This is a genomic window from Botrimarina colliarenosi (assembly GCF_007859955.1).
Lineage (GTDB): Bacteria > Planctomycetota > Planctomycetia > Pirellulales > Lacipirellulaceae > Botrimarina > Botrimarina colliarenosi.
In genome coordinates this window covers 172,135-229,805 of sequence record NZ_SJPR01000004.1, presented here as the reverse complement: position 1 = coordinate 229,805, position 57,671 = coordinate 172,135, and the positions used below count along the sequence as shown (strand labels likewise).

The 57,671-nt window shown below is 66.3% G+C and carries 46 protein-coding genes, 2 tRNA genes, 1 pseudogene and 1 riboswitch; of the genes and pseudogenes, 26 read left to right on the top strand and 23 right to left on the bottom strand.

Annotation, left to right across the window (positions count from 1 at the left end):
- The first annotated feature begins 241 nt into the window (after positions 1-241).
- The 4 genes from Pla108_RS15025 to Pla108_RS15010 all read left to right on the top strand — a co-directional run bounded on the left by Pla108_RS15025 (position 242) and on the right by Pla108_RS15010 (position 6,993).
- The gene (locus Pla108_RS15025; RefSeq protein WP_146445781.1) at positions 242-2,977 is read left to right on the top strand and encodes a sodium-translocating pyrophosphatase; all 2,736 of its coding nucleotides are present in this window, start codon (positions 242-244) and stop codon (positions 2,975-2,977) included.
- 105 nt (positions 2,978-3,082) lie between these two features.
- Positions 3,083-3,170: transfer RNA gene (locus Pla108_RS15020), tRNA-Ser, on the top strand.
- Positions 3,171-3,448: 278 nt separating this feature from the next.
- On the top strand, positions 3,449-6,181 hold the full coding sequence (ppc, locus tag Pla108_RS15015) for a phosphoenolpyruvate carboxylase (protein ID WP_146445780.1): 2,733 nt from the start codon (positions 3,449-3,451) through the stop codon (positions 6,179-6,181).
- A gap of 146 nt (positions 6,182-6,327) precedes the next feature.
- Positions 6,328-6,993, top strand: coding sequence for a hypothetical protein (locus tag Pla108_RS15010; protein ID WP_146445779.1), 666 nt, complete (start codon positions 6,328-6,330; stop codon positions 6,991-6,993).
- Positions 6,994-7,018: 25 nt separating this feature from the next.
- Here the strand turns inward: Pla108_RS15010 and Pla108_RS15005 are convergent, their stop codons facing one another.
- Positions 7,019-8,101 (bottom strand): tetratricopeptide repeat protein, encoded by a 1,083-nt coding sequence (locus Pla108_RS15005; RefSeq protein WP_146445778.1) that lies wholly within the window; start codon positions 8,099-8,101, stop codon positions 7,019-7,021.
- A gap of 72 nt (positions 8,102-8,173) precedes the next feature.
- Positions 8,174-8,710: a hypothetical protein gene (locus tag Pla108_RS15000; RefSeq protein WP_146445777.1), complete on the bottom strand. Its 537-nt coding sequence runs from the start codon at positions 8,708-8,710 to the stop codon at positions 8,174-8,176.
- A gap of 357 nt (positions 8,711-9,067) precedes the next feature.
- Here Pla108_RS15000 and Pla108_RS14995 point away from each other — a divergent pair, with 357 nt between their 5' ends.
- Positions 9,068-10,306, top strand: a complete 1,239-nt coding sequence (locus tag Pla108_RS14995; RefSeq protein WP_146445776.1) for an FG-GAP repeat protein — start codon at positions 9,068-9,070, stop codon at positions 10,304-10,306.
- Between the two features lie 92 nt (positions 10,307-10,398).
- Here Pla108_RS14995 and Pla108_RS14990 read toward each other — a convergent pair whose 3' ends face one another.
- The 8 genes from Pla108_RS14990 to Pla108_RS14955 all read right to left on the bottom strand — a co-directional run bounded on the left by Pla108_RS14990 (position 10,399) and on the right by Pla108_RS14955 (position 19,821).
- On the bottom strand, positions 10,399-11,370 hold the full coding sequence (locus Pla108_RS14990; RefSeq protein ID WP_146445775.1) for a type II secretion system F family protein: 972 nt from the start codon (positions 11,368-11,370) through the stop codon (positions 10,399-10,401).
- Between the two features lie 62 nt (positions 11,371-11,432).
- Positions 11,433-12,410, bottom strand: a complete 978-nt coding sequence (locus Pla108_RS14985; RefSeq protein ID WP_146445774.1) for a type II secretion system F family protein — start codon at positions 12,408-12,410, stop codon at positions 11,433-11,435.
- A 99-nt stretch (positions 12,411-12,509) separates the two neighbouring features.
- Positions 12,510-13,838, bottom strand: coding sequence for a CpaF family protein (locus Pla108_RS14980; RefSeq protein WP_146445773.1), 1,329 nt, complete (start codon positions 13,836-13,838; stop codon positions 12,510-12,512).
- A gap of 263 nt (positions 13,839-14,101) precedes the next feature.
- The gene (locus tag Pla108_RS14975) at positions 14,102-15,337 is read right to left on the bottom strand and encodes an AAA family ATPase (protein ID WP_146445772.1); all 1,236 of its coding nucleotides are present in this window, start codon (positions 15,335-15,337) and stop codon (positions 14,102-14,104) included.
- A 112-nt stretch (positions 15,338-15,449) separates the two neighbouring features.
- Complete coding sequence (locus Pla108_RS14970; protein ID WP_197526594.1) at positions 15,450-17,216, bottom strand: type II and III secretion system protein family protein; 1,767 nt, start codon at positions 17,214-17,216, stop codon at positions 15,450-15,452.
- Positions 17,217-17,385: 169 nt separating this feature from the next.
- A complete protein-coding gene (cpaB, locus tag Pla108_RS14965) occupies positions 17,386-18,456 on the bottom strand; it encodes a Flp pilus assembly protein CpaB (RefSeq protein WP_146445770.1) in 1,071 nt (356 codons plus the stop codon).
- A 329-nt stretch (positions 18,457-18,785) separates the two neighbouring features.
- Positions 18,786-19,358 carry an A24 family peptidase gene (locus Pla108_RS14960; RefSeq protein ID WP_146445769.1) on the bottom strand — a complete coding sequence of 191 codons (573 nt, stop codon included), beginning with the start codon at positions 19,356-19,358 and terminating at the stop codon, positions 18,786-18,788.
- Between the two features lie 286 nt (positions 19,359-19,644).
- Positions 19,645-19,821 carry a Flp family type IVb pilin gene (locus tag Pla108_RS14955; protein ID WP_146445768.1) on the bottom strand — a complete coding sequence of 59 codons (177 nt, stop codon included), beginning with the start codon at positions 19,819-19,821 and terminating at the stop codon, positions 19,645-19,647.
- A gap of 246 nt (positions 19,822-20,067) precedes the next feature.
- A riboswitch (cyclic di-GMP riboswitch) is annotated at positions 20,068-20,148 on the bottom strand.
- Positions 20,149-20,500: 352 nt separating this feature from the next.
- Between Pla108_RS14955 and Pla108_RS14950 the strand changes: the two genes are divergently transcribed.
- A complete protein-coding gene (locus Pla108_RS14950) occupies positions 20,501-21,400 on the top strand; it encodes a hypothetical protein (RefSeq protein ID WP_146445767.1) in 900 nt (299 codons plus the stop codon).
- Positions 21,397-22,398, top strand: a complete 1,002-nt coding sequence (locus tag Pla108_RS14945; RefSeq protein WP_146445766.1) for a DUF362 domain-containing protein — start codon at positions 21,397-21,399, stop codon at positions 22,396-22,398. Before Pla108_RS14950 ends, Pla108_RS14945 begins: the two co-directional genes overlap by 4 nt.
- Positions 22,399-22,433: 35 nt before the next feature.
- On the opposite strand, the gene Pla108_RS14940 is transcribed toward Pla108_RS14945, so the two are convergent.
- Both Pla108_RS14940 and Pla108_RS14930 read right to left on the bottom strand, forming a co-directional pair.
- The gene (locus tag Pla108_RS14940) at positions 22,434-23,378 is read right to left on the bottom strand and encodes a hypothetical protein (protein ID WP_146445765.1); all 945 of its coding nucleotides are present in this window, start codon (positions 23,376-23,378) and stop codon (positions 22,434-22,436) included.
- A 516-nt stretch (positions 23,379-23,894) separates the two neighbouring features.
- Positions 23,895-24,581, bottom strand: a complete 687-nt coding sequence (locus tag Pla108_RS14930; protein WP_146445763.1) for a hypothetical protein — start codon at positions 24,579-24,581, stop codon at positions 23,895-23,897.
- 127 nt (positions 24,582-24,708) lie between these two features.
- Here Pla108_RS14930 and Pla108_RS14925 point away from each other — a divergent pair, with 127 nt between their 5' ends.
- A complete protein-coding gene (locus Pla108_RS14925) occupies positions 24,709-26,190 on the top strand; it encodes a PQQ-dependent sugar dehydrogenase (RefSeq protein WP_197526593.1) in 1,482 nt (493 codons plus the stop codon).
- 35 nt (positions 26,191-26,225) lie between these two features.
- Here Pla108_RS14925 and Pla108_RS21355 read toward each other — a convergent pair.
- Positions 26,226-27,140: pseudogene (locus Pla108_RS21355) on the bottom strand (lysylphosphatidylglycerol synthase transmembrane domain-containing protein); the annotation flags it as partial.
- Between the two features lie 178 nt (positions 27,141-27,318).
- Between Pla108_RS21355 and Pla108_RS14915 the strand changes: the two are divergent.
- Together Pla108_RS14915 and Pla108_RS14910 are read left to right on the top strand one after the other, a co-directional pair.
- A tRNA-Ala gene (locus tag Pla108_RS14915) sits at positions 27,319-27,391 on the top strand.
- A 293-nt stretch (positions 27,392-27,684) separates the two neighbouring features.
- Complete coding sequence (locus tag Pla108_RS14910) at positions 27,685-28,950, top strand: MFS transporter (protein WP_146445761.1); 1,266 nt, start codon at positions 27,685-27,687, stop codon at positions 28,948-28,950.
- Positions 28,951-28,956: 6 nt separating this feature from the next.
- Here the strand turns inward: Pla108_RS14910 and Pla108_RS14905 are convergent, their stop codons facing one another.
- Positions 28,957-30,540, bottom strand: a complete 1,584-nt coding sequence (locus tag Pla108_RS14905; protein ID WP_146445760.1) for a YifB family Mg chelatase-like AAA ATPase — start codon at positions 30,538-30,540, stop codon at positions 28,957-28,959.
- A 229-nt stretch (positions 30,541-30,769) separates the two neighbouring features.
- Between Pla108_RS14905 and Pla108_RS14900 the strand changes: the two genes are divergently transcribed.
- Entirely contained in the window at positions 30,770-32,563 is a 1,794-nt protein-coding gene (locus tag Pla108_RS14900; protein WP_197526591.1) for a glycoside hydrolase family 13 protein, read from the top strand.
- Positions 32,564-32,669: 106 nt separating this feature from the next.
- On the opposite strand, the gene Pla108_RS14895 is transcribed toward Pla108_RS14900, so the two are convergent.
- Entirely contained in the window at positions 32,670-33,473 is an 804-nt protein-coding gene (locus Pla108_RS14895) for a dienelactone hydrolase family protein (protein ID WP_146445758.1), read from the bottom strand.
- 148 nt (positions 33,474-33,621) lie between these two features.
- Between Pla108_RS14895 and Pla108_RS14890 the strand changes: the two genes are divergently transcribed.
- The 3 genes from Pla108_RS14890 to Pla108_RS14880 are packed head-to-tail and all read left to right on the top strand — an operon-like array spanning position 33,622 to position 34,659.
- Positions 33,622-33,972: a translation initiation factor gene (locus tag Pla108_RS14890; RefSeq protein ID WP_146445757.1), complete on the top strand. Its 351-nt coding sequence runs from the start codon at positions 33,622-33,624 to the stop codon at positions 33,970-33,972.
- Positions 33,973-34,018: 46 nt separating this feature from the next.
- Positions 34,019-34,249 (top strand): AbrB/MazE/SpoVT family DNA-binding domain-containing protein, encoded by a 231-nt coding sequence (locus Pla108_RS14885; protein ID WP_146445756.1) that lies wholly within the window; start codon positions 34,019-34,021, stop codon positions 34,247-34,249.
- The gene (locus Pla108_RS14880) at positions 34,246-34,659 is read left to right on the top strand and encodes a type II toxin-antitoxin system VapC family toxin (protein WP_146445755.1); all 414 of its coding nucleotides are present in this window, start codon (positions 34,246-34,248) and stop codon (positions 34,657-34,659) included. The genes Pla108_RS14885 and Pla108_RS14880 overlap by 4 nt, the downstream gene beginning before the upstream one ends.
- Positions 34,660-34,806: 147 nt before the next feature.
- Here the strand turns inward: Pla108_RS14880 and Pla108_RS14875 are convergent, their stop codons facing one another.
- Together Pla108_RS14875 and Pla108_RS14870 are read right to left on the bottom strand one after the other, a co-directional pair.
- On the bottom strand, positions 34,807-35,781 hold the full coding sequence (locus tag Pla108_RS14875) for a lipase family protein (RefSeq protein WP_146445754.1): 975 nt from the start codon (positions 35,779-35,781) through the stop codon (positions 34,807-34,809).
- Positions 35,782-36,008: 227 nt separating this feature from the next.
- Positions 36,009-37,520, bottom strand: a complete 1,512-nt coding sequence (locus tag Pla108_RS14870) for a hypothetical protein (protein ID WP_146445753.1) — start codon at positions 37,518-37,520, stop codon at positions 36,009-36,011.
- Between the two features lie 58 nt (positions 37,521-37,578).
- Here Pla108_RS14870 and Pla108_RS14865 point away from each other — a divergent pair, with 58 nt between their 5' ends.
- From Pla108_RS14865 to Pla108_RS14830, 8 genes are all read left to right on the top strand, one after another.
- A complete protein-coding gene (locus Pla108_RS14865) occupies positions 37,579-38,604 on the top strand; it encodes a DnaJ C-terminal domain-containing protein (protein ID WP_197526590.1) in 1,026 nt (341 codons plus the stop codon).
- A 23-nt stretch (positions 38,605-38,627) separates the two neighbouring features.
- The gene (locus Pla108_RS14860; RefSeq protein ID WP_146445752.1) at positions 38,628-38,957 is read left to right on the top strand and encodes a hypothetical protein; all 330 of its coding nucleotides are present in this window, start codon (positions 38,628-38,630) and stop codon (positions 38,955-38,957) included.
- A 31-nt stretch (positions 38,958-38,988) separates the two neighbouring features.
- Positions 38,989-39,405: a ribonuclease P protein component gene (gene rnpA / locus Pla108_RS14855; RefSeq protein ID WP_197526589.1), complete on the top strand. Its 417-nt coding sequence runs from the start codon at positions 38,989-38,991 to the stop codon at positions 39,403-39,405.
- On the top strand, positions 39,402-39,653 hold the full coding sequence (gene yidD, locus Pla108_RS14850) for a membrane protein insertion efficiency factor YidD (RefSeq protein ID WP_231934524.1): 252 nt from the start codon (positions 39,402-39,404) through the stop codon (positions 39,651-39,653). Before rnpA ends, yidD begins: the two co-directional genes overlap by 4 nt.
- Positions 39,654-39,804: 151 nt before the next feature.
- Positions 39,805-41,520 (top strand): flagellar basal body P-ring protein FlgI, encoded by a 1,716-nt coding sequence (locus Pla108_RS14845; protein ID WP_197526588.1) that lies wholly within the window; start codon positions 39,805-39,807, stop codon positions 41,518-41,520.
- A gap of 110 nt (positions 41,521-41,630) precedes the next feature.
- On the top strand, positions 41,631-45,287 hold the full coding sequence (smc, locus tag Pla108_RS14840; protein WP_146445750.1) for a chromosome segregation protein SMC: 3,657 nt from the start codon (positions 41,631-41,633) through the stop codon (positions 45,285-45,287).
- A 628-nt stretch (positions 45,288-45,915) separates the two neighbouring features.
- On the top strand, positions 45,916-46,488 hold the full coding sequence (locus Pla108_RS14835; RefSeq protein ID WP_146445749.1) for a helix-turn-helix domain-containing protein: 573 nt from the start codon (positions 45,916-45,918) through the stop codon (positions 46,486-46,488).
- Positions 46,489-46,860: 372 nt separating this feature from the next.
- Positions 46,861-47,901: a polyprenyl synthetase family protein gene (locus tag Pla108_RS14830; protein ID WP_231934521.1), complete on the top strand. Its 1,041-nt coding sequence runs from the start codon at positions 46,861-46,863 to the stop codon at positions 47,899-47,901.
- 1 nt (position 47,902) lies between these two features.
- Here the strand turns inward: Pla108_RS14830 and Pla108_RS14825 are convergent, their stop codons facing one another.
- The 4 genes from Pla108_RS14825 to miaA all read right to left on the bottom strand — a co-directional run bounded on the left by Pla108_RS14825 (position 47,903) and on the right by miaA (position 51,781).
- Positions 47,903-49,168: a permease prefix domain 1-containing protein gene (locus Pla108_RS14825; RefSeq protein WP_146445748.1), complete on the bottom strand. Its 1,266-nt coding sequence runs from the start codon at positions 49,166-49,168 to the stop codon at positions 47,903-47,905.
- A gap of 92 nt (positions 49,169-49,260) precedes the next feature.
- Positions 49,261-49,644 (bottom strand): PadR family transcriptional regulator, encoded by a 384-nt coding sequence (locus Pla108_RS14820; protein WP_146445747.1) that lies wholly within the window; start codon positions 49,642-49,644, stop codon positions 49,261-49,263.
- 210 nt (positions 49,645-49,854) lie between these two features.
- A complete protein-coding gene (locus Pla108_RS14815) occupies positions 49,855-50,532 on the bottom strand; it encodes a hypothetical protein (RefSeq protein ID WP_146445746.1) in 678 nt (225 codons plus the stop codon).
- Between the two features lie 274 nt (positions 50,533-50,806).
- Positions 50,807-51,781, bottom strand: a complete 975-nt coding sequence (gene miaA / locus Pla108_RS14810; protein ID WP_146445745.1) for a tRNA (adenosine(37)-N6)-dimethylallyltransferase MiaA — start codon at positions 51,779-51,781, stop codon at positions 50,807-50,809.
- 156 nt (positions 51,782-51,937) lie between these two features.
- Between miaA and hisE the strand changes: the two genes are divergently transcribed.
- From hisE to Pla108_RS14795, 3 genes are all read left to right on the top strand, one after another.
- A complete protein-coding gene (hisE, locus tag Pla108_RS14805) occupies positions 51,938-52,282 on the top strand; it encodes a phosphoribosyl-ATP diphosphatase (RefSeq protein ID WP_197526587.1) in 345 nt (114 codons plus the stop codon).
- Between the two features lie 86 nt (positions 52,283-52,368).
- Positions 52,369-53,265 (top strand): ATP phosphoribosyltransferase, encoded by an 897-nt coding sequence (hisG, locus tag Pla108_RS14800; RefSeq protein ID WP_197526586.1) that lies wholly within the window; start codon positions 52,369-52,371, stop codon positions 53,263-53,265.
- A gap of 135 nt (positions 53,266-53,400) precedes the next feature.
- Positions 53,401-54,600, top strand: a complete 1,200-nt coding sequence (locus tag Pla108_RS14795) for a serine/threonine-protein kinase (RefSeq protein WP_146445743.1) — start codon at positions 53,401-53,403, stop codon at positions 54,598-54,600.
- A 22-nt stretch (positions 54,601-54,622) separates the two neighbouring features.
- Here the strand turns inward: Pla108_RS14795 and Pla108_RS14790 are convergent, their stop codons facing one another.
- Positions 54,623-56,311: a Na+/H+ antiporter NhaC family protein gene (locus Pla108_RS14790; protein WP_146445742.1), complete on the bottom strand. Its 1,689-nt coding sequence runs from the start codon at positions 56,309-56,311 to the stop codon at positions 54,623-54,625.
- A gap of 101 nt (positions 56,312-56,412) precedes the next feature.
- A complete protein-coding gene (locus tag Pla108_RS14785) occupies positions 56,413-57,141 on the bottom strand; it encodes a PIG-L family deacetylase (protein WP_146445741.1) in 729 nt (242 codons plus the stop codon).
- 221 nt (positions 57,142-57,362) lie between these two features.
- Between Pla108_RS14785 and Pla108_RS14780 the strand changes: the two genes are divergently transcribed.
- A complete protein-coding gene (locus Pla108_RS14780) occupies positions 57,363-57,623 on the top strand; it encodes a hypothetical protein (RefSeq protein ID WP_146445740.1) in 261 nt (86 codons plus the stop codon).
- The last annotated feature ends 48 nt before the right edge of the window (positions 57,624-57,671 follow it).

Here is a 57,671-nt window from a genome sequence, read left to right as displayed (position 1 = left end):
GTTGCTTGGGCCTTCGACCCGAGGATTGCCCCTGAGGGCCCGACGCAAACGCGCTACCCGAGACCGCGTCGCCGAGTTGACCCCCTGCACGGGGCGGCTTAGACTCCCCGGCCTATGGCCAGTTGTCGCAGCGCAAATCGCTATGGATTCGCGACTTGCGTCGGCCGGCGGCCTGTTCGAATAAGCCTCATCGGAATGGTCATTCGCCCCTGCGGCGGGTGACATTAGGGAGAGACGATAAATGCGTCATCGGAATCGACGGAATGGTGTTGCACGGATCGCCTTGTTGGTGGGCGTCGCCCTGAGTGGCGTCGCGCTGCCCGGGGATTGGGCCTTCGGGCAAGACCCCGCCACCGCCCCGGCGGCCGTTTCGCCAGCGCCGGCGGCCCAACCAGCGGTGGCCGACGCCGGCGCCGCCGACGGCGAGGCCTCGCAGACCACCGCGATCGTCTGTTGGGCGATCGCCTTTACAGGGGCGTTTGTCGCGCTCGTGCAGGCGAAGCAGTTCTACAACACGATGATCGCCGCCGACCCCGGGACGCCGCGCAGCCAAGAGATCGCCGGCTATGTGCAGGAGGGCGCCAACGCCTACCTGCAGCAGCAGTACCGCGTCGTGGCGGCCTTCTTCTTGGTCGTCGCCGCCCTGTTGGCGTGGGCGTCGTTCGGCTTGAAAGTGCAGAGCGAGTTCGTCCCGTTCGCGTTCCTGTCGGGCGGACTGTTTAGCGGCTTGGCCGGCTGGTTCGGCATGAAGACCGCGACCGCCGCCAGCAGCCGCACGGCGGCGGCCGCGGAAAAGTCGCTCAATCAGGGCCTGCAGGTCGCCTTCCGCAGTGGCGCCGTGATGGGCCTCACGGTCGTCGGCCTTGGCCTGATGGATATTACGCTCTGGTTCGCCTTCCTCTACTGGGTCTGGCCGGCGGCTGGGATGGATCCGCTGTCGCTTGGCGAAATTAGCGTCACGATGGTCTGCTTCGGTATGGGCGCCTCGGCCCAGGCGCTGTTCGCCCGTGTCGGCGGCGGCATCTTCACCAAAGCGGCCGACGTCGGCGCCGACCTGGTCGGTAAGGTCGAGCAGGGCATCCCCGAGGACGACCCGCGCAACCCGGCGACGATCGCCGACAACGTCGGTGACAACGTGGGCGACGTCGCCGGCATGGGCGCCGACCTTTACGAGTCGTACGCCGGCTCGATCTTGGCGGCTTCGGCCCTCGGCGCCGCGGCTTTCGTCAACCCGTCGCTCGCGCCGGCAGGATGGTCGCCGGAGCAGGCGCAGCTGTCGGCCATGATGCTGCCGCTGGTGATCGCCGGTCTCGGCATCTTCCTCTCGATCTTCGGCATCTACCTCGTCAAGACGGGCGAAGACGCCAGCCAGAAGAGCCTGCTACTCGCCCTCGACCGCGGCATCAGTCGCGCGACGTACTTGGTGATTATCGCCGCGATCGCAGCCGCCTACTTCTTGATGCCCGGTGTCGAGGGGACAACCTACTTCGGCATCCCCGGCGTGGCGCTCAGCGTTGTCTTCGGCGCGGCGGCAGGCATCGTGATCGGCAAGTGGACCGAGTACGCCACCAGCGACGAATACAGTCCCACCAGGAAGCTCGCCGACCAGGCGGTCACCGGGCCGGCCACGATCATCATCGGCGGCATCGCCGACGGCATGATGAGCGTCTGGGCGCCGGTCGTCACGGTCTGTGTGGCGACAATCGCCTCGTTCGGCTTCGCGACCGGCTTCGACTTCGCGAACGTCGATATGTTCTCGCTCGGCCTCTACGGCGTCGGCATCGCCGCGGTCGGGATGCTCAGCACGCTCGGCATCACCCTGGCGACGGACGCCTACGGCCCGATCGCCGACAACGCGGGCGGCAACGCCGAGATGTCCGGCATGCCGGCGATCGTCCGCGAGCGGACCGACGCGCTCGACAGCCTTGGCAACACCACCGCGGCGACCGGCAAGGGCTTTGCGATTGGCTCGGCAGCTCTGACGGCGCTCGCGCTGCTGGCCGCCTATGTCGAGGGGGTGCGGGTTGGTTTCGATCGCTGGGCTAAGGACTTCGCCGCGGAGTCGATCGCCACCGAAGGGGACGCGTTCCAGTACGGCTTCTACAAGCTCTCGGATCAGTTCCTGGTGCTCGTGCAGGAAGACGCCGAGGGCGAGCCGTTCACCACGAGCTACCTGATCCAACCCGCTCAACTGCGGGTCAACGATACGACCGGAGAGAGGATCCGCGAGTGGAAGGACCTGCCTGTCGAGGCTTACATCCCGACCACCTTCGGGGGCGACGCCGAAAGTGCGTTCGCCGCCGACTACGCCGCCGGACCGAAGTGGCTGGCGGACGGGACGGCGCTGACGCGGCTGGCCGAGATGACGCTGCCTGACTTCAACATCTACTTCGACGCCACGCTGATGAACCCGAAGGTGCTGATCGGCATCTTCGCCGGCGCGATGGCGACCTTTGTCTTCTGCGCCATGACGATGAAAGCCGTCGGCCGCGCCGCCCAGGGCATGGTCGAGGAGGTCCGGCGACAGTTTAAGGAGAAGCCGGGCATCATGGACGGCACCGACGAGCCCGACTACAAGAGCCCCGTGGCGATCAGCACAATCGCCGCCCAGGCGGAGATGATCGGCCCGTCATTGCTTGGCCTGCTGCTGCCGGTCGCTGTCGGCATGGTGCTCGGCGTCGCCGGGGTGCTGGGCCTGTTGATGGGCACGCTGACCTGCGGGTTCTGCCTGGCGGTCTTCATGGCCAACTCCGGCGGCTCTTGGGACAACGCCAAGAAGTACATCGAGGCGGGCGCCCACGGCGGCAAGGGGACCCTTGCCCACAAGGCGGCCGTTGTCGGCGACACGGTCGGCGACCCCTTCAAGGACACCAGCGGCCCGAGCCTGAACATCCTCATCAAGCTGATGAGCATGGTGAGCGTCGTCGTCGCGGGCTTGGTGGTTCGGTACAGCCTGGTCTCATTGGGCTGGTTCTGACGGACACGGCTTTTCCTGCGAACCCGGACGGCGCCGACGCCGTCTTGCGGTCGCTGTGGGGGAGCAACTACACTGCGGTTCTGTGGCCGGATCACCGGCTGTTTTGGAGGTGTGGCTGAGTGGTCGAAAGCGCCGGTTTGCTAAATCGGTGAAGGGGTCCCCCCTTCCGCAGGTTCGAATCCTGTCGCCTCCGCTTGATTTCTGGGCGGTCTCGGCTTGGCTGACGCCAAGACCTTGCCGCGCCAGGAAAAGGACCACGCAATAGGCCCTGACCGCTATGGTCGGGGCCTTTTTTGCTGTTTGTCCGACTCTCGGTGGCGGCGATTTGGCGGCGCGGTCCGCCCTTCACGCCTTGGCGTCTTTGCGTGCGGGCCCTGCCGGTTTAGTCTCAGGATCCCAGAGCCAGTCGCCCGCCCCCGCGTCTCAGCGCTTCTGCGAAAGACCGACCCCCCTCGCTACCCGATCAACCCGATGGCTACCGACGAGCGACTGCGACGTGAGATCGACGACCTCGGACGCACCTTTGGCGACACCGTCCGGCGGTTCGCGGGGGACGAGGCGTTCCAACTCGTCGAGACGGTCCGCCGGCTCGCCCGCCGGTTCTGTGACGGCGACCTCGCCGCCGCCGACGAACTCGACGCGTTGCTCCGCGACCTGACGGCCGACCAGTTGCGGATCGTGATCCGCTCGTTCGGCACGTTCCTCGAGCTGGCGAACCTGGCCGAGGACCGCCAGCGGGTGCGGTCGCTCCACGACCGTGAGCGCAAGAGCCACCCGGCGCCGCGCAGGGAGTCGATCCTCGACGCGGTCCGCAAGCTGAAAGAGCAGGGCGTTTCGGCCGAGGCGATGGCCGATCTCGTCGAACGGGTCCGCGTCGAACTGGTCTTCACCGCCCACCCGACCGAGGCGAAGCGCAAGAGCATCCGCGGCAAGCTGCGGTCGTTGCGGCAAATCTTGTCGCGGCTCGACGTAGCCTCGCTCACGCCGCGTGAAGAGGAGTCGCTCCGCGGCCTCGTCCGTCGCGAGATCGTCAAGCTCTGGCAGACCGACATCATCCGCCCAACCCGGCCGACAGTGCTCGAAGAGGTGCAGCGCGGGCTGGCGTTTATGCCGGTGATTTGGGACACGGCGCCGCGGATTGTTGGCGAGCTGCGTCAGGCGGTCGCCGAGGTTTATCCAGCACAAGAGGTCGCCGCGGGAGGCGTGCTGCGGTTCGGCTCCTGGATGGGCGGCGACCGCGACGGCCACCCTTATGTCACGCCAGAGATCACCGAGCAAACGCTCCGCTGGCTGCGGAAGGCGGCGCTCGAGCGGCACTGGGCCTCGTGTGACGCATTAATCACCTCGATCAGCGTCTCGACGCGCCAGGCCCCGGCCTGCGCCGCGTTGCTCGAGCCGCTCGCCACGGCGTGCGCGAATTGGCCCGAGCTCGTCGAGATCCTAGAGCCGATCCCGCCGCTCGAGACGCCGCGGCGGTGGTTGCGGGTCATCGGCTGGCGGATCGAGCAGTCGTTGGCGGCGCCGAGCCAAGGTCCGACACCGTCCGCCGCCTACGGATCGGCCGAGGAGATGGCGTCCGACGCCCGGCTGGTGCGCGACGCCCTGATCGCGGCGGGCGACGACGACGTCGCCCACACCGAGGTCGATGCGTGGCTCGACCAGATCGCGACTTTCGGCCTGCACATGGCGGCGCTCGACGTGCGGCAGCACTCAGAGCTTTATGCCGGGGTGATGACCGAGCTGTGGCAAGCCATCGGCCTCGTCGAGAAGGGCGAAGAGCTCACCGAACGACGCCGCTGCGAGCTGCTAGCCGAGACGCAGCCGATCGCGGCGAATCTCGACCCGGTCGGCCTCAGCGAGACGGCCCGCGAGACGCTCCAGCTGTTCCGCGTCTTGCGGATCGCCGCCCGGCGTTACGGGATGGCGTGCCTCGGCGGGCATGTTGTCTCGATGACGAAGCAGCCGAGCGATCTCCTCACGATTCTGTGGCTGTGGAAGTGGAGCGAACGCGCCGACGGCGGCAGCGAGCTCGATGGGTCGCTGCACCTGCCGGTGATCCCTCTGTTCGAGACGATCGACGACTTGGTCGAAGCGCCTGAGATCCTCGGCACCGCACTCGAATCGCCCGCCTACCGGTCGCATGTCGCCGCCTGTGGCGATCGCCAGACGGTGATGATTGGCTACTCCGACAGCACCAAGGACGGCGGCTACCTATCGGCGGCTTGGTCGCTGCAGAGCGCACAGATCGCCCTCAACACGTTGGCTAAGTCGCACGGCGTGCACGTCACGTTCTTCCACGGCCGGGGCGGCTCCCTCGGCCGCGGCGGCGGACCGGCGGCGCGGAGCATCCTGTCGTTGCCGCCCGAGACCTTCGACGGCTCGCTCCGGCTGACCGAGCAGGGCGAGGTCCTCTCCGAGCGGTACGACGACCCCGCAATCGCTCACCGGCATCTCGAGCAGGTCCTGTGGGCCGTGTTGATCGCGGCGACGACGCCCCCGCCGAAGCCGACGAGCGACTACCGCGACCAGATGCAGCGGATGGCGGACGCGTCGCTCGCGTCGTACCGAGCGCTCGTGACGCACCCGGCGTTCGTGCGGTTCTTCCGCCTAGCGACACCGATCGGCGAGATCGAGAACCTGCCGATCGGCTCGCGGCCGGCCAAGCGGAAGAAGGGCGACGCGATCGAGGACCTGCGGGCGATCCCGTGGGTATTCTCTTGGACGCAATGCCGCTGCCTCTTGCCGGCGTGGTATGGGCTGGGGGCGGGCCTCGAGGCGGCCCTCGGCGAGCCCGGCGGCCAGGAATCGCTCCACGAGATGTACACCCAGTGGCCGTTCTTCCGGGCGACGATCGACAACGCCGCGCTGGCCCTCGCTAAGTCGAACCGCCCGGTCTTCGACCGCTACGCCCAGTTGGCGGGTGGAGACGCCGCCCTCCGTGACGTCGCCGAGCTGCTCGACGCCGAGTACGCACGGGCCCGCGACGCCCTGTTGGCGGTGACGGGCGAGAAGGAATTGCTCGACACGGTCCCGTGGCTGCAAGACTCAATCAAGGTCCGCAACCGGTATGTCGATCCGCTGAACCTGATCCAGCTCGAGGTGATGCGACGCGTGCGGTCGGCAGACAACCCGTCCGAAGAGCTGCGGCATTTGTCGCAATTGTCGATCAAGAGCGTTGCCGCCGGCATGCGGACCACGGGTTAGAGGGGGTCGGCGTGCGTCTTTCGCGACTCCCGGCGCCGGCGCTTAGGGCTCTCGAACCGCGGTGTGGGAACATCGCCAGCGATTGAGCCCTAGGCGCCAGCGCCGGGAGTGATCCACCAAACCACCCTCCAATCAAAAAGTCCCCCGTGTCATTGTTCATCGAGACGATCGCCGTCGCCGCCTTGCTCTTGGGTTGGTGCGGCCTCAGCCAAGTCACGCCGCCGGAGGGGTCGTTTGTGGCGACCGTCGCGCTCGGCGCCGTGACGCTCGGCGCCGCGATGCTGATGCGGCAAGACCGGGTCGTCGAGGCGAACCGCCGACTGCACGCCGGCCAGTGGTGGGGGCTCGACGCGGCGTTGCGTCGGGCGGCGACGCCCTTCGCTCTTGGCGGGGGGGTCGCGTTGGTCATCTGGTCGCTGGCGCGGGCGTCGGTCGCGGCGAAGCTAGGCGGCGCCGGCAGTCTGCTGGTGCTGCTGGTCGTCATCGCGATGGCGATCAAGTTTGTCGCGGAGACGTACTTGTACGCTCAGATCGGCGGCGAAGCCTCGCCCCGACAGACTTCGGCGCAGCAACTCGTTGGCCCGCTCGCGGGCTGGAGCAAGCTCCGCTACGTCCTCGGGACGTTCGGCGGCGTCATCCTGCCGCTCGGCGCCCAGCTGCTCGCGGGCGGGGCGAAGAATATCCCGGCGGTCGTCGACGCCGGGCCTCCGGCCGTGCTAGCCGTCGCGGCGCTGGTTTGCCTCGTGCCCGGCGAGCTGCTCGAGCGGTGGCTGTTTTGGCGCACCGGCGGGGCGACCATCTCCCCCAGCTGACGCGGGGGCGATCGCTCTGACGCGGTCAGCGGTTGAGCACCGGCGGCAACAGTCGCGGGAAACTCGGGGGGCCGGTGAATTCGGGCTCTTCGTCGGCGTCCGACTCGACCGGCGTGCTCTCCGATTGCGGCGCCACGGAAGCAGCGGTCGCGGTGGCGACACGCGGCGCCGGGGCATCCGACATCGCCGCCAACGACTCGGCCTCGCCCGTCGATTGGACCGTCGATTGCGCGAAGGAAGCGTCGGCCGCAGGCTGCGTGATCCGCGTTAGCGCGTCAAAGGCGGGCCGCAGGTTGGGGTCGAGCTCCAACGCCTGCTCAAACTGAGCGACCGCCTCGTCGGTCTTGCCGCTGCGGGTCAGGATCTGCCCAACGTTGTAGTGCGCCGCGGCGGGGCCACAGACGGTCTTCAGGTGGGTCAAAGCCTCGTCGATTTCGCCGACTTCCACCAGCACGGTCGCGATGTTGTTGCGGTAGAGCTGCTTGTCGGGCCGCATCATGATCGCTTGCCGCAACACGGCGGCGGAGGCGTCGAGTCTCCCTTGGCGGGCGAGGCAGAGGCCGAGGTCATTGACGGCCGCGGCGCTGGTCGGATCGGCGCCAATCGCCTGACGGTAGATCGCTTCGGCGGCGGCCAAGTCGCCTTCGCGGTCCTTGGCGTGCCCTTGCTCGCGCAGGCGCCGCGCTTCGTCGGCCGGGGTCGCGGCGTCCGCCGCGGTGGGTGATCCCTGCCCCATCGGCGAGCGAGCGGCCGTGTCGAGCGGCGTCGTCTGCGACGGCGAGTTCTGTGCAAAGGCGGGAACCGCCCCATTGCCACGCCAAGCGGTCTTGGCCGCGGCCCCCGACGAAGAGGCGGTCGGCATGGACGCCGGCGGCGGCTGGTAGGCGATGACGCCCGGCCCGGCCGCGCTCGGAACGCCAGTCTCCATCGGGTCGGCCGACGGGCCGTGGAACCACTTCGTCAGCCACCCCATCCGGCTTGCCTCGCCGGGGACGCTTTGCGCGCTCGGCTCCGGCATCGTATGGAGCATCGACGACGGCGCCGCGAAGACGCCCATCGGCGCCAGCGACAGCGTCGTAGCAATCGCTGCGGTAAGTTGAACTCGCACAGTAACTCCCCCCCGGGTATGCCGCCCAATGGGGCGGCGCGTGCGTGCGTTGCGGTTAGTAAGAGACGCCGTTTACTCGGAGGCCCCCGCCGGCGTCGCGGCGGGCAAGGTCGGAGTCGGCATGTTCTCGCGGAACTGGGTGTTCACGAAGTCCACCGTCACCGCCGGGCGACCGTCGGACGTCAAGTGAGTCTCTTGAGCGGTGATCGACGAGCCATCGCGGACCACCTGCATCGCGAAGTCATTGACGGTCGCGATGCGGTTCTGAGTCGTCTGCTCATCGAGCGAGCGCTCGATGAAGGGCTGGCGGTGCTCGGGCGGCGCCTGGGTGAGGATCCATTGCACCCGCAGCCTGCCCGCTTGGGTCAGCTGGGTGCAGTCCTCATTGAAGTGGTGCGAACCGAGCAGGTTCTGCCGGCGCCAGCCATTCTCGATCATGATGTCGAACGGCGCAGCGGCGTTACGGCGGTCCTGCTCGACGTACTGCGCGGGCCAAGCGTTTTGCTCGGCGCGGCGCTGCTCGAGGTAGCAGTAGAACTCGCCAAGCCAGAACGCGTCCGCAGGGACGGCGGCGGCCAGGGCGGCGACAGCAAGCAGGGTCCGCTTCATCGTTCGCTCCATCCTTGGAACTGCTCCCCGAGGACGAGCCCCGGACAAAGGGGCGCCGGACGCCATCGGCGCGGGCTGATCCCTGCCTGTGGGTATCGGTCGGCGTAGCCGGCGGCTGCGGAGCTTCGAGAACGACCGGTTTGGACGACGTAGACCGCCTACTTTCGGCGTCGCTAGCACTGCTCGCGAGTCACAGGCGACTGCGTCGGAGGGAGACACCCCTGAGCGGTTAGCGGTAAACTTGTTGAGTGCTGTCACCGCTGTCTACAATCTCACTGAGGTCGTAAGGGTCGTTAGGACCCCGCCTTTCCTGACTTGAGCTGCAACGATTGATTTTCACGCCCCCAGGAGTGCCTCGTGAATTTGCGCCCTATCACCCTCGCTCCCATTGCCTTAGCGGTCCTGATAACGCCTGCGTGGGCTGACTTAGGTAACCAGCTCTTTAAACTAACGCCCGACGATGGCGCGGAGCTCGACTACTTTGGGGCAGCGGTAGCAGTTGATAGCGGAATCGCCGTCGTGGGGGCTTTCCGAGACCAAGACAATGACTTCTTCTCCGGATCGGCGTACCTGTTCGATGTTTCGTCCGGGACCCAGCTTAAGAAGATCACTGCGAATGATGGTGGCTTCTTTGACCAGTTCGGATCGTCCGTTGCAGCCAACAATGGCTTGGCGCTCCTAGGCGCTCCAGGAGATGGCGACGTCTTTTTTTCTTCGGGCTCGGCGTACTTGTTCGACACGGCTACTTTCGAACAACTCACCAAGTTCTCCCCAGCCGACCCGGTAAGCGATGGCGAGTTTGGAGCCTCGGTTGCAATCGATGGTGGCGTCGCACTTATCGGCGCCCGAGGTGACGATGACAATGGCCTTGCGTCCGGCTCGGCTTACTTGTTTGACCTTTCGACCGGCGCTCAATTCGCCAAGCTAAGTCCGGACGATGGCGCGCCTCAGGATTACTTCGGAACGTCGGCGGCGATCTCCAATGGCATTGCGATCATTGGATCGCCTCAAGATGACGACAACGGCGAGGACTCAGGTTCGGCCTACCTATTCGATGCGGTGACCGGCGTTCAGATTGCGAAACTCACGCCCCAAGACGGCGCCGAGATGGACCGATTCGGGGAATCCGTCGCAATCGATGGCGGCCTCGCCCTAGTGGGTGCTTACGGCCACAGTGGACGCAGCGGCGCCGCCTATCTGTTCGACGTCGCGACGGGTACACAGCTCGCAAAGATCGTGGCCGACGATGGATCGACTGATGACCGTTTTGGTAGATCGGTTGCGATCAGCGGAGGTCTCGCCCTCGTTGGTGCAAGCTATGAGGACGAGAAAGGTCTCGATTCCGGATCAGCATACCTTTTCGAGGTACCGACGGTCCGGCAGATTGCAAAGTTTAGCGCGGATCTCGGAGGCGAGCTCGACCACTTTGGATCCTCGGTTGCAATTGGCGACGGGATTGCGATCATTGGGGCGGAAGGCGATAGCAACAATGGCGATTTCGCAGGGGCCGCCTACATTTTCTCTACCGTTCCAGAGCCATCGGCGATGTGGCTCGGTTCGTTAGCCGTAGCGTTCTGTCCACGGCGACGTCTCTGACGCAGCTTCGGCTAAGTCTTCAGTATTGGCCTGTGCGGACCAGAGGTGATTGCCGCGACTCCGACGTCTCTTCTGACGACGAGGAGTGGGGGTCAGCCCCCGCCGTTCATCGCAGGGAACATCTCGTTGATCATCGTGATCGCCGCGGGTCCGACCAGGACGACGAAGATCGCCGGGAAGATGAAGATCACCAGCGGGAAGATCAGCTTTACCGCGGTCTTGGCGGCCTTCTCCTCAGCCATCTGACTGCGGCGGGTCCGCATCGAGTCGCTCTGCACCCGGAGCGCCTGGGCGACGCTCGAGCCGAACTTGTCGGCCTGCACGAGGATCGCCGCCAAGGCTTTCAGGTCGTCGACGCCGGTGCGCGAGCCGAGTTCGGACAGGACCTCGTTGCGGGGAGATCCCATCTGGAGTTGAAGATTGCACAGCGCAAACTCTTCGGCGAGAACGCCGTACGTCTTACGCATCTCTTCGCTGACTTTTCGCATCGCTTGGTCGAGACCGAGGCCGGCCTCGACGCAGACCACCATCAGGTCGAGCGCGTCGGGCAGGCCGTAGAAGATGTTGTCCTGGCGTGAACGCTTCATGAACCAGATCGAGACGTCGGGCAGGAAGAACATGACGCCGGCGGCCGCGACGGTGATGATGGCCGCCTCTTGCGTGAGCCCCTTGGTGAAGTAGGCGGCCCCGCCGCCGGCGATGAAGCCGAACCCGAGGCAAAGCAGCTTGGCGCCGAGAAAGACGCTGATCGCCGTCTCGCCGCGGAAGCCGGCGTGCTGGAGGCGTTGCTTCAGCTTCCCTTCTTCTTCTTTTGTCTTGGGCTGCAGGGGCGCGGCGAACCTCGGCGTCGCTTGCTCGATGAGCTTCGCCATCTTGTCCGACTGCTTGATCGCCTTCGAGGCTTTGCGGCCCCCTGGGTCACGAAGCTCTTCGAGCCGCTCGGACGTCCGCTCGTTGGCCGAGCCGCCGAAATACTCCAGCGCGATCCACATCGCCGCCGCCACTGCGCCGAAAACGGCGAGCTTGACCATCAAGGCGTTGGAGATCAGTTCGGCGAGGATCATGGGCGGGCGGTTGGCAGTAGGTAACCGTGGGTCCCCTCCCCCTTTGGGGGAGGGAGTTCGAGTCAGATTCTGATATTCACGATCTTCTGGATCACGATAGCGCCGAGCAGCTGCATCACGATCCCGCCGATGAGCATCTTCTTGCCCATGTCGTCGGTGAAAAGCAGCATTAGGTAGTCCGGGTTAAGCCGGTACACGGCGCCAAACAGCATGGGCGGCAAGGCCAGGAGCACGATGCCCGACAGGCGGCCTTCGCCCGTGAGCGCCTGGACTTGGCCCCAGATCTTGAACCGCTCGCGGATCAGCCGGCCGATCTTGTCGAGGATTTCCGCCAAGTCGCCACCGGTCTGACGCTGCAGGATGACGGCCGTCGCGAAGAACTTCAGGTCGAGGTTCGGCACCCGTTCGGTGAGGTTCTCGAGCGCTTCGTCGAGCGGCATGCCGAGGTTCTGCTCTTCGAAGCAGCGGCTGAACTCCTGACAGATGGGGGGCGACATCTCGGCGCCGACCAGGTTCATGCCGGCGCCGAGGCTGTGCCCAGCGCGGAGCGCGCGGGCGACCAGCTCAAGGGCCTCAGGGAGCTGTGCGGCGAACTTCTTCATCCGCCGCTTCCGCTTCATGATCAGCCAGGCGAATGGGATGAACACGAACACCACCGAGCAGATCGGGGCGAACTTGATCGGCAGCCCGAGCGTGGTGGGGGCGAAGAATCCCAACAGGGCCGCCCCAACACACGCCATCAGGAACTGACTAACGCTGAACGAGACGTCCGCTTGGGCAAACAATCGCTCAAGGTTGAGGTGATTGGCGAGCGCCTGCTCGAAGGCGCCAGCGCCGCGGTTCCAGGTCGCCGCGAGAAGGTCATTCTCCTTGTCGCCCGATTCCTTTCCGCCGCGGCCTTTGACCGCCTTGCCCGAGGTCAGCGCGCTCAGCCGATCCTCGACGTCTGCTTCTTTATCGCCGCTCCATAGCATCGCGACAGCAATCACCAGGCCGGTGACGCCGCCGAAGACCAGTAGCGTGATGACGAGGGGGGACATGGTTGGCTGATCGGGGAGTTCGGTTTACGGATTGGCGAGAGAGTCGGCTTTGGGCTGCGTCGCGGAGTTTCGTAGCCGCGGTCCTAGCGGTGGGTCGCCTCAGTCTTCCATCATGACGCGCTCGCGGAACGTGCTCGCCGGTAGGCGGATGCCCGCTTGCTCGAGCCGGTCCATGAAGCTCGGTCGGATGCCGGTCGAGATAAAGCGGCCGATCGCCCGGCCGTTCTGGTCAACGCCGGTCTTCTCGAAGCGGAAAATGTCTTGCATGACGATGGTGTCTTGCTCCATGCCGAGCACCTCGGTGATGTGGGTCACCTTGCGCGGCCCGCCTTGGAGGCGGTTCGACTGAACGATCAGGTTCACGGCGCTGGCGATCTGGGTCCGCATCGCCTTCATGGGCATTTCGAAGCCCGCCATCATGATCATCGTCTCGATACGGGCGATCGCGTCGCGCGGCGTGTTCGCGTGGCAGGTGGTGAGCGATCCGTCGTGGCCGGTGTTCATCGCCTGGAGCATGTCGAGCGTCTCGCCGCCACGACACTCGCCGATGATGATCCGGTCGGGCCGCATACGGAGCGAGTTCTTCACCAGCTCGGTGGCGCTGATGCGTCCCTTGCCCTCGATGTTCGGCGGCCGGGTCTCGAGACGCACGACGTGGTCTTGCTGGAGCTGGAGCTCCGCCGCGTCCTCGATCGTGACGATCCGGTCGTCGTTGCTGATGAAGCTGCTGAGCGTGTTGAGCAGCGTCGTCTTACCCGAGCCGGTGCCGCCGGAGATGACGATGTTCAACTTGGCCTTCATCGAGGCCTCGAGCAGCATCACCATCTCGGGCGTCAGGCTGCGATAGTTCAGCAGGTCCTCGAGCTTCAGCGGATTCGAGCCGAACCGCCGGATGGTGACCGTCGGGCCGTCGAGCGCTAGCGGGGGGATGATCGCGTTCACACGCGAGCCGTCCGGCAGGCGGGCGTCGACCATCGGACAGACCTCGTCGACACGCCGGCCGACCCGCGACACGATGCGGTCAATGATCTGCATCAGGTGCTTGTTGTCGCGGAACGTGACCGGCGTCTTGACGAGCTTGCCGTTCTTTTCAACGAAGATGCTCTTCGGGCCGTTGACCATGATTTCGCTGATCGACGGGTCCTTCAGCAGCATCTCCATCGGGCCGAGGCCGAAGGTCTCGTCGAGGACCTCATCGACCAGACGGTCGCGCTCCTTGCGATTGAGGAGGGTGTCCTCGGTGTCGCAGAGGTGCTCGACCACGAGGCGGATCTCGCGGCGGAGAACGTCGCCCTCCAATTCGCCCACGCGTGACAGGTCGAGCTTATCGACCAGCTTCGAGTGGATGCGTCGCTTCAGCGTTTCAAACTCGGCCTCTTTCTCCTGCGACGAGAGAGCGGTCGAGGCGGGGGTGTTGAGTTTCGTCATGGGGGGCGTCGGCTACTTGTTTCGCGAAAGCATCTTTCCCCTGCCGCTGAGGGCGGAGGGAAATGGTCCGCAAAAGCGTAGCTCACCCTAGACGGCGCGGTGCAAGACAGACGCGTGATTGAAGAAGAGAGACGCTAACCGGCATAAGCGGCATCGCTGCGCCGGCGCGACCGACCGGTAGGACGATCGGCTGAACCGGCGTTGTCGGGCCCCGAGGGCGCGGCCGTTTCAGGTCCGCCGTCCGCCCGTCCGTTGGGCGGGTCTTAGCCCTCGGCGGACGCCGGCTCTTCGGCGGCGCCCTTCTTGCCCCACAGGCCGAGCCAGCTGCGGCCCGACTTGGCGCCCGAATCGGATTCGCCGGCGCTCGAGCCGCCGGTCAGTTCGCGCGCCAACTGCTGGATTGACTGGGTCAGCGGCGCCTTAGGCGCCTGCTCGAGGAGGGGCACGCCGTTGTTACGCACCTCGATCATCGTCCGGAAATCGTTGGGCAGCTGCCAGAAGATGTCCTGACCGAGGGTCGACTCGGCCTTCTTCACGCTGATCGACGCCCCGCCTTGGCCGACGCGGTTGACGACGATCTTCACCTTCTCACGGAGGGCGCCACGCTGCTCGAACGACATCATCAACCGCACGACGTTCCGCAGGCACGGCAGGTCAAGCTGCGTGACCATGAGGATGTCGCTGGCGAGGTCCATCGCGAGCAGGTCGAGCTCGTTGTAGGCCTTCGAGGTGTCGATAATCAGGTGCGTGAAAGTCGCCCGGAGCAGGTTGATGACACGCGTCAAATCGTCGGTCGTGACGAGCTTCGAGTCTTCGAGCTGCACCGGACGCGGCAGCAGGTAGACGCCCGACGAGTGCTTCGTAAGCGATCGCTTCAACAGCGTAAAGTCGAGCCGGCCGATGTTCTGGGCGACGTCGGTGAGCGTGTACTCAGGGATCGTGTCCAGATAGACGTCGGCGTCGCCGAGCGCGAGGTCGAGGTCGAGGACCACGACCGAGTTGGTTGGATTTGAGGCCAGCTCGCAGCCGAGGTTGATCGCCAGGCTGGTCGAGCCGACGCCGCCGGTGCATCCGCTGACGGCGATGACACGGCAAGAACCAGCGCCGGCTCCCTCGGCGCCAAAGCGTGTGCGGCCAATGCGCTGCAGCGCGGTCGCCAAGTCATCCGGGCGGAGCGGCTTGGTGAGAAACTCCTTGGCGCCGGCCCGCATCGAGCGGAGGATCATCGCGCCGTCGGTCGAACTGCTCGCGACCAACAGAGCGACCTCGGGCTTCTGACGGGCGAGCTCTTCAACGAGTTCGATCGCCTTTTCCGGGTCGGCGTCCATCGAGATGAACGCCACATCGGGATGGGTCTCTTCGACGACGTCCTTGAAGAACGCGTAGCGCGAGCACTCCGCCTCAAGCCAAACGGTGTCGAGGCCCATCAGCGTTGCTTTAAGCGCCTCTCGGTCCCCGTCATTGGGGTCGACGATCGCTAATCGCAAGACGTTGGACATGGATTGCTGACGATACGGTAGAGGCGAAGACTTCCGACAGACCTGGCGCAGGGCCTTGGGCTAATAGAGGTTAGCTCACGCCAGACAGCGCGCCGGCCAAATTGGCGGCGTGTCAATCTTCGTCATAACCGACCGGACCGATTAAACCGGAATCGCTGACGGTCGCCCTGCCGGCGGCCGGCTGGTAAGGCCGCGAGGCCTGCCGCACGAGCGACGGGGGCGCCGCCGCCCGGTAGTGGGCGGGCGGTCCGTTCCGCACCGGCTCGGCGGCCGCGTCGCTGCTATCGTAGAGGCTCGGGCCTTCCATGGGCGTTGGCAGCGATTCTTCCATCGGATAGGGGGCCATCGCCGGGGTGGGCGCGCCGCCCATCGACTGGCCGCCTTGGTGGCCGTTCACCAACTGACGGGGCGGTCCAGGAAAGCCCCCCGCGACACAGGTTGGGCACGACCCGCAGCCGCCGTTCTTGCACGGTCCGCAGTAGTTGGGCACTTCCAACTTGCCGTCGACGTACAGATCGCAGTCGCACGGCGACACCGTCCCCATGCCCGGTCCGCACGGCGGAACCTGGTGCGGCTCCATCGCATCGACCAGTTCGGGGGTAACGAGAATCAGCAGCTCAACCTCTTCGGTCTCGCTCGAGACACGGCGGAACGGGGCGCCGATGATCGGCAGGTCAGCCAGGAAAGGCACCCCGGCGTTGGATCCGATGCTGCGCTGCTGAATCAAACCGGCAATCGCAAACGTTTGGCCGGCGTTCATCTCGACGGCCGTGTCCACTTGCCGGACCGTCAGGGCGGGCACCTGGGTGTTGTTGATCGTCACCGCGTTGCCAAAATCGAGGTCGCTGATCCGCGGACGGACCTCGAGACGGATCTTGCCGTTGCCCAGCACGATCGGCAGGAAGTCGACCTGCGTTCCGAAAGGCTTGTACTCGATCGCGACGTTGCCGAGCGACTGTGGCACGATAATGGGGATTTCGCCGCCTTCATTGAACTGGGCCGGTCGACCGCTAACGGCGACAATGTTCGGCTCGGCAAGGATCTTTGCGATGCTCTTGCGTTGCAGGGCGTCAATGAAGCCAAAGAAGGCGTCGTTGCCGTTGGTCACCGCGAACTCGACGGTTTGACCCGCCGTGTCGGTGATGCCCTTAACGCCGGACGCTACCTGCGTGAGTCCCAGCGGGTTGCCGCCCGACCCGACGTTGTTGATCAGGCCCGATACGCTCGTCCCGAAGTAACCGTGGCCGCTGGTGTAACCCATATCGACGCCGAGCTGCCGCAGCTTGGTCCGCGAGACCTCGTAGATCTTGACCTTGAGCAGCACCTGCTGCACGCCGCCGACGGCGATGTTGTTGATCACCTTCGGGGCGTAATCCTCGGCCAGCTGGCGGATCGGGTCGACGTAGTCGGGTCGATCGATGAAGCCGGTGAGGACCAGGCTCTGGCTGTAGCGATAGACCCGGACCGACGAGTTGGGGAACTGCGTCGCCAGGGCGTGTTCGAGCTCGCGGACGTCTCCGTAGATAAAGACATCCACCGTGTGGATGTCGCCGTCCTCGTCCCAGAGGTTGACCTGGGTGACGCCGGCCTTCTTGGCGGAGACCTGGATCTCGGTCGCCGAGAGGGGCGTCACGGCCAGCAACTCGGGGTTGTTGACCTGCACCTTGGGGATCTTCTTGTCGAGCGTGAGAATCCGACTCGTATTGGTCGTGATCTCGAGCTTGTCGTTCGCGCCGTCGATGCGGCGGACGACCGAGCCGTTTTCGAGGCCCTGCGCTCGTGCGATATTGGGAGCCGTGGCGGTAGCCGCGGCGACGATCGTCAACACAAGCACCCCGCGCATGGAGCGGAGCGTCCGGTAGGCGGTAAGGTCGTACATCCTTGTACTTTCCTGTTGCGGCGTCGCGGACGACGCCTGGACCCGAGCCGAGGCGCGGGCCATCCCCCCGATTGGTTATCTCTCGGCCGGAGCCAATCCCTGGCCCGCCCGGCGCCGCTGGTGGCGCTACCTCGTCGCTATCCTCTGTGCCTTGCGGCAACTCAACTTGTCATTCACCTTCAAACGGCACCGGGAAATCAACCGGCTTCGGCGGCGGCCCCGTCGATTTGAGGGGCCCGGAGAAGTCGATCTTGCCGTCACTCGTATAGCTGGCGGTGGATCCCGGCGTCTTCGGGCGCGCGCCCGCGTAGCTGTCTTGTTCGCCCTGCAGCGGAACGCCGGTGCGACTATCGAAGCGCATCGTCGAGACCTCTTCGGCCTGGACGATGGTCATCTCGAAGGGGGGCCGCTCTTGCGCCGCCTGCGACATCATGCCGACAACGGTGTCGAACAGACTCTGCTTGGGCGGACCGGACACGTCGCGGTTTTGCTCTTCTTTGCGAGAGTTCTTCTCGGAGCGGGTGCCGAGGATGTCTTCGATCGTCACCTCGACCATCGCCGAGGCGGTCTCGTCATTGGGATTCCGCGGGATCAGGCTCAACTCACCAAGGTTTTGGGCCAGGTCGAGCTTGCTCGCCTGCTCCGGGGTCACCAGCAAGGAGACTGTCTTGGGAATCGCACGGGCCTCTTCGCCTTCGGCGGTCCGTTGGACGGCCTGCTCGATGGCGAAGACGCGGATGTTTTGCAGAATGACGCGGGTCGTCGCGAAGGGGACGTTATCGCGTTGGCTGGCGGCCATAAACAGTTGCACGTCGACGCGGTCACCCGGGCTCAGCAGGCCAGCGGCCACCTTCTCGGCGTTCACCGAGATCGTCGAGAGACGGAAGCCGTCGGGGATGTTCGCCACGGGGTCGGCCGTCTCACCCAGAGCGAGCAGCTGGGCCTCGAGGATCGGAGTCCCAGCGACGATCGTCGTCCGCGGCCGACGTCCCTCGAGGTCCTCGAGCGACGTCAGCGAGCCTTTCGGCGCTTTGTCGGCGGGCCACTCTTCGAGGGCCACCATGCTAGCGCCAATCGGGTCGCCCAGATTGATGTTGTGCAACGCCACGTAGATGGGCGTTGTCTCGAGCTGCATCGCCGGGCGGTTGGCGTTGGCGTCCATGACACGGCTAATGCCGATCGACGCCGCCAGGCCACAGCCGAGCGCGAGTACGAGCAATATGAGCGATTTAGGTCGCATATGGTTTCCCCCCCACGAGGCGCCGGGCGGCCGCTCGAAGCGAGCAAGCGCTGGGCATCCCGCTGCGAAGCGGGCCTCGTCGGTTACTTCGGCACAACCGGCTTATCCGGTCCAGGAATTACGAAAGCGGTCATCGGTCAGCTAGCGGCCAGTCCGCTAAACAACCAATAGCCCACAGAGCTTGTAGGAGGCGTCTCCGACGCCGATTTCGCGCACCACGCGGTGGCGGTTGGGATGCCTTGATCGGCGTCGGAGACGCCTCCTACCGATTTCCGATAGCGAGCGACGACCGACGAATCCCTCGTCTCCCGTCCCTAGCCCCTCGTCCCTCAGACCAGCATCCCGGCCCACGCGAAGTAGGCGATCGTGCCAATCGCGATGGGGATGCCATAAGGGAGCAGCATCATGCGGGGCTTCCGTTCTTTGGCGATTGCGGCGAGCTGGTCCGGGTCTTTGATCGTAAGAATCTCGTTGAGGATCGACCAAAACTGGCTGTGGTGCTTGTCCCAACCCTTCTGGGTCAGAACCATGCCGATGGCGATGACGGCGCCAACAATCGCGGAGACGGCGAAGGCGTAGGCGGTGACGGTGCCCCAGACCCAGGCGCCGATACCGGCCATCAGCTTGACATCGCCGGCGCCCATGCCGCCGATCGCGTAGGCCGGCAACAGCAGTCCCAGACCGACCGCCGTGCCGATGAGGCTGTAGACGAGGCCTTCCCAGCCGGGGTACTCACTAAGCGTCGCGCTGAAGACCCAACCGCTGATGATCATCGGGAAGGTAATCCAATTCGGCACCTTCAGTTGCAGCCCGTCAATGACCGCCGCGACGACCAGCGTCACGGTGACGACCCAAACGGGCCAGTTGGCTTGAAGGGCGTCGGCGAGTTGAGCGAAGTCCATGGTCGTCAGCCTGCGGGCGTTGTCAGGTGGGGGCGTGAGGTTTTTTTTCGGGGCCGCTACCGGCAGGGCGGAGCGGCGAGCCGACGAAACGTAGCCCGCTCTACCGCGACGCGGAGGCGAGCGGCCGGCGACGTTCGGGGACTCTTCCTGTCGCGGACCGCTACAACCGGACCTCTCGCGGATGCGGTCGGCGCATAAAAAAGCCCGGCCGGCCCCCGAAGGGACCGGCCGGGATCGTAATCAAAGAGCGCCAGGCTAGCAGGGCCGGGTCGCCGTTGCTGTCGGATCAGCTACCAAGCTCGGCCGCGACATCGGTGAATGTCTGCGACGCGTTGGTGCCGATCGATCGGATGGCGGTCAGACAGACGATCACAATGAGCGCCAGCATGACCGCGTACTCGACAGCCGTGGGACCGTCTTCCGAGGTGAGGAACCGTTGAACCTTTTGAGCGAAATTCTTCATCACAATCCTCTCCGGATTTAGGGGCCTGCCCGCGAAGGTGGGGGTGGGCGGGACGCGGCCCTGCTAGTGGCGAGGGCATCGGGGCCCTCGATGGCTGACCTATCGCGACCCCCCGACCGGTTAAGGTCGAGGGTGAGCCCGCCGGGCGTCGCGCTTCGGTCGTTTAAACGTAATCCTGCGTATCACCCTGGTGAGGCGCATCCATTCCGCCCACGTCGCCTGCGATGCAATTGACGTGGGCATTCCATCGGCAGCCAGGCTTCCCCTGAACAAACGGGGCCCTTGGCTTTGCGCCCCCGCCTTACGACGGGTTTGCCTTTCTCGAGTGGACTAATACGCGGCGGGCTCTTGCTGTTACTCCCGGAGCGAGGCCAAAGCGGCGCCGCGGCGGGCAAAAGCACTGGGGGGGAAGTAGGTGGGATGAGTCGTTGGGAGGAGGGCCAGGAACGCTTCGTAGGAGCGGCGTTCCCTGGCGTCACTGGAAACCTATGTCAGATTCCGGTCGGGTCAAATGAACTTGAGACATTTTTTTGCGAACGGCCCAAACCCTTCACGCCACCGGGTCGGCGCCGGCTTGGGTTTGTTCTGCCCTACGTAGGCATTCCGTTACGCTTTCGCTGAAAACAGAGGGGAGATTAGAGCACCCCCACTCTCTCCCGCTTGGCGACGAACCCTTACCGTGCGAACCGCTGTTGCCGATCCACCGTTGACCGAGGCGATTGCCCGGGCGATCAACCGCCTCGCCGCGGCGCCGATCGGCGCCTATCACGCCGGTGGCGAAGCGGCGAGCGAGCCGACCGCTTGGGGCGCGCTGGCGTTGGCTCGGGCCGGTTGTAGCGATTCGGCGGCGGCCGCCGCCGACTGGCTCGCCGAGCGGCAAGGCGGCGATGGCTCGGTAGGCGTCACCGCGTCGCAAGCTGGCCCCGGTTGGCCGACGGCGTTGGCGATGCTTGCGTGGCGTGGCGTTGACCCAACCCGCTACGCCACGTGCTACGCGAGCGGCGTGGCGTGGGCGCTCGCACAACGGGCCCGCACAACCCGGCACAACCCGAGGCTGGGGCATGACTCATCCCTGGTGGGGTGGTCGTGGGCGCCGGCGACCCACACGTGGCTCGAGCCAACCGCGTTTTTCTTCGCTGCGCTCCGTGAGAGCGGGCCCGAATCGCAAGCCCGTCGTGACGACGCGGAACGCATCCTCATCGACCGGCTCCTCCCCAGCGGGGGCGCCAACTACGGAAACACCGTGGTCCTCGGGCAAGAGTTGCTGCCCCATACGCAATCGAGTGGCGTTGCCGCCTGGGCATTGGCGGGCGAACGAGTCACCGATGAGCGGCTCGCCAAGACGCTCACCTACCTCCAGGGGGCGGTCCAAAAGCCAACCGGCTTGGCGTCCTTGGCTTGGGCGGCGCGAGGGCTGGCCGGCCATCGCGCCGCTGGCGAGGAGGTGGCGTTGCGAGTCGCGTCGGCGCTCTCCAAAGCAGAAGCTGCAGCCGAGAGTCATCACAAGCTTGCGCTGTTGACTCTCGCCGCCCAAGAGATCGCCTACCAGCCGATCGAACCGATCGTGAGCCACCGATGAACAGCCCTCTCGATAAGTTCTCAATGACAAGACGCACCGCGCTTGCCGCCGGAGGGCTGGCGGCGGCCGGCTTGGTGACCGCTGCTTGGCCTCGATCAAAAACGCCCGTCTTCCTCGCCCGCGGGCAGCGCTACGACGGCCCGCTCGTCGAGACGATCCGTGACGGCCTCACGGCCGTTGGGATCAACGGCCAGAACCTGGCGGGCAAGCGGGTGCTGCTCAAGCCGAACCTTGTCGAGCCGACGCGGGCCATCCCGCACATGACAACCCATCCGGCAATGATCGTCGCCGCGGCGGAAGTCTTCCGCATGTGGGGCGCGGAGGTCACGGTCGGCGAGGGCCCTGGCCATGTCCGCGACACCGAGGCGGCGCTCATTGATTCGGGCGTCGGCGAGGCTCTTTCGGACGTCGGCTTGTCGTTCGCGGACCTCAACTATGAGCGGGTCGCCTGGCGCCGCAACCGCGGCCGCTTTAGCAAGCTACCCGGATTGTGGCTTCCCGAGAGCGTTGTCTCGGCCGACCTCGTTGTTTCGATGCCGAAGATGAAGACGCACCATTGGGTCGGCGTTACCGCGTCGATGAAGAACCTCTATGGCGTCATCCCCGGCATCAAGTACGGGTGGCCTAAGAACGTGCTCCACCATAACGGCATTTCCCAGACGGTGGCCGACATCAGTGCAACGCTCCCTCGCACCATCGGCATCCTTGACGGGATCGACGGCATGGAGGGAGACGGCCCGATCCTCGGCAGCCTTAAGCGCATGGGGCTCGTCGCCATCGGGGCGAGCCTTCCGGCGCTCGACGCCACCATCGCTCGTGTCATGGGCCTCGTCCCCGAGAGAGTCGATTACCTCGCTCTCGCGTCGCGACGCCTCGGCGTCATCGACGACGCACGGATCGAACAGCGGGGTGAGGCTTGGCGACCGCTTGTCAGCCCGTTCAAGGTCCTCGACGAACCGCATCTCCAGAAGTTGCGCGCGGGTGAACTCGTGACTTGATCCAACGGTTACGGGATCCAACGGCTTCGGTCACCTTACAAGCGACGCGACCGTCGAATCGCACCAGCGACGGCAAACAGGACGAGTGTTGAGGCCGCCGACGGCTCGGGAACCGCGAACGACGCCGCCATCGACGAGTCGTACCACGTGCTCCATACGTTGTAGTCCCCCTGGCCAATCGAACCATCGCCATCGCCATCGAGGGCGAAGTCGTAGGGCTTTCCGAACCGGTCTCGCAACATGGTGTAGTCGGCGGCGTTCACCTTGCCATCGCCGTTGTAGTCACCGGGAAGAATCGGCGTGGGGGCTGTGAGTGACGTGAGCGGTTGGAAGCTGACCTCAAAGTCGGCGGCGCTGAGAAGGGCCGATCCCCTAACCTCGTTCTGGTGCGTCAAGTCGAGCCGATAGTACCCACCCACCAAGAGGGTCGCCGTTTCGAAGTCGGCGCGGCTTGTCAACGTGTTGAGCGTTACCCCCGCGAGTGTGCTCAGCGTCGCGGTCGGTCTGGCGCCGGTGGTTTGGGTCGCCTTCCAAGCGAGCCCAAGATTGACGACGACCGGCTTACCGAGAAAGTCGGAACCGGTCGGCGCGACGTAGAACCAGGCCTTGCGGATATCGGGGCTCGATTCGGTGTAATAAAAATCGTCCGTATTGACGTCGAGCGCCGCGGCGAAGGTCTCGAGGCTGAGTCGCGAGGCGCTCAGGTCGACGTGCATCGTCGCGCTCGCCGAGTCGATCGCGACGCGGTAATCACCGGGGGGAACCAACTCGCTCTGCCCGTCGGCGCTGTCTCCCGGCGCGTAGACCGACGCATAGTCGATACTGACGGCGGCGCCCTCGCCAATCGGCAGGCCGGCGTCGTCCACCATGACGGGGACAAACTTTGCGGCCGGGGCGACGCTCGCCAACCAGAGCGTCAAAAAGGTCGCGACGCTAACTGCCACGAAGGAGGTGCGTGTAAGTGCGAGGAGCGATGTCATTCGAATCCTTTCTTGATGGCCGGAATAAAGACCGGTCACGACACGGCTCGTAGAGAGCTCGGTCAGAAATAGAGGAAAAGCACTAGAAGAGTCGGATCGTAGCGATTCCACTAACTCCTCGACAAGGACGTCTTTGCCGGGAATTGGCTCGGTTTAGCGTTTATCGGGATTCCGTAGAGCCCGCCAAGAGAGGGGCTAATTCCCGCGTAAGGGGGGTGCCGGATCATTGGCGGGGACCTCTCGTAAGCCATCCATGGGGATGTCCCACGACGCTTCGAGAGCCTCGTCCCGAGTCGCCCAGCCTGACCCGTCGCTGACGAGCGACGCGCGGCAGCCGGGGCATGGCATGTCGCCTTCGATCGAATAGGTGGGTCGAACGCCGGTGTCCGCGGTGGGCCACGCCGCGTCGCATTCGTCGCAGAGCACGACGACGCGGCGGCAGACGCCACACCGACGCAGTCCCAAAGGCCCCGCCCCACAAAGGCGGCACGTACCGATCGTCAACATGGCTCGTCCCTAGGGTCGGAAGGGGAACGCGGTGATCAGGCGGTCCCCTTGAACCACCAGCCGCAGGTGCATGGCCGCCGGCTTTCCACGGCGATTGCCCGACTGGCCCCCGACGTATCCGATCCGGCGGCCCATGTTGATGTCGTAAACCGTTTGCTCGCCTTCCCGTTCGGTGTGGGTGTTCACGCCAGCCAGGGCCTGCTGGTAAGCCTCATCGACCAACCGGACGACGGTCGCTTGATCGTCCGAATCGAACACGCCGTGCTGCCCGACACGGTCGGGGTCGTCATGGGCGTGCGACATCAGATGCTCAAGTCGGGTGCCGTGTCGGCTGCCGCGTGTGTAGCGCAGACCCGCCGCCGAACGATAGGTGTCGCGGCCGATCTCGGTCAAAGCCGGGGAACCCTGCCCGGCTGACCCCTGCCCAGGTGACCCCTGCCCAGGTGACCCTTGCCCTGGGGTGGCGCCCGGCTCGGCATTGCCCGGCGGGGGTGTCGGTGATTCGACCGGTGGTTCGAGATCGACCAGTGTCGGCAGCGTCACGCCGAAGCGACTCGCTACGAGCGGCTGGATCACCGCCAGATAGAGCAGAGCGGCCACCACCAGCCCGATCAGTCCCCCGACGCCCAACTTCTGCCGAACGAGCTTCAGAACCGGCAGAGCGGCGCGGGCGAACTGCTGGGAGTCACGCGACATGGCGATGAGGGGCGGCGAAAGATTTGACAGGCGACGCGCGGGCCCCTTAGTTTGCCTTGGGTGAGCGATGGTGTCGATTGCGGCAATCACGCGGCCCACGCCCTCTTCGGAACACGAGGCGAGACCGATGGCTACGAACAAAACGCGCTCAGACGCGGTCGGCTGGTTAGTAATCCCTCTCTTTGTAGTCCTGGCGACAACCCCGGCGTCGGCCGTTGTCACGGGGACGACCTACGTTGGCAACGCCGGCGTTTCGACGACGGCGGTTCCCGACCCGACCGATCCCGACCGGCTGCTGGTGGCGGGGCGGAGCGGACAGATCAACGCGATTAGTCTCTCGACGGGCGCCGTGACGCCCTACCTAGCGATTCCCCGTGTGAACACCTCTGGCGAAGGGGGACTGATCGGACTCGCGCTCGACCCCGATTATGCGACCAACGGGTATGGCTACGCCTACTACACCTCGTCGGGCACGGGGGGCTCGGCGCTGACGTCGCAGATCGTTCGCTTCGCACGTGATCCCGCGAACCCCAGCCAGGGGCTGCCCGAGAGTCTCTCCTCGGTCCTCTCCGTCGCTCAGCCCCAAAGCAATCACAATGGCGGCTGGATCGGCTTCAGCCCCAACGACGGCCATCTCTACATCTCCTTTGGCGACGGCGGCGGCGGCGACGATAACGACACCGGCCACACCGCGGGAACCGGCAACGCGCTGGACATCACCAACAACCTGCTCGGCAAGATCCTGCGCCTCGATGTTGATGGTGATGACTTCCCAACCGACCCGAATCGCAACTACGCCATCCCCGCCGACAACCCTTTCGTTGGCGCCACCGGGGATGACGAGATTTGGGCCTACGGCCTCCGCAACGCGTTCCGAAACAGCTTCGATCGCGAAACGGGTGACCTCTGGATCGCCGATGTCGGCCAGAACACCCGCGAAGAGATCAATTTCCAGCCGGGTAATAGCCCCGGCGGAGAGAACTACGGTTGGCGCCTGCGCGAAGGGTTCATCGCCACCCCGAGCGGCGGCGTCGGCGGCGCGAAGCCAGCCGGGGCGATCGACCCGGTCTACGAGTACCTGCACGGGTCGGGCGAGTTCCGCGGCAACTCGGTTACCGGTGGCTTCGCCTATCGCGGCCCCGACGCATCGCTAGCCGGCGACTATTTCTTTGCGGACTACGCTTCGAGTCGCTACTGGAAGTACGACCCCGACAACTTGGCGAATCCGGTGACCAACATCACGGGGGATTTGTTCTCTCGCGGAGTCGCCAACAACCCCGTCTCGTTTGCCGAGGACCTCTCGGGGAACCTCTACGTCCTCACGATCGGTGGGGACGTCTATCGGATCGAAACCACGCCACCCGGCGACTACGACGGCGACGGCCTCGTGAATGCGGCGGACTACTCGGCGTGGGCCGACGCCTACGGAGAGGGCGCCGGCTCGCCCGCGGACGGCAACGCCGACGGCGTGGTTGATGCGGCCGACTACACGATCTGGCGGGACGCGGCCGCCTCGCCGTCGTCGGCCGTCCCCGAGCCTTCCTCGCTCGGACTGCTGCTTGCCGTCGTGGCGTCTTCAATCTCGCTGCGACGCCCGCCGGCGGCGTAGTAGTAGCCAGCCGCCGCCACCCCCGCCACGAGCATCACCAGCCGGTGCGCGAGGGCGGCGAGGGTTCCGGCGCCCACGGTCGTCGACGGCTGAACCGCCCGGTAAAGGAATTCGGTGGTCGCCTCGATCGTCCCGAGTCCATTGGGAGAGATCGGCAGCGTCCCCGAAATCAGCGCCAACGGGACGACGAAAAAGTGCTCGGCCAACGAGGGCGTCGCAACCGGCAGCGATGTCGCGGCTGCATAAAACGACAGGATGAAGACGCCGTTCATGAGCAGCCCGACGCCCATCGCTTGCAGAAGGCCCCGCCAACCGTCGCGGTAGAGGGCGGCAAGCTCGCCGACGCGCTGGCTCAGCGGACCCACTAACGGGGCCCGATTGAAGATCGCCGCGAGCCGCTCCACCGGTCGCCCCGGCGCAAAAAAAGCGGTGAATCCTGCGATCGCAACCACAGCGGCGACCAAAATCGACTGCGACAAAAGTCGGAGCGGCGTCGATTCCGCGGCGGTCGCGCTGCCGGTCCATAGGACGGCGGCGCCTGCGTAGCTCAGGAAACCAACGAGTCCCAAGGCGCGATCGACAAGGACCGTCGTGATGGCGGCGCCGCGCTGGCCGCGCCGGTTTTTGGCGAGAAGGGCCGCTTTCACGACATCGCCGCCGACGCTGCCCAACGCGACGAAATTGCAGGCGAACCCGATCGCCCCTAGACGCATCGTCTCGGCGAGCGACATCCGGATCCCCACCGCGGCCGCGACGAACCGCCAGCGAAGGAAGGCCAGCGCAAGCCCCAAAAGGACGGTCACCCAAGCCACCGCGAGCCGCGAAACGCGAGGCGGGTCCGCCCAGAGCTGCTGGAAAGCTTCGTGAGCGGCGGCGTGCCACAGCAGCCAGCCAACCAGCGCGAGGCCGCACGCCACACGCAAACCTCCGTACACAGCAGTTCGCGTCATGCAGAGCAGGGGGGAGGTCGTCGACGGGGATTGTCGACGGAAGGGGGGAAGGGCGGTGTTGACAGGCGGGCGGCCTGCCGTCAATTTATAGTGCTCAGCCGGGGGCCCAACCGCAAATCGGGCCGACCGGAGAGAAAGAGTCCGCGACCGCTCGTTGGCGGCCGCAGGCCTCGCGAACGGGGGATTAGCTCAGTTGGGAGAGCGTCTGGCTGGCAGCCAGAAGGTCAGCGGTTCGAACCCGCTATCCTCCACTTCTTGCAGCGTCTCGGCTATCAGGCGCTTGCGGGCCTTACCGCTGGTCAGCAGTGCTGACGCTGGTTGGCTTTGCCGGAAAGAATTTGCGCGGCCGCACTAGATCGGTCGCCATCTCGGTGATCGCTCTGCCGCGCACCGTGCAAACGGAAAGATGCGGCCCCTTGCGAATTGCATGGGATAACGGCAAAGTGCCGGAATCGCTGGCGTCGGCGGTGGCGCTGCCTTGCTTGACGTCGCTTTCCTGCCCCTGGCGGTCCCGCTGGGTCCCCGTTCCCCGCGCCGCCCGCCGATGACCGACCCGTCTGCGAGTCGATCATCGCCAGCCCTCATCGCCCGTTTGTCGGCGATGATGCTTCTTCAGTACTGGCCACTTGGGATGTGGCTGATCACGGTCGTCACGTTCATCGGGGCGAACACGGGCGAAGGCGGCATGTTCACGCCTGGGTTCATCGGCTACAGCGCGGCCGCGTCGGCTCTCGGAAGTCTCGCGGCGCCGGTGCTGGTTGGTTGGCTAACGGACCGCTATGCGCGTTCGGAACTGATGCTGTTCCTGTTGCACGGCGCCGCAGCGGGGTCTTTGGCGGCAATGCTTCTGTCGTCGTCGCAGACGATGTTCTTCGTCGGGATGATCGCCTACTTTCAGGTCTACAGCCCGTCGGTCACGCTGACCAACACCATCGCCCTGCGACAGCTAGCCGACAGCGGTAGGGAGTTTCCCATTGTGCGGTTGTACGGCACGGTCGGCTGGGTGGCGGCAGGCGTATTTGTCGGGGTGATTTGTCGCTGGTGGACAGGGGAGTCGATCGAGGGGACCCGCGCGCCGCTGGCTCTGGCGGCAGGGTCCCATGTCGTGATGGCGTTTTATTGCCTTACTTTGCCGAAGACGCCGGCGGTGATTCGCGACGCTGCGTCCGCCGAGGCGAAAGGGGGACTCCACCGCAATCGGGCGTTCGTGCTGTTCCTCTTGGTGTCACTCTTGGCGGCGATTCCGTCAAAGTTCTACGACTTCTCCAACGTCTTCCTCAATCAGCGTGGCTATGTCGGCGCCGCCGCCACCATGACGCTCGGGCAAATCACCGAGGTCCTTTGCCTCCTGTCGATTCCTCTGTTGCATCGTCGGATGCGGCTGAAAACGCTCTTCCTCATCGGTCTACTCGGCTGGGCGTTGCGGTACCTGCTGCTGGTAGCGGGCTCGTACGGCGGACCGGAGACGATCGCTTCGCTGCCGGTCCTGCTGGCGATCATGTTGCATGGGCCCTCCTACGTATTCGTTTACCTGGCGGGCCAGATGTATGTCGACCGTTTGGTGCATCCGTCCAATCGCGGCGCCGCACAGGGGCTGCATTCGATGGCGATGGGCGGGGTCGGGCATCTGCTGGGGGCGGGCCTCACCGGCTGGGCCCAAAAGGAGTTCCTGACGCCGCCGGGCGTGACGCCGGCGCCTTATGACTGGCAGCTCTTCTGGCTGACCCCGGTGGGGATTGTCGTCGTCGTCGCGATCCTTTTCGCGAGCTTGTTCTTCGAGCGCCCGCACTCCGAATCGGCGGCCGGATAGGACCGCTCAGCCCCAAAGCTTGCGGTCGAGCAAGCGGTAATTGATTGCTTCGCTGATGTGCTCCGGCCGGATCGTCGACGCGTCGGCCATGTCGGCGATCGTCCGGGCGACCCGCAAGACCTTGTCGTGGGCGCGCGCCGAGAGCCCCAACTGCTCGACGCTGGTCCGTAGGAGCTGCCCGCACGCTTCGTCGAGTTCGCAGAATCGCCGCACGTCACGGCTCGCGAGCTGAGCGTTAAGCCGCTGTCGTTGGCCCCGCTCGAAACGTCCCGCTTGCCGATCGCGAGCGGCGGCGACCCGTTCTCGCATGGCGCTGCTGTCGGTGCCGGATCGGGCCGACCTCAGCTCGTCGTAGGCCACGGCTGGAACTTCGATCTGTAAGTCGATCCGGTCGAGCAACGGGCCGCTGATTTTCGACATGTAGCGCTCCACTTGGATGACGCCGCATTTGCATTCGCGGCGTGGGTCGTTGCGGAACCCGCACGGGCAGGGGTTGAGCGACGCGATCAGCATGAAGTCGGCCGGGAACGTCGTGGTCGCTAGCGCTCGGCTGATCGTGACCTCGCCGTCCTCCAGCGGCTGGCGGAGCACCTCGAGCGTCTGGCGGTTGAACTCGGGCAACTCGTCGAGGAAGAGGACGCCGTGGTGCGCGAGGCTGATTTCCCCCGGCGAGGGCGTCGAACCGCCGCCTACGAGTCCCGCGTTGCTAATCGTGTGGTGCGGCGAGCGGAACGGCCGATGCGCCAGCAGGCTCTGCCCGGCGCCGAGTCGGCCCATGGCGCTGTAGACGCGGGTCGTTTCGACCGATTCTTCGGACGACAGACGCGGCAGGATCGTCGGGGCCCGCTTGGCGAGCATCGTCTTGCCGCTCCCGGGCGGCCCGACCATTAGCAAATTGTGGCCTCCCGCGGCGGCGATCGTCAGGGCTCGCTTCGCCATCTCCTGGCCACGGACATCGGCGAAGTCGATGTCGTAGCGCTGGGCGTCGGCCACCAGGTCGGCAACGACGCACGGCTGCGGGTCGATATCGATCTGCCCGGCGAAGAAGCCAACCGCTTGGGCGAGGCTATCGACGGGGATCACGTCGATCCCTTCCACCACGGCCGCTTCACGGGCGTTTTCGCGTGGCAAGACGAGTCCCTCGACGCCCGGCTGAGCGGCGGCGGCCATCGCCATCGACAAGGCGCCCTTCACCGGCCGCGTCGTCCCGTCGAGCGCCAGCTCACCGACCACGGCAAAGCGGCGAAAGCGATCGCTTGCCGCGTCGAGCGTCGCTTGACCGCGGCGGCCGGGTCCGGCCCCGAGTTGCCCCGAACCGGCCAGTACGCCAAGGGCGATGGGCAGGTCGAACGAGGCCGCCTGCTTGGGGAGCTCCGCTGGGGCGAGGTTGATAACGATCCGGTCTTGGGGTCGGATAAACCCGCTGTTGACGATGGCTCGCTCGCTGCGGTGGGTCGCTTCGCGGACCGCGGCCTCGGGGAGTCCGACTAGAATGGTTTTCGGCATCGCTCCAGGTGAAACGTCCACCTCTGCCTCGACCGGTAAGGCGTCAATCCCTAGCAGGCTGTAGGTGCGGAGTTGCGCGAGCATCGGAAGCCCGGTCGGTCAAAGGGAGGGCGGCGTCTATGATTCTGTAGGCAAATCGTTGTGATGGTTTGCACAGGCGTATACCTATTCTCTCGTTCACTGGTGTTCAAGCGATTACTCGAAGTTTCTGCGGATTTTCTTGTTGGAGTCGGCGATGAGCGGTTCAGGGCGCCACACCCTTGTCACTTTCGCGGCGTGTTTTGCCGCGAGCGTCTCCGTAGCGAAGGAGCCGTTGGTCGCTTCCGTCCCGTCGTGGGCGTCCCAAGCGGTCTGGTACCAGGTCTTTCCCGAACGGTTCGCCAATGGCGACCCGACCAACGACCCGACGCGGGAGTCGCTCGAGCACCCCGCTCGGGTCCCCCCGACATGGGCCGTCACACGCTGGACTTCGGACTGGTACGCCCAGGCGCCGTGGGAGCAGCGGGGAGGCGGCGAGTTCTATCGCTCTGTCTACAACCGTCGCTACGGCGGCGACTTGCAGGGGGTGCTCGACCGGCTCGACTACCTTGCCGAACTCGGCGTCAACGCGATTTACTTCAATCCGTTGTTCGCGGCCGCCTCGCTCCATAAGTACGACGGCGACTCGTTCCACCACATCGACCCCCACTTCGGCCCCGATCCGGCGGGGGATCAAGCGATGCTGGCCGGCGAGAGCGAGGACCCCGCCACGTGGCGTTGGTCCGCGGCCGACAAGCTGTTTCTCGATTTAGTCGCCGAATGCCATCGGCGCCGTATCCGGGTGGTGATCGACGGCGTCTTCAACCACACCGGGCGCGGCTGCTTCGCATTCCGCGACCTGCAGAAGCGGGGCGCCGATTCGCCGTACCGCGACTGGTATGTGGTGCGATCGTTCGACGACCCGACGACGCCGGCGGATGAGTTCGGCTACGAGGGGTGGTGGGGGACGCCCACCTTGCCGCTCTTCGCCGACAATCCGGAGGGGAAGGACCTCGCCGCAGGACCCAAGGCCTACGTGATGAACATCACGCGCCGCTGGATGGACCCCGACGGCGATGGCGATCCGTCGGACGGGGTCGATGGCTGGCGTCTCGACGTGGCCGAGGATGTCCCGCTGGACTTTTGGCGAGAATGGAACGCCGAGGTCCGTCGCCTCAACCCCGACGCCTACACGGTTTGCGAGCACTGGGGTGACGCAGCGGGCTTTGTCACGGAGGGGGGGTTCTCGGCGACCATGAACTACCGCGGCTTCGCCCAACCGGTGAAGGGATTTGTGATCGATGGGGTGCTTTCGGCCAGCGAGTTCGCACGGCTTCTGATCGAGCGGGCCAACACCTTCAGCGACGCCCAACGGCACGCCGCAATGAACCTGATCGACTCGCACGACACCGAGCGGGTGGCGTCGATGGTGGTCAATGCACGGCTCCGTCTTCCGTACTCGGAACCGGAACGCTTCGACTACGAGGCCGGCGAGCGTTGCTCGCCGCGATCGTGGGCCGGTTACGAGGTCCGCAAGCCGCGGTACCACGAGCGGCGGCTGCAGCGGGTCGTTGCGGTGCTGCAGGCGACTTGCGTCGGCGCGCCGATGTTTTACTACGGTGACGAGGCGGGCATGTGGGGCGCCGACGATCCCGACGACCGCAAGCCGATGCTGTGGCCCGACCTCGACTACGACGCCGAAGCAGCCGACCCGCTCGCCCGCCCGCGGCCTACCGACGCCGTGGCGTTCGACCGCGATCTGTTTCGCTTCTACCAGAAGGTGATCGCCTTACGGCGGGTCTTCCCGGTGCTGGCGGGTGGTTCGTTCGCCGTTGAATCGGTCGATGACGAAGCCGCCGCCCTCGTGTTCCGTCGCAGCGACGCGGCACAGTCCGTCTACGTAGCGATCAACCGGGGCGACGGCCCCTGGTCGGCCGAGGTCGCTCTGCCGGAGGGGGGCCGACTCCGCGAGGTCTTCACCGCGTCGGGCCAACCGCAACGCGTGCGGGTCGATGCGATTGACGGCGGCGTGCGTCTGACGCTGCCCGAGCGTGACGCGGCGCTGTTCGTCGTCGAACGAGCCGAGTAGGGCGGGCACGAGTAGGGCGGGCTGTCGTCGCGGCCGATAAGCGATAGAGATTTCACCCCGCCGACGGTGGCCCCCTTCAACCGCCGGCGAAGCGTTGCAAAACCGTTCATTTGCCGCCGAGAATGTCGAGCCAACGCCGCCAAGCCTCCTGGCGGGCTTGCTGGTTCTCCGCCGATCCGCTGGGGTCTTCGCCCGCCCGCATGAATCCGTGCCCCGCGCCGTCGTAGATCACCGGCTCGTAGGTCTTGCCCGCGGCGGCCATCAGCCGCTTCGACGCTTCAATCGTCGAGTTCACCCGGTTGTCGTTCTCGCCATAGAAGCCGTAGACAGGGCACGCGATGCGGGCGATCGCCGCCGGGTCGGTCGGACCCGAGCCATAGAAGACGCACGCCGCCTTGAGGTCGGGGTTGTGCGTCGCGTAGCGGAACGTCTGCGTGCCGCCCCAGCAGAACCCCGCCACCGACACGGTCCCGTCGCACGCCGGCAACTCCGTCACGTACTTGATGGCCGCATCGAGGTCGGCGTCGATCTGGTCGCTTGGCAGCCCGCCGATCGCGCGGCGGACGGCGTCGCCACTCCCCAGGTCGTCGGTGCCACCCCCGTTGGGACCGGCGCCGCTCAGCAGGTCGGGCGCGATCGCGATGTAGCCCTTCTCCGCCAGTTGGTCGGTGACGCCACGCACCCAGTCGGTGAGGCCAAAAATCTCGTGGATGACCAGGACCGCGGGCGCCTTCTCGGCACGCTCGGGGTAAGCGACGAAGCAAGAGACCGTTCGGCCGTCGTGCTCGACGTCGACCCACTCGAGATGGCGGGGCGTCTCTTCGAGACGCTGGGCGGCCCACTCCTGTGCACGCGACACGGCGGGAACCAGTCCGACAAGCAGGAGCAGCAGCGAGAAGGCAGCACGCATGGGAATCGACCTCAAAGTCAATGAAGGAGAACGAACGGCAAGCGGCGTCGTCTTCAACCTAACCGCAACGCACGCCCCCGCCCAGCAAGGCCCGCCCAGCAGGCCGAGGCGCCTCGGCCCAGCGATGGCCGGCGGATAAAATCCCGTGATGGCTGGACTCTTCGACGGAACGCCCCTGGAACGACCCGTGACGTGCGACCGCTGCGGTCGCGACGTCAAGACGTGCGATTGCCCGCCGCCAACGCCCGCCCCGCCGCCGCCGTCCGATTTCCAGCTCCGTGTGCGCCGCGAACGCCGTCGCGGCAAATGGAACACGGTCGTCGCGGGCCTCGAGGCGGACGCCGCCCAACAGAAGACCCTGCTCAAAACGCTCCGCACGAGCCTCGGCGCCGGCGGCGGCGTCAGCGACGGCGAGCTGGTGTTGCAGGGGGACCACCGCGACGCGGTCGTGGCGCGGCTCGTGGAGATCGGCTACCGGGCGAAGCCGGCGGGGGGGTGAGGGCGGAAAACTTGCGAAAGGACTGGTAAGATGCTATCTTACCCGTATGAAAACAACCGTTTCGTCCAAAGGGCAGATTGTCCTGCCGATTGATTTGCGTCGGCTCGACCAGATCGAGCCGGGCGCTGAGTTTTCGATCGAGCGGATCGAGTCGGGTGAGTATCTGCTCAAGAAGTTGCCGACCGGCGACTCGACGGGAATCGTTGATTGGTTGCTAGATTGCCCCGAGAAGGGATGGTTTGAACCGATTGCCTCGGAGTCGACCGACACGCTTTGAAGTACCTCATCGACACCAACGTCTTGAGTGAACTGACCAAGCCACAGCCGCATCCAGGAGTGGTTGCTTGGCTGCGGCGCTACGAGTCGGAACTCGTGATCAGTTCCGTCGTGCTGGGAGAGCTACGCTACGGAGTCTACCTCCTGCCAGCCGGGCGGAAGCGGACACGCCTTGCCGAGTGGCTGGCGGGGGGCGTCGAGCGGTTTCCTGTCCTCGACTTCGACGCCGGCAGCGCCGAGGTCTGGGCGCAACTGCTAGCGCGTCTGAAACGCAATGGCAGGGCGATGCCGATCAAAGATAGCCTCGTTGCGGCAGTCGCCAAGCAGCACGGCCTCACGGTGGCGACGCGGAATCAGAGCGACTTTCGGAACGCCGGCGTGAAGCTGGTCGATCCCTTCGCATCGTCGTAAGCATGAAGGGTTGCTCTTGGCTGGCTGGCTTCGAGCAACTCGGGATTGATCGCCGCAAAGCCTTGCTTCGTGGAGATAGGTCAGGCTGTGCCTGACACGAATCCACGTCCGGTTGGGTAGGGCGTCAGGCAGAGCCGGCCTATCCTTCTAGACCGACGTCCCCACGCGGCTCTCGGCATGGATGTGCGGCGCGGGCGGCGCCTGCTGCATCACCGACGGGCAGCCGATCTTCTTCAGCAGCCGCTCCAGCGCCGGCGGGCGATTGCCCTCGCGCTCTTGGATGACGGCGTTCTCGATCGCCTTGATGTACTCGCCCATCAGGTGGTCGGCGAAGTGATCGATCCGCCACTTGCGGAGCGTCCGCCAGAAACCCCACCAGTGGTCGCGGGCCCGAAGCAGGCCGGTGACCCCCGAGATGCGGCCGCGGCGATTCAAGTAGACCTCGTGGCCGCCGTGGCGGTAGCCGAGCCAGTTGGGCGGCACCCTCGGCACGATGTCGTTGTTGTTGACCCACCGGTAGTAGGCGAGCTCGACGTGGTTGACATACGCCCGGTTGCCGACGCGTGGCGAGCCGAACGTGTAGACCGCCTCCGGCGTGCTCTTGATGTGCGACAGGTAACAACGGCCGGCGCAGATGGCGGTCATGGCGCCGCCGAGCGAATGGCCGGCGAACCAGAGGACCCGCTCGTTGCTCACCAGCGCTTGTTCAAGCCGAGGCCAGAGGTCGTCGACCTCGCGCTTGAAACCGCGGTGGACGCGGCCGACCGTCTCGGCGGCGTCGGTGAGCGCGTCGAGGTCGGCGCGGATGTCGTTCCACTCGTTGGGCTCGGTGCCACGACAACAGACGACGGCGTCCTCGTCGGCGCCGAAGATATAGGCCTGCGCGCCGTCGCGGTCGTAAAACCGGATTTCGGGGAGGCCGATCTCTTCGGCGAGCTTGCCGGCGATGGTCCGCGGGAAGTAGCTGGCGCGCGACAGCTCGGCGAACAACAGCGACTTTTCGAGGAACGTCAGCTGCGAGATCGTCCGTCCCTCAAGCCGGGTGATCGCCTTGAGCGACTCGCCGACTTCGAGCGGCTTGACGTCCTTGACGATCGAATTTTCCGACGGGGAGAGCGACACGCTAGCGAGCTCGGGGCAGAAGGGCGGGGCGAGTCCCCGCGAATCTACCCGTCCCCCGTTGGCGCCTCAAGCAAGTGACGCTTTCGAAAAAGAAGAACGTCGAAAAAGAAGAATAGGGCGCGGATGGTCGCGGATCGAACGGATCGACGCGGATAAAAAAGCTAGAAGCAATCCGCGACAATCCGCTTAATCCGCGACCATCCGCGTTCTCTTCCTAGTTTTCGCAGTCATCGCGCAGGCGACGACCAGAAGACCTCGGCCTCAGCGTAAGCCGCCGGGTCGGTATCACCGAAATCGACTTTCGCTGCCCGCAGGGCCTCAAGCCATTGGTCGCGGGCTTCGGTGTCGGCGCGGCCGCTAGCGGCCCCTTCGACGAACCACGGCGCCGACATGGCGAGTTCGTAGTGGTCCTGGGTTTCGGCGACCGCGGCGACCGAGAGCCAGCCGGGGGCGTCGAACGCGACGCCGGGGAGCTTGCCCCCGGCTGCGGCAAAGTCGGCGAGGCGGACGCTGTGCGCGACGCGGCCATCTTTGACGATCTCGAGGTAGTCGATCTTCGTGCGGGTCGCGAGGCTGAGCGAGATCGACAACGTCCGCGTCCCGTCGGCGCCGAGCAGGAAGGTCTCACCGGGTGGCGCCCCATCAATGAAAGGCCGCAACAACGGGCCGTTGGTGACGACCATCGCCAGATCGTCTGCGGCGTCCCACCAAGCGTCGGCAGTCAAGTCACTCTCGGTGAACGCGTAGCCCCGCGACGAGCCGATCGGCTCCGTCGTGAGTCCCGAACCACTGAGCGCCACCGGCGGCAAGCGGACGCCCGCTTCAGTGAGCGACTCGTAGAGGGCCCGTCGCCAACGGCCGGGGCCTTGCTTGCCGGGGAAGCGGAGCCGATCGGGCTGACGGCCCCGCTGGACCGCTTCGGCGCCGGCGGGCGACTCGGCCCAGCCATCGATGACGACGACGGCGTCGACAAGCTCGTGGGCAATCCACAGCGGCAGCTCGCGGCTCGTGATCGACGCCACCGAGCGCCAGCCGCCTTCACGTGCCGCCTTCATGAACGCGACGGAGGATTCGGCGGGAGTTGGCAACTCATCAATGTTCCGCGTGCCGTCGGGATCGACGAGCCAGACGACGCCGCGTGGGTCGTTCCACAGGGCGGTCGCGCCGGCGGGGTCTTTGTCGCGGCGACGGCGTTCGGCCAGTTCCGGAGGCGCCCAAGCTCCGTCACGCCACTCGGCAGTCACGGTCGGCGTGTAGGCGAGCTGTTCCGCCCGCTGCAGCAGCGGCAGGTCCGCCTTCGGACGGCAGGTCGCGAGGTCGGCGCCAGCCCAGCCCTCGTCGGCAAGGTTGGCGAACCGCTGCATCGCGACCCGTTTAGAATCTTGCGCGTGGCGGACGATCTCGAAGTGCCCGTGCTGCGTACGGAACTCCGGGCCGGCGTCGAGGTCGAACCGGTAGGCGCCCCGTCGCAGGCCGAGGGTCGCGGCGCCGTCGACATAGGCGTGGTCGCCGAGCGGGGCGACGCCCCACGGCTCGGGCGTCCGATCGGGCGAGGCGGGCCGATTGCGGCTATCCCGCAGGTGGAGCCTAGCGGCGAGCGGCTGGCCGTCGGCGGCGTCGACGACGGTGAGCTCGAGCTCGCCATCGGGCCGGCGGGCCTCGGCCGTGGCGCCGAGCAGGGCCACGGCGGCGGCGAGGCCGACCCGCAAAAGCCGGCATTTTTTCTCTAATCGGAGCATACGGAAACCTAGCACACGGCTAGCCCCTGTGGCCCAGCCCGCTCGACGATACGATTACATGAAAGCGACCCCAGGCAGCGCCGACCCCTTCATGGCAGACGATTATTACAACGTGCTCGGCGTCGCTCGCGGGGCGAGTGAGGAAGAGATCCGCAAGGCGTATCGCGAACTGGCCCGCAAGTACCACCCCGACCGGAACCCCGACGATCCCGCCGCGAAGAAGAAATTTCAGGAAGTGCAGCGGGCTTTTGAGGTCCTGAACGACGCGAAGAAACGCGAGCAATTCGACCGTTTCGGCGCCGATTTTGACGCCGCCGGTGGGGGCTTCCCGGGGGGGCAAGGTTATCCCGGCGGGCGGGGCTTTCCCGGCGGCCGGCGTGGGCCCGGCGGCCCTGGCGGACCGGGTGGTGACGTCGAATTCGATCTCAACGACCTCTTCGGTGGCGGTGGCCCCGGGGCAGGGGGGTTCGCCGACCTCTTCAAGCAATTCGGCAACGGCGGCGGCCGGGGCCGCCGCGGGGCGACGCAGCAGCCGGTCCGTGGCGCCGACATTGAGCACGAGATCACGATCCCCTTCGCGACCGCCGTGACGGGGGGCGAAGCGGCGATCGGCCTCTCTCGCAGCGGCGGTAAGCAAGAGACGCTCACCGTCAAAATCCCCGCCGGGGTCGAGGAAGGCCGCAAGATTCGCCTCCGCGGCCAGGGAAACCCTTCCCCCGCCGGCGCCGAAGCGGGCGACCTCCTACTGACCGTCCACGTGGCGGCCCACCCCGTCTTTCGCCGCACCGGCAGGCGGCTCGACGTGACGGCGCCAATCACGCTCGCCGAGGCGGCCGAGGGCGGCAAGATCGATCTACCGACCCCCAAGGGGACGATCACGCTGACGATTCCCCCCGGCTGTTCCAGTGGGAAACGCCTGCGGGTGAAGGGCCACGGCGTCGACCCCTACGGCGACCACCCCGGGGACCTGTATGCTGAACTCCAGATCGTGCTGCCCGCCGACCTGACCGAGGCCGACCGGCAGTCGCTGAGCGACATTTCGGGCCGCTACGAGCAGTCCCCCCGGCGCGACTTGCGCTGGTGACCCCGGGAAGGGAATCGCCACCGATGCCTATCCTCCTGCCGCTTGCCGTTGCCGTGCCCCTGTTCCTACAGGCAGCGCCGACGCCCATGCTCGATCCGCCGACGCGCGCCGTCTTGCTCATGGCGTTGCTCGCTTTTGTGCTGCTGGGACTGGGGTTGGTCGCCGGCGCGATGCTCGGCGGGCGCTGGGTCCGCCGCATCGGCGGGGACGAGCTCACCAAGCCGCTGCAGCTCCGCCGCTCCGCCGCCGACCGTCAGGAGCCGACCCCAGCGATGCTTCGCGGAGTACACTATCGCGTCGACAGCGACACCAAGGTCGCCGACGCCGCCGGCTCGGAGACGGCGACGCGCTGACCCAGCCCCGCCGAGACCCGCGAAGCCCGCTTTGTCCGACCTCCCTCGACACCTGTTCCCGAAGCGTCTCCGGCTGCTCAAGGGTGCCGAATTCGACGCCACGTTTGCCGCCAAGCTGAGCGCCGGCGACGGGGTCCTCGTCATCCACGCCCGCCCGAACGGGCTCGGCCACCCGCGGCTGGGGATGGCGGTGTCACGCAAGGTCGGCAACGCCGTACGCCGCAACCGCTGGAAGCGGACCCTCCGCGAGGCGTTCCGGCTCGCGCAGCACGAGCTGCCGCCGCTCGATTTTGTCTGCCTGCCGCGACTCCGCGAGGAGCCCACGTTCGCGGTGGTCGACGCGGCGCTGCGCGGCCTCGCCCGTCGCCTTGCCAAGAAGCAGGCGAAGCAAGCGGCGCAGCGAGAAGCCGCCCAGCGCGAGGCGGCCCAGCGCGAGGCGGCGCCGTGATCCGCGTCGGGCTGTTTCTCTACGCCGCTGCCCGCGACCTGCTATCGCTGGCTTTGCTGGCTGCGGTGCGGGTCTATCAGCTGGCGCTCAGCCCCTGGCTGCCGAAGTCGTGCCGCTACCAGCCGAGCTGCAGCGAGTACGCCGTGCTAGCGATCCGCAAGTACGGGCCTCTGCGGGGCTTGGTGAAGTCGGCGCTGCGGATCGGGCGGTGCCACCCCTGCGGGAGGGGCGGTTTCGACCCGCCGTGACCCACCGCGGACCTTTCGCGGCGCCCCGGTGTACGACCCGTCTTGCCCCCCCGGGAGAAAGCTCCTAACCTCCGCCGCCGCGCGAACCAAGGACGGATCGCGCATGCCGCCTGCGCGACGGAGCGCTCGTATGAGGCCTTGCTGTAACCGGATGCCCTACCGACTCCTGGTCGCCACGCTCGTGGTGATGACGGGTTGCGCTTCCTCCATCTTTCGTGATCGGACGCCCGAGGCGGCGCTCGACGAACTCACGGACGAGGGCGGCACGCCCCTCGTCGGCGACTTCGCGCACCCGTACGGCCTGCTGCCGGTCAAGGTCGAGGCCGTCGCGCTGGTGACCGGTCTCGACGGGACGGGAGAAGACCCGCCCCAGAGCCCGCAGCGCGCGGCGCTGCTCGACGAGATGGCGCGGCGACGCGTCGAAAAGCCCAACGAAGTGCTCTCATCGCCCGACACGGCTCTGGTGCTCCTCCGCGGCTATCTGCCGGCCGGCATCCAGAAGGGCGATCCCTTCGACATCGAGGTTCACCTCGCCAACCGCAGCAAGACGACCAGCCTCCGCGGGGGTTGGGTGCTAGAGTCGCGGATGACCGAACTGGCGGTGCTTGGCCAGCAGATCCGCGCCGGCCACGTGCTCGCGACAGGCGAGGGCGCGGTCCTGGTCGATCCGTCCGCCGACGGCGAGGACGCCGCCGCGGCGGCGACACGCGGCCGTATCCTCGGCGGCGGCGTCGCGATCAAGTCGCGGCCGCTCGGCTTGGTCCTCGCGCAGAACCATCAGTCGATCCGGATGTCGACCTCCATCTCCAAGGCGATCAGCACCCGTTTCCAAACCTACGAAGCCGGCCATAAGGTCGGCGTGTCGGAGGCCAAGACCGAAGAATTCGTCGAACTCCAGGTCCACCCTCGCTACAAGGACAACATCGGTCGGTTCATCCGTGTGGTCCGCAGCCTCGCCGTCTCCGAGACCCCGTCCGGTCTCCAGCAACGCATCCAGCTGCTCGAGAAGCAACTCCTCGATCCGCTCACCGCTTCCAACGCGGCGTTGCGGCTCGAAGCGATCGGCGACGAGTCGGCGATCGGCAAGTTGCTCGTCGGTCTCGAGTCGAAGGACGCCGAGGTGCGGTTCTACGCGGCCGAGGCGCTCGCGTACCTCGACCAGACCGAAGGGGTCGCGTTCTTGATCGCGTCGGCTCGCGACGAGCCGGCGTTCCGCGCGCACGCCCTCACGGCCCTCAGCGCGATGGACGACGTCGTCGCCTACGAAGGTCTCCGCTCGCTGCTTGAGAGCCAAAGCGCCGAGACCCGCTACGGGGCCTTCCGCGCCCTGTGGGCGATGAACCCGAGCGACCCGATGATCCGCGGCGAAAGGCTCGGCGGACAGTTCAGCTACCACACGCTCGACACGGGCGGCCCGCCGATGGTCCACGCCACCCGCAGCGGCCGGCCCGAGCTGGTGCTCTTCGGCGCCGATCAGAAGTTTCAGCTCCCGATGGTCCTCGAGGCCGGCTCCGACATCCTCGTGAACGGGCTCACCGGCGACGAGGTGACCATCAGCCGCTTCCGTGCCGGGGAGCCGAACCGCAAGCGGACCGTCACCACGGCGGTCGACGAAGTCGTCCGGGCGATCGTTGAGGTGGGCGGCGACTACCCGGACGTCGTCCAGGCGTTGCAGCAGGCCAAGAACGACGGCGCCTTGCCGAGCCGATTCGCCGTCGACGCGATCCCCCGCGCCGGCCGCGAGTACGACCCCGACGACGCCAAGTCGGACGACGGGACGCTCGACGACCCCGCCGCCGGCCCCTCGATGGACGCCGACTACCAAGTCGGCACGCCCCTCCCCGACCTGTTCTCGAACAAGAAGTAAATGCGATTTCGGATTGGGGATCTCGGATTGCGGATTGAAGCGCAAGCGAGCCCCGATTTCCGCTTGCGATTCAATCCGCAATCTCCAATCCGCCCTCCGCAATCCTCCCGATGCTCAAGTCGCTCGAACTCGTCGGCTTCAAGAGCTTCGCAGAGCGGACGCGGCTAGAGTTCCCGGCGGGCGTGACCGTCGTTGTCGGCCCGAACGGCTCCGGCAAGTCGAACGTCGTCGACGCCGTGAAGTGGGTGCTGGGGTCGCAGAGCCCGCGCAGCCTCCGCGGCGCCGAGATGACGGACGTCATCTTCAACGGCTCCGAGTCCCGCGGCCCGCTCAACTCAGCCGAGGTGACGCTGGCGTTTGACAACCGCCCCGCCGAGTCGGGGGGCCGGCGCCTCTTCGATCTCGACGAGGAGGAGATCCGACTCACCCGTCGTGTCCACCGCAGCGGCGAGGGGGAGTACCTCGTCAACGGCCGCACCTGTCGGCTGAAGGACTTCCGTGAGCTGCTGGCGGGGACCGGCGTCGGCGCGGATTCGTACAGCATCATCGAGCAGGGCCGCGTTGACGCCGCCCTTAGGGCGTCGCCGCTCGAGCGACGGTTGCTCCTGGAAGAGGCCGCCGGCATCAGCCGGTTCCGTTTGAAGAAACGCGAAGCCGCCAAGCGGCTCGATCGGGTCGAGCAAAACCTGCTCCGCCTGTCCGACATTGTCGACGAGGTCGAAGGGCGGCTGCGGCGCGTCCGTTCGCAAGCCGGCAAGGCGCGGCGCTACCGCGAGGCGTCGCTACGGCTCAAGGAGGCGCGGACCGAGCTCGCCGCTTCGGAATGGCGCCAACTCGCCGACGAGCGACGCCGACTCGACGCCGAACGCAATTCACTCGCCGAACAGGCCGAAGCGGCGCAGGCCGAGATCACGGAGCAAGAAGACCGCTTAGCGCGGCTGCAGGGCGACGTCGCTGGCGACGACCGTGCCGAGCGCACGCTCGCCGAATCACGCAAACGTCTCGGCCGCCACGAGCGGGAGTTGGCCGTAGCGCACAGCGAGCTGGGCCGTCTCGAGCAGCGTCTTGTCGAGACCCGCGGGGCATGGCTAACGGCGCGCCGCGACCTGCGAGAAGCCGCCGCCGAGAACCCCACCCGCGCCGCGATCGCCGCCGCCGAGGCGACTGCCGCCGAGTACGCCGCGTCGCTCCGAGAGGCGGAGCAACGCGTTGTCACGGCGACGCAGCGGCTGCAGGAAGCGACCCGCCGTCACGCCGATGAACAGCACTCCCGCGACCGTGTCAGCGCCGTCCTCCGCCGGGCCGAGGATCGGCTGGCGAGTCTTGGCCGGCGACGCGACGCGTTGCAGACGACGCTCCAGGAATTGGAGTCGCAGCACGCCACCACCCATGAGCTCGCGTCCGAGACGACCGGAGAGCTCGAGCAGGCCGTCGCCGAGCGGGATCGTTGCGCGGATCAGCTTCTGGAACTCGACAGCGCTATCGCCGAGTCGCACCGCAAGCTGGCCGAGCTCCGCCGCGGGATCGGCGAGCGGCAGCGGGCCGCCGCGGCGGCGAGGGAACGCCTCGTCGGCCTCCGCCACCGCTACGAGACCCTCGTCGAAGAACAGCGACGGCTCGAGCGGCTCAACACCGACGTGGTCGGCTTGGTGCAACGCGCCGCGGCGGCCGGCCAAGCCGCCCCGCAGGTCTACGGCTTGGTCGCCGACCTGATCCATGTCGAGGAAGACTTTGTCGCGATGGTCGAGGCCGCCCTTGGCGCCCAGGCCGAGCATGTGGTGGTCGATTCACGCCGTTCGTTGCTGGAGTCATTGGGCCCCGGCCGTTCGGTTGAGACGCTAACCACCCGCGCCGGCTTCTTGGCGATCGACGGCGCCCCCGCCGCAACCGCGATCGACCAGATCGAACTCAAGGGCGAGCAGGGCGTGCTCGGCCGGGCGTCCGATTTCATCGAGGTCGAGCCCCGCTACGCGCCGCTCGTCCGCCGGTTGTTCGCGAAGACATGGTTCGTCGACACGCTCGCGACGGCGGCTCGGCTATCGGAGTCGGTCGGCCGGGGGCTGACCTTTGTGACGCTCGACGCGGAGACGCTCGGCGCCGATCAGTCGGTGGTCTGTGGGCCCAACGACGCCTCGATGCGGGTCCTGACACGCCGCGAAGATGGCGCGGCGCTCGAGCAACAGATCGCCGAGGCCGAGGCCGCCGCCAAATCGGCCGCCGCCGACATCGCCGCCGACGAACAACAGATCGACGCCACCGAAGCGGTGGTCGTCCAGCGACAAGCGGCCGCCAACGAGTTGCGGGGCCGGCTCGCCGCGTCGGCCCAGCACGCGGCGGCGCTCGACGAACGGCGTCGGCAGGCGGCCGCCGCTGCCCAGCGGGCCCAAGAGCAACGCGTCGTACGCCGGGCCGAGGCGGACGGCGTCGAGCTCCGTCTGGCGGCGCTGCGCCAAAGAACACAGAACCTGCAGGCGCGTCGCGAAGAAGTCGCGCGGCCGACGGCCGATTCTGCCGCGGCGATCCGCGACGCCGAGGCCGAGGCCGCCGCGCAGCGCGCCCGCGTCAAAGAACTCGCCGCCGCGGCGGCGCGGCACGCCGAACTGTTGGCTTCGCTCCGCGTTGAGGCCCGTCGTAGCGGCGGTGGCGACGCCGGCCTCGCCGAGACGGCCGAACGGCTCGCCGGCGAATTCGCGGCGTTGCAGCAAGAGCGCCTGACCGCGGAGCTCGCCGCGCTCACCGCGACGGGGAGGCTCTCGTTCGAGACACTCGCCGCCGACGAGGCGTCCCGCGAGCTCGCCCAGACCCGCGCCGCGCGGCGGGCCAGCGAGCGGATCCGGATGGAGGTCGCGACCTCCGTCGCCCAGACACGGGCCGAGGCCGACTCGTTAACCCGCCGGGCCGGCGAGGTCGAACTCCGCCGCCAGCGTATCGATATCGAATCGAAGTCGCTCGCCCAGCGGATCCGCGACGACTACGGCGTCGACGTCGCGACGCTCGCAGCGGGCGACGCGACCACCCTCGGCCAGTCCGAACGTCAGGCGCTTCGTGACGAAATCGACTCGCTCCGCCAAGAGGTGCAGAGCGTTGGCGCCGTTAACCTCGAGTCGCTCGAGGAACTTGACGAACTCGAGAATCGTTTTGCGCAACTTTCCGGACAGTACCAAGACCTCAGCCAGGCGAAGCAATCGCTGGCGCGGCTTACGGCGCGGATCAATACGGATAGCCGCGAGCTGTTCCAGGCGACTTACGAAACGGTCCGAGAGCATTTCCGCGAGTTATTCGCTCGCTTGTTCGGCGGCGGCGAGGCCGACCTGCTGATGGTCGAGCCAACCGGCGCCGCCGAGGGTGACGACCCGCTCGAAGGGGGCGTCGAGATCGTCGCCTGCCCGCCGGGCAAGGAGCTGCGGAGCCTCTCGCTGCTGTCGGGCGGCGAGAAGACCATGACCTGTGTGGCGCTGTTGCTGGCGCTGTTCCGCAGCCGGCCGAGCCCGTTCTGTCTGCTCGACGAGGTCGACGCGGCGCTCGACGAGGCGAACGTTGGTCGGTTCAGCGGCGTGCTGAAGGACTTCCTTGGCTCGACGCAGTTCGTCGTGATCTCGCACAGCAAGCGGACGATGTCCGGGGCCGACACGATCTACGGCATCACGATGCAAGAGTCGGGCGTCTCGAAGCAGCTGTCGGTCCGGTTCGAGGACGTCTCGGAAGACGGGACGATCTCGCTCCGCCGTCAGAACGCCGAAACGCCCGCTCTGCGGCGTGCCGCGTAAGGTTTATTTCCGGCTCCGTGAGGGTTCTGCGAACCCCGCGCTAAAGTCAGCCCCCCGCTTCTAACGAAGATAAGCTTCGGATGGGTTGTTCCCCTCCGCACGCGGGCCGCGGGCCCGCAGGCGGCGCCCGGGGGACACGCAGGGGGGAGCCTGCCTTACACATCCATCCACTGGACCTGCTGTCGCTGCTCGCAAGGGCGCGTCCTCCGCTTGGAGGAACGTTCCGTCGCGGGCCGCTGCGGTGAAGGTGTGGGTTCCCCTCTGAAGGCCTTTCTCGCTGACAAGCGTTCGGTGTCAGCGGCGCGGCTGCGGTAGTCGTGCGGGATTGTGACGGTTGTGCCGGTCGTACGGAGCCACTCGCTCTCGATGGCGGGCGAAACCCGATCTTAGGCAATCCCGACGCGACTCTCGCAGCCGATTCGTGCTGTACGAAGGAACGGATCAGTTCGACCTGGCCCGAGTCCTACAACAAGTTGAAACCCCCTTTACCCCGACCCAGACGCCTGTCAGCGGCCCGGCGACATATGCCGGAGGCGCTAGCACGCGAGGGGCGCTAGGCGTGGCGGGCCGTGACCCAGCGGCGTGACACGCGACGAGCGGACATTCAGACTGAGAATTGGAGAGCCCGATGAAGGTCTTCACGACGGGTCAGGTCGCTAAGATCTGCAAGGTTGCACCTCGCACCGTCAGCAAGTGGTTTGATTCGGGACGTCTCAAGGGATACCGGATTCCCGGTTCCCAAGACCGCCGGATCCCCCGCGAGTACCTGATCAAGTTCCTCAAGGAGCACGGGATGCCCCTTGGCGATCTTGAGGACGAGGCGATGGCCAAAGTGCTCATCGTCGCTCAGGATCAGGTCCTGATCGAGAACCTCAAGCGGGAGCTCCCCGCCGACAGGTCCTTCCGCACCCAGACCGCGGCTAGCGGTTTCGAGGCGGGCATCCAGGCGGAAAGCTTCCACCCGGATTGCATTATCTGTGACTTCTCGATCGGTCACGTCGAAGCGCTGCAGATTTGCCAAAACCTGCGTCGCAACACGGACTTCGCCGAGACGATCCTGATCGCTTTGCTGCCGGACGACGGCTCGAGCATCAGCTTCGACCGTTCGACGATCAATGAGACGTTCAAGAAGCCGTTCGATTCGGCCCTGTTAGCCGAACGTCTGCGGACGCTGATCGGCGCCAAGAAGGAGCTCGTCTGAGCTTGCCTGGCGACCGAGTAGCGACGCTGCGGCTTCAAAACTGCCAGCCTCGCCCCGTTCTGAGAGTGAGCGGGCGGAATCGGCAGCGAGTATAAAAACGGGGTCGGCCGCACGAAGCGGCTGCTGTCGCGGGGCTTTCCCAGCCCGGCGGCAGGCGCCCCGGTTGACCAAACGAAGGCCCGTTCGCCCCCGTGGCGACCGGGCCTTCGGTCATTTTCGCCCCGGGCGGCCGCGTTAAGCCACCGCTTCGCTGGCGGTTCTCTTTGGGGCGGCCTAGCCCTAACGCCCTCCGGCGGTTCGCTTTACACTGCTTGGGAACCCGGCTGCCCCGATCGCTTTGGGCGGCCGACGATTGGAACGAAGCGGCGAGCTATGGATCCTCACCCTGTTACGGCGCCTAAGACGACCGAACCCGCCCGCCAGGCCCCGGCGGCGGTCGGCGACCTATTCGGCCCCATTCAGCCCGCGCTGCAGCGGATCGAGCAGCGGCTGCAGGCCGAGCTCACCAGCCAAGACGCCCGCGTCGACGAGGTGGTCCGCCACGGCTACCGGCTCGGCGGCAAACGGCTGCGGCCGGCGCTGCTGTTGCTGGCCGGCGAGGCGGTTGGTGAACTGACCGACGCCCACGAATTGTTGGGCGTAGTGGTCGAGATGATCCACACCGCGACGCTCGTCCATGACGACGTCCTCGACGAGGCGTCGCTCCGCCGCCACGTCGACACGGTCAACGCCCGCTGGGGGAACGAACGGAGCGTCCTCTTGGGCGACTTCCTGTTCTCTCACGCCTTCTACCTGGCGGCGACGGTCCGCAGCGACTTCGGCGACGCCGCCACGGCGTGCCAGCTGATCGGCCGCTCGACCAACCGCGTCTGCCACGGCGAATTGCGGCAGACCCTTTCGGAGGGCGACCTGTCTTTGTCGTCCGCCGACTACTACGACATCATCGACGGCAAGACGGCCGAGCTGTGCGCGTGCTGTTGTCGCCTCGGCGCGCTGTTCTCTGGCGCGTCGGCCGAGGTGGCGGACGCGCTCGAATCGTTCGGCCGCAACCTAGGGATGGCGTTCCAGATCGCCGACGATCTGCTCGACCTAACCGGCGACGAGGCGACGACCGGCAAGACGACCGGCGCCGACCTGGCGAAGCAAAAGATGACGCTGCCGCTGATCTACACCCGCGACAGCCTGGTGAACGGCCCACGCGTGTCGCTCGAGGAGTGGCTCCAGAACCCGTCGACTGAGTCACGGGCCGAGGTAGCCAAACTAGTCGAAGCCGTCGGCGGATTCGCGTTCGCGCAAAAGACCGCGATCGAATACGCCAACCGCGCGGTGGCCGACCTCGCGGTGCTCGAAGAGAGCGAGCTGAAGCAGTCGCTCGCGACGCTCGCGTTTTTCGCGAGCCGTCGGGACGCGTAGGTTACTGAGCTGGGATCGTGCCTTCCAAAGCGGCGTCGATCTCTCTGTGGAACTGCTCGTCATCCAGCTTCTCTTTGGCGAGCGCTGCGATTTCTGCTGCTTCGCTTTTGCGATCGACGATCGTTAATATGGCAACCAGCGTTGCTGCCTCGTTGCAGAATCTTTGTTCCGCCGATGTAGCTAGTAAGTCGTTGATGCCGTTGCCACTTTTAGGCTTGGCCTTACTTTCTCTATCGAGATCAAGATCGAGAATGTGCTCCTTCAGCAGATAGTCTCGCTTGGCATTGATGTACTTCGCGTAGAGGTCGAAGGCCTTATTCTCGATCAGCGCCCGTCTCGCGTAGTAAATCGCGCTCTTGGCTGCGTCTGGATACTGACTATCGAGAGTGGTGAACACCGCCACCGTTTTTTCGTCTTCATGAAGCACTCGATTGATCGCGGCGAAGTCGTGAAAGCGTTCTCCGCCACCTTCTCCTCGTAGTATCTGCACTTCGAGGTTGTCGCGTATCGATCGAAGCAGTTCGAGCGCAGGTGGGTATTCGAGCCCGAGGTCGTACCAATCCGAGAGGGCGAACGACAATCGAACGGCGTTCAGGCTTGGCCGTATGCTATTGGCGTTCTCATGGAACCAGACATGTTTGGCCAGCGCGATTTCGTACCTTTTAGCCTGCGTATCGGCCTTCACCTCTCGTAAGATTTCCTGAGGGTCGGGATTATCGGGAGGCGTCCACACCGCCGGCACAATCGCCATACGTACAACGCCAGCCGGCTCTGCAGGCGGTTCGGCTGCTTCGAGCGGTATTTTCACATTCCTTTCCGTCCCCACTATGGGTTGTGTGTAGGTTGGCGTGCCGACCTCGGGCGGAGTGATCCCGTTGCGCATGTCAGCCAAGTCATTCTGGATCGTCTGCAAGAGCTCCGTTGTCTCACTCATATACTGCGCGTTCAAAATTGGATCGGGGATGTAAGTCATCCGCCAACCGGCAGCAGCAACTAGAGCGATCAAAACAACCAGCAGACCTGTTTGGACACGAAGTAGCATCGGGACATCTCCTTGCTTCTCACGGCGGCAGCGCCGCAGGAGTTGGTTGAAGTCGCCGAAGCGTTCGGCGGCTTTTTGCTTGGCTTCTTCCGGTGCGAGGCCGCGGCGCTCTTGCTCTTCGGCCATCAGGTCGAGGTGCAGCTGCAGCTCTTCGGCGATCTCGTCGTCGATCTCTTCCGTCGGCCGGTCGTCGCCCGGGAAGAGCCAATAGGGGAGGGCGGGCATTGCGGTGTCGGGTCGAGAGTTTTTGTGAGCGGCACGGCGCTAGCCGCCGGTGAATCACCGAGCGAGGCAACCGGCGGCTAGCGCCGTGCCGCTCACGTTATCTGAAAGCCTGCGCGTGGCGTTACTTTGCCCGCGTCGATGACGGCGCCGATCGCCTCGACCATCGCTCGCCAACTGGCGACCTCGGTCTTCAGCTGCGCTCGGCCGGTGCGGGTAAGCCCGTAGTACTTGGCCCGGCGGTTGGCGTCGCTGACGCCCCACTCGGCCGCGATCCAGCCCCGGCGTTCCATGCGGTGCAGGGCCGGGTAGAGCGACCCCTCCTCGACCCGCAGCACGTCGCCACTGGTCAACTGAATGTGACGGGCGATCTGGTAGCCGTGCTTTTTGCCCCCGTCGAGGGTTTGCAGCACGAGCAGGTCAAGGCTGCCTTGAGGCAAAGGGGCCTGCGGCAGTGAGCTATCGAGTTTGGCGGCCATGTCGGCTCTCCCCTTGTGTGTCTAGGGGACAGTTTAGGCTTTTCCCCTAGAGCGTCAAGGGGAGCGCTGTGAATGGCGCGCCCGCCAATTCGATAGACGGCGAGCCGGCGACGTGAGTCGTCGGTGCGAAGCGAGTACAGGGTTCCACCGACGACTCACGTCGCCGGCTCGCCATTGCTTGCTGCGGCGGAAGGGCTTGATGAGACGCGCTCAGTACCCGTGGTGGGCGGCGCCGTGGAGCTTCTCCAGTTCCCGTTCGGTGAGGCCGGCGAGGCGGTCGGCGTCGAACAGGTGGTCGCGCGTCAGATGCTCCTCGAACGTCATCCCGTGGACGCCCGCCTCGGGGGGCGTGACCGACGCGAGCCAAACGCTCAGCTCCGCGGCGTTGAGGCTCCGCAGCCAACGGCTGGGGGGTCGGCCGTGGCGGGCTTTGCGGTGCGGCGATGCGTCGGGACCCGGCGCGTCGTCGTCGGCGCTCACGCCGTGGTCGGTCACGAGATCGACCGAGCCGCCGTTCGCATCGACTAAGTCGTCGAATGCGGTCCGGTAAGACTCGGGGATCGCCTCGTCGTCGAGATAGCCGTCGACGTCGGCGAGCGGCTCGCCGTTGTCGCGGCGGACGGGGGTCGTCATGCCGGTGAGGCGCCACTCGCCATCGACGAGCTGCTCGCGCTGCACCCATCGCCAGGTTCGGTTGTGGGTCGCTTGCCAGTGGACCGGCATCTCGCTGGTGACGACGGTCGCGGCCAGCGGCTCGGGGGGCGCGGCCGGGGTGTCGGTCGCCTTCATCAGCGACTCGGCGAGGGCGTCGAGGCTGTCGGCCCGCAGCCGCTCGGCGACGCCGAACAGACCCATGCCGATCCAGAAGGCGAAGCGCCGGCGTGTCATGGCGACGGGTGGGGGGCTGAAATGGGACGAACCCCCAAGTTTACCCCGCCGGCAAAGTCAGCGCCGGTTGTGGCGCCCGCTTAATCGCGTGAGTTTTTCTTGGTGAGGCGTTTTCACCGGCCCCAGGTAGGGCCGACAGGCCATTTGTGGGAGGGGACTCCTGACCCCGATTGCGGCATCCTGGCCGAAGACGGCATGGTGCGCGTCATCGGGGTCGGGAGACCCCTCCCACATTCCCTGGAGACCCCTCCTACAGACCGCTGTCGCGGCCGGTCTAACCCGCCTCGCTGACGATACGGTCGGCGATCTGGCTGGCCGACTCGTCGGCGGCGACGTCGATGAATCGGCACTCGCTGAGGCTGCGGAACCAGGTCGCTTGCCGCTTGGCGAACCGCCGGGTGCGGGCCTGGATCCGCTCGATCGTCTTCGGCAGGTCGAACTCGCCGGCGATCCCGTCCTGCGGAGCGTGAGACAAGTAGTCGAGCACTTCGCGGTAGCCGACCGCTTGGGCGGCGCTGCGGCCGAGCGTGCGGCCGTTGGCCGTCAGGCCACGGACTTCGTTCACGAGGCCTTCGGCCATCATCTCGTCGACACGGGCCTCGATGCGGGCGTGCTGGTCAGCGCGGTCACGGCGGAGGACAAAGACATGGCACTCGCTGGCGGGGCGGGCGTCTTCGAACTCGAGCTGCTGATGGCTGATCGGTTGGCCGGTCGTCCGAAAGACCTCGAGGGCGCGGACGATGCGGCGGGCGTCGTTGCGGTGGATGTTCGAGGCGGCGACCGGATCGACCAGGGCGAGCCGTTCGTGCAGCGCCGCCACGCCGAACTGCAGGAGCTCGGCTTCGAGGTCGTGGCGGAGGCTCCAGTCGGCGCCAGGACCCTCGAAGAGACCCCGCAGCAGGCATTTTAGGTACATCGGGGTGCCGCCGACGAAGAGCGGCGTCTTGCCCCGAGCAAGGACGTCACGGGCGACTGTCTCGGCGGCGTCGCGGTACTCGGCGACGCTGAACTCCTGGTCGGGGTCCCGCAGGTCGATCAGGTGGTGCGGCGTGTGGGCCTGCTCGGCGGGGCCGGGCTTGGCGGTGCCGATGTCCATGCCGCGGTAAACGGCCATCGAGTCGAGCGAAAGGATCTCGGCGCCGCCCCCGGAGGCGGCCAATCGTTCGGCGATTTCAAGCCCGACGGCGGTCTTTCCCGAGGCGGTGGCCCCGGTGACGAACCAGCAGTTGGTGGCAAAGTCGAAGGTCATAGGGGTCGGGCGGCCTGAATCAACACTCGGCGACAAGCAATGGTGTGCACCTGTCGGGACCTCGCGATTGCCCGGCCCCGCCGTGGCGTTTAAGCTGAGGGGCTTCCCCCACGGCCCAGAGCCTAACCGCTGCCCCCCACCCCTTCGCAACCCGCCTTGAGCCAACCGATGCGGCCGCTGGACGCCCTCGAGGAGACGATCCGCCAGCGCGCGACCGGTGCGGACGCCGGCAAGTCGTACACGGCCAAGCTGCTCGCCGGGGGCGTCGACAAGATCGGCCCCAAGGTGACCGAAGAGGCCGCCGAGGTGGTCGAGGCCGCCGCCGAGCCGGGCGACGAGGGCCGCGCCCACTTCGTCTACGAGGTGGGGGACCTGCTCTACCACACCCTGGTGCTGTGCCGCTCGCGCGGCGTCGACCTGGCCGAAGTCGAAGCCGAGCTAGCCCGCCGCTTCGGCGCCTCGGGCATTGCCGAGAAAGAAAGCCGACCGAAATCAAATTGAACCACGAAGGAACCAAGGAACGAAGGAATAATCGCCGGGCGCCGTCCTTCGTTCCTTTGTGGTTCGCTTCTAACAAGATTGAAGTGATGAGTAGCGAACCACTCCGTATCGGCGTCCCCAGCAAAGGCCGCCTCTCCGAACTCGCCGCCGAGCTGCTCGCCGACGCCGGCCTCAAGTACCGGCGGCAGGACCGCGACCTATTCGCCCGCGTCAAACCGGGCGGCGGGCTCGACGGCGTGATCGATGTCACCTTCCTGCGGACCGACGACATCCCCGTGCTATGCGCCGAGGGGGCGATCGATCTCGGGATCACCGGCAGCGATTTGGTCGAGGAGGCCGGCGTCAACGTGGCGGTCGCCGATCGGCCTGCCGTGACGACGCGGATGTCGCTCGCGATGGGGGGCTGCCGTTTGGCGGTCTGCGTCCCGGAGTCGAGCCCCGTGGTCACGCCGAAGGACCTGGCGGGCGACCGGATCGCGACGAGCTTTCCGCACGTGACCCGCGCTTACCTCAACTCGCATGGCGTGACCTGCCACATCGTCGAGCTCTCGGGCTCGGTCGAGGTGATGATCGCCCTCGGCGTGGCCGACGCGATTGTCGATTTGGTCGAGACCGGCAGCACCCTGGCGGCCAACAAGCTGCGAATCCTCGACACCATCGGCAGCTACGAGACGGTCCTGATCCAGAACCCGGCGACCAAGCACAAGGCATTGTGCGACCAAATCACGCGCCGCGTCGAGGGCGTCATCATCGCCCGCGGCTACTCGCTGCTCGAATACAACGTCCCCGAGGAAAGCCTCGCCGAGGCGGAGAAGATCACCCCGGGGTTCAGCTCGCCGACCGTCAACCGCCTGGAAGACGCGGGCTGGTGCGCGGTGCGGGCGATGGTGAAACGGGGCGAAGTGATCGGCGTGATGGAACGCCTCGAGAAACTGGGCGCCCGCGCGATTCTCGAAACAGCGATCAAGAACTGCCGGCTGTAGAGCCAGAAGGCTTACGTCCTTGGGTCGGCCCTGGTTTGCCGCCGACAATCGCTACCCTCCCCTATCCCCTCTCTGTAAGGGAAGAGAACATCGGCGAGGCGTCAAGCGGATCGATTTCACCGCAAGGGCTTTGCAATGGCTTCTCTTAAAGAGGTGGGGGACCGCGTCGGCCCCTACCAAATCGTCGGCGTTCTTGGAGTGGGCGGGGCGGGGCAGGTCTTCAAAGCGGTCTTTGATCCGACCGACGAGCAGCGGGCCGACGCCGCGCCGGATCACCCGCGCGAAGTCGCGCTGAAGCTCCTCTTGCCCAGCGCCGCCGCCAACGAAGCCATCTATCGCCGCTTCGTCCGCGAGATCGGCGTCGCCCGCCAAATCCATCACCCGCACATCCTGCGGTTCGTCGATTCGGGACTGGCCGGGGACCTGCTGTACTACGCGATGGAGGTGGCGCCGTACGGGTCACTCCGCGAGGTGATCCAGAAGCGGAGCCGGCTGCCGTGGCGCGACGCGGCCGAGAGCGCCGCGCACGTCGCCGACGCGCTGGGGGCTTTGCACGACCGCGGCGTGGTGCACCGCGACCTGAAGCCGGAAAACGTCTTTCTCGCCGAGGACGGCGCGCTCAAGCTTGGCGACTTCGGCTTGGTGCGACGCGACGACGGCGCCGAACTGACAACGTCGGGGCAGACGGTCGGCTCGGTCCGCTACATGGCGCCCGAGCAGGTCCGCGGCCGCCGCGACATCGACGGGCGGTGCGACCTGTACGCGCTCGGCTGCCTGCTGTTCGAGCTGCTCACCGGCCGGCCGCCCTTCCCGTCGACCGAACCGATGGTCGTCTTCCAGCAGCACGTCGAGGCGCCGCCCCCCAAGCTGCGAACGCTCGCCGCGGACGCGCCGAAGTCGCTCGAGCGGCTTATGTCGTCACTGCTAGAGAAGGAAAAGGAAGACCGCCCCGCCACGGCTCAAGCGGTGCGTGACGCCCTGCGGGCGCTTTTGGCGTCCGAGAATGGCGAGATCGAAGACCTCGAGGATCGGCTTGACGGCGCCGCCGTCGAGATCGAGCCCCTGCCGCCCGACGAGGAGGACGACGACTCCCTCACCGGAGGCCAGGGCCTATCGGGCCACGAACTGGCGGAGGGAATCGAATCGGTCGTCGACGAGTTCGATGACGACCTGGACGACGATCTCTATGACGAGCCTGCGCGGTCGCAGGGGTTGTCACAGCGTCTGGCGGCGACTTCAGCGAAGCCCAAGCAAGGCTGTCTGGGAGTGCTGATGCTGCTCGCCGTAGGCGCGACGCTTTCGGTTGCGGCGTTGATCGTGCATTGGCCCGCTTAGCCTCGGGCAAGGCGACGTTCTGCTACGGTTTCTCGCCAAGGAACCAGATTACGGCCGCGAGCGTCGCCGTCTGCAGGCCGAGCAGAAGCCAGACGCTAACGCCGAGCGCCAGCGGCAGCGTCCCCAGCAGGACCACCACCACGGCGACCGCCATGGCGTAAGGCAACTGCGTGCGGACGTGGGCCATGTGGTCGCAGCCGCTGGCGATCGAGGAGAGGATCGTTGTGTCGGAGATCGGTGAGCAGTGGTCGCCAAAGATGGCGCCGGCGAGCACGCCGCCGAGCGACGCCAAGAACAGCGGCGCCCCGAGCACGTCGCCCGTTCCGCCACTGGACGCGGCCGCGTAGGCGATCGGCACCACCATCGGGACGACGAGGCCCATGGTGCCGAAGCTCGTGCCGGTGCAGAAGGCGACCACCGCCGACAAGACGAAAACGCCGGTGGGGAGCAACGCCTTGAGCGTCGCCGACGGCGCCGCGCCGTCGTCCCCCAGCAGCTTCTGCGAAAGGTACTCGCCCGTGTAGAGCCTTACCGACGAGTACTCGTACGGGGTAGTCGACGGGGCGCCATCGATGTCGCGGTTGCCGGTCATCCGTGACATCGAGCCGGCGAGCCAGAGGATCGCAATGGCGGGAAGAACGGTCAGCACGCCCCGCACCAAGGCGTCGGTCGTTTCGGCGGGCGGGAGCAGGTTCCGCAACCGCACCAGCAGAATCGCCGAACCGAGACCGGCCAGCCCGCCATACATCAGGGCGAGCCCTGATTCGGCGGCGCCGAAGATGTCCCGCAACTTTTCGAGCACCGGCGCGGCGGCGTCGTAACGATCGCCGAGGTTCGCGACCCCCGTCGCTACCAGGAGACCTGTGACCACGACGAGCGTCAGACCGAGCGGGATCACCGCGTTTGACCAATGCGTCGCGATCGGTTCCGGCGAGCCGGCCCCGTTAGTGGTCGGAGGATCAGACGCAACTCCGACCACTGACGTGGCCGGCTCGCCGTCGAGTTTCCTGTTGCGGGCGTCCCGTTCGGCTTGGAGCATCGGGCCGAAGTCACGCCCCAACAACGCCACCAACGGCACGAACAGCAGCGCCTGGATCACATAGAAGCGGTAAGGCAGGCAGGCGACGAACAGCGAGAAAGGATTCGCCCCCTCCGGCACGCCGCTAGGGAGGTTCTCAAGCCCTTCCTGGATGTAAGAGAGCTCGACCGCGACCCACGTCGAGACAACCGCTAGGCCGGCGACAGGCGCCGCGGTCGAGTCAACGAGGTAGGCGAGCTTCTCCCGCGACATCCGCAGCCGGTCGAAGACCGGTCGCAGCGCGCCGCCCAGAAGCAGCGTATTGGCGTAATCGTCGAAGAAGACCATCAGCCCCAGCAGCCAGCCGGTGAGTTGGCTGCTCCGCGGGCCGCGCGCTAAAGGGGTCATCAGCGCGACCAAACCCTGCATGCCGCCGGCGGCGTGGATCAGGCCCACCGTGGCGCCCATCGCCATCGTGAAGGCGAACAGCCGCAGCTTGCTCGGCTCGATGAAGGTCGGCCAGAGGTGCGCCTCGCCCAGGTCCACCAAGGCCCGCAGCGGGTCGCCCCCGGTTGTCAGCAACGCCCCCGCGAACAGCCCCACGAGCACCGACAACAAGATCCGCCGCGTGGCGATCGCCAGCACGACCGCGATCACGGGGGGGGCGAGGCTGAGGACGCCGTAAGGATGCATTCGATTGCGGGTTGAGCCGAAAATCTGCGAGGGCGGATTGCGGTTTGTTTGTAGTCAGCGCGCAAACCAAAAGGAATCCGCAATCCGCGGCCCAAACTCTCTCACAACCGCAGACTCGCCATCAGGTCCGTGACGCCGAGCGCCCGGGGGCTCGCCAGCCGTTCGCCCGCGGCGAAGCCGGCCGCATTGCCGACCGCGACGTTCATCGCCCGCACCCGGTCGAAAAGATCCTGCTTTGCCGGCGGGAACTGTGTCTCGTAAGCCCGGATCGCGGCGAGCTTCTTTTCGAGCGTCGAGCCGATGTCCATCACGAAATCGTTCGCCGTCGGGGGCGGCTGCAGCGTGTAGAACGTCAGCGGGTAGTAGATCTGGGCCGAGATCGTGTGGGGCGCCAAGCCGTCGAACTTCTCGTCCCATTTGGTCAGCCGCGAGTAGAAAATCGCCGCGTCGGTGATCTGCATCGCCTGCCAGTGGTCGGGCGACGCCATCGGCGTGCGGTCTCCCAGGCCGAGGACCAGCTTGGGCCGCCATTTCCGAAAAACCTTCGCCAGGGCGACCCGCTCGTCGAAGCCGTCGAACAGCCGCCGGTTGGTCAGCGGCAGCGTGAACCGCTCGTGGACCCCCAGAACCTCCGCCGCCGTGCGGGCTTCGGCGAGCCGCACGTCGGGGCCCGGCGAGGCGGGCGTCGGCTCGCCGTCGGTCAGATCGACGATGCCGACGCGGTAGCCCTGCTCGACGAGCTTCGCCAGCGTCCCGCCACAGCCGATCTCGACATCGTCGGGGTGGGCGCCCACGGCGATCACGTCGAGGGCATCCGTTTCGCTGGGCATAGGATCGGTGGAGGAAGGGGGGATTGCGTGGCCGCCCCGACAGGAGTGGCCGACATTTCCAGGCTAGTTGACAACCGCTCGCCGAAGTAATAAGAAATCGCCCCCTGCGACAGGTCAACCGGCGCGGGCGCCCTTTGCCCCGCCCGGCGAGTAGGCCTCGGCCCCGCCTGCGAGTAGGATTGTCGCTCCGCTCACTCTGTACGTTTCCGAGGACCCTTTCGATGTCTGCCTCTTCCGACCCCTTCGACGACTTCGAAGACGACGATTTCGACGACGATTTCGACGACGACTTCGAGGAGGAATGGGACGACGACCCCGAGGATGACGGCTTCGGCGAGGAGTTCCAGGACACCGAGGACGAGAAGTTCGACGTCAACGCCGATTCGGACGATGACGACGACGATGACGACGTCCCGATCGTCGCCGACGAGAAGGAAAAGGACGGCGACTCCTTCTCCGACGACGAGGATTTCGACGAGTAGCCGCTCTGCGGCGGCGTTCAGCCGTCAGCGATCAGCGGTTAGCTAAGT

Excerpts from the sequence above, each read along its gene's own strand:
- Pla108_RS14830 (WP_231934521.1), top strand. The coding sequence starts at position 46,861 with ATGGATCCTCACCCTGTTACGGCGCCTAAGACGACCGAACCCGCCCGC.
- Pla108_RS14785 (WP_146445741.1), bottom strand. The coding sequence starts at position 57,141 with ATGCCCAGCGAAACGGATGCCCTCGACGTGATCGCCGTGGGCGCCCAC.
- Pla108_RS14795 (WP_146445743.1), top strand. The coding sequence starts at position 53,401 with ATGGCTTCTCTTAAAGAGGTGGGGGACCGCGTCGGCCCCTACCAAATC.
- Pla108_RS14895 (WP_146445758.1), bottom strand. The coding sequence starts at position 33,473 with ATGCGTGCTGCCTTCTCGCTGCTGCTCCTGCTTGTCGGACTGGTTCCC.
- Pla108_RS14870 (WP_146445753.1), bottom strand. The coding sequence starts at position 37,520 with ATGCTCCGATTAGAGAAAAAATGCCGGCTTTTGCGGGTCGGCCTCGCC.
- Pla108_RS14860 (WP_146445752.1), top strand. The coding sequence starts at position 38,628 with ATGCCTATCCTCCTGCCGCTTGCCGTTGCCGTGCCCCTGTTCCTACAG.
- Pla108_RS14980 (WP_146445773.1), bottom strand. The coding sequence starts at position 13,838 with ATGACGAAACTCAACACCCCCGCCTCGACCGCTCTCTCGTCGCAGGAG.
- Pla108_RS14885 (WP_146445756.1), top strand. The coding sequence starts at position 34,019 with ATGAAAACAACCGTTTCGTCCAAAGGGCAGATTGTCCTGCCGATTGAT.
- cpaB (WP_146445770.1), bottom strand. The coding sequence starts at position 18,456 with ATGCGACCTAAATCGCTCATATTGCTCGTACTCGCGCTCGGCTGTGGC.
- Pla108_RS14985 (WP_146445774.1), bottom strand. The coding sequence starts at position 12,410 with ATGTCCCCCCTCGTCATCACGCTACTGGTCTTCGGCGGCGTCACCGGC.
- Pla108_RS14835 (WP_146445749.1), top strand. The coding sequence starts at position 45,916 with ATGAAGGTCTTCACGACGGGTCAGGTCGCTAAGATCTGCAAGGTTGCA.
- Pla108_RS14890 (WP_146445757.1), top strand. The coding sequence starts at position 33,622 with ATGGCTGGACTCTTCGACGGAACGCCCCTGGAACGACCCGTGACGTGC.
- Pla108_RS14825 (WP_146445748.1), bottom strand. The coding sequence starts at position 49,168 with ATGCCCGCCCTCCCCTATTGGCTCTTCCCGGGCGACGACCGGCCGACG.
- Pla108_RS14955 (WP_146445768.1), bottom strand. The coding sequence starts at position 19,821 with ATGAAGAATTTCGCTCAAAAGGTTCAACGGTTCCTCACCTCGGAAGAC.
- Pla108_RS14790 (WP_146445742.1), bottom strand. The coding sequence starts at position 56,311 with ATGCATCCTTACGGCGTCCTCAGCCTCGCCCCCCCCGTGATCGCGGTC.
- hisG (WP_197526586.1), top strand. The coding sequence starts at position 52,369 with ATGAGTAGCGAACCACTCCGTATCGGCGTCCCCAGCAAAGGCCGCCTC.
- Pla108_RS14945 (WP_146445766.1), top strand. The coding sequence starts at position 21,397 with ATGAACAGCCCTCTCGATAAGTTCTCAATGACAAGACGCACCGCGCTT.
- Pla108_RS14820 (WP_146445747.1), bottom strand. The coding sequence starts at position 49,644 with ATGGCCGCCAAACTCGATAGCTCACTGCCGCAGGCCCCTTTGCCTCAA.
- miaA (WP_146445745.1), bottom strand. The coding sequence starts at position 51,781 with ATGACCTTCGACTTTGCCACCAACTGCTGGTTCGTCACCGGGGCCACC.
- Pla108_RS14910 (WP_146445761.1), top strand. The coding sequence starts at position 27,685 with ATGACCGACCCGTCTGCGAGTCGATCATCGCCAGCCCTCATCGCCCGT.
- Pla108_RS14925 (WP_197526593.1), top strand. The coding sequence starts at position 24,709 with ATGGCTACGAACAAAACGCGCTCAGACGCGGTCGGCTGGTTAGTAATC.
- Pla108_RS14940 (WP_146445765.1), bottom strand. The coding sequence starts at position 23,378 with ATGACATCGCTCCTCGCACTTACACGCACCTCCTTCGTGGCAGTTAGC.
- Pla108_RS15000 (WP_146445777.1), bottom strand. The coding sequence starts at position 8,710 with ATGAAGCGGACCCTGCTTGCTGTCGCCGCCCTGGCCGCCGCCGTCCCT.
- Pla108_RS14930 (WP_146445763.1), bottom strand. The coding sequence starts at position 24,581 with ATGTCGCGTGACTCCCAGCAGTTCGCCCGCGCCGCTCTGCCGGTTCTG.
- Pla108_RS14905 (WP_146445760.1), bottom strand. The coding sequence starts at position 30,540 with ATGCTCGCGCAACTCCGCACCTACAGCCTGCTAGGGATTGACGCCTTA.
- Pla108_RS14970 (WP_197526594.1), bottom strand. The coding sequence starts at position 17,216 with ATGTACGACCTTACCGCCTACCGGACGCTCCGCTCCATGCGCGGGGTG.
- Pla108_RS14975 (WP_146445772.1), bottom strand. The coding sequence starts at position 15,337 with ATGTCCAACGTCTTGCGATTAGCGATCGTCGACCCCAATGACGGGGAC.
- smc (WP_146445750.1), top strand. The coding sequence starts at position 41,631 with ATGCTCAAGTCGCTCGAACTCGTCGGCTTCAAGAGCTTCGCAGAGCGG.
- Pla108_RS14960 (WP_146445769.1), bottom strand. The coding sequence starts at position 19,358 with ATGGACTTCGCTCAACTCGCCGACGCCCTTCAAGCCAACTGGCCCGTT.
- Pla108_RS14845 (WP_197526588.1), top strand. The coding sequence starts at position 39,805 with ATGCCCTACCGACTCCTGGTCGCCACGCTCGTGGTGATGACGGGTTGC.
- Pla108_RS15025 (WP_146445781.1), top strand. The coding sequence starts at position 242 with ATGCGTCATCGGAATCGACGGAATGGTGTTGCACGGATCGCCTTGTTG.
- ppc (WP_146445780.1), top strand. The coding sequence starts at position 3,449 with ATGGCTACCGACGAGCGACTGCGACGTGAGATCGACGACCTCGGACGC.
- Pla108_RS14865 (WP_197526590.1), top strand. The coding sequence starts at position 37,579 with ATGAAAGCGACCCCAGGCAGCGCCGACCCCTTCATGGCAGACGATTAT.
- Pla108_RS14780 (WP_146445740.1), top strand. The coding sequence starts at position 57,363 with ATGTCTGCCTCTTCCGACCCCTTCGACGACTTCGAAGACGACGATTTC.
- Pla108_RS14815 (WP_146445746.1), bottom strand. The coding sequence starts at position 50,532 with ATGACACGCCGGCGCTTCGCCTTCTGGATCGGCATGGGTCTGTTCGGC.
- Pla108_RS14990 (WP_146445775.1), bottom strand. The coding sequence starts at position 11,370 with ATGATCCTCGCCGAACTGATCTCCAACGCCTTGATGGTCAAGCTCGCC.